This window comes from Pandoraea sp. LA3 (genome assembly GCF_022696215.1).
Lineage (GTDB): Bacteria > Pseudomonadota > Gammaproteobacteria > Burkholderiales > Burkholderiaceae > Pandoraea > Pandoraea capi.
This window is the reverse complement of sequence record NZ_PTPY01000039.1, coordinates 115,344-173,014: the sequence shown is the minus strand read 5'-3', so window position 1 is coordinate 173,014 and position 57,671 is coordinate 115,344. Positions and strand designations below refer to the sequence as shown.

Here is a 57,671-nt window from a genome sequence, read left to right as displayed (position 1 = left end):
AGACCCGCTCGGCCTGATCGCGCGAATAGATGCGGTCCAGCCGGGCAATGCCGCCCTGCGCTTCCCACGCGCGCAACGTCTCGTCGTGGAAAGCGTCATGACGGGCCTGACGTTCGCCGAAGATCAACCAGTTGCGGACATGTCCCTGCGCAATCCGTGCCGAGAGGTGGGCGCGTAACCCTGCCAGCCCCGTCCCGTTGCCGATCAGAATCATGGCGCTGGCGTCTGACGGCCCGTGGAAGCCGGGGTTCGGACGTACACGCATCGTCACGCCTTCGCCCAGCGCTGCCCCGTGAGTCAGCCAGCCGGAACCGAGGCCCAGCGTGCCGTCCGCATTACGCGTCTGACGTACGAGCAGCTTCAACTTACCCTCTGCCGGCGTCGACGCAATGGAGTACTCCCGCTCGGGCAACGGCGCCAGACGCGACAGCCAGTCCTGTAAATCGACGCCCGCCGGCGGGGCCGTCTCGGGCAGCACGCGCTCCCGAAGGGCCTCGCCCAGCAACGCCTCACGTCCGGCCACGCTCACGCGCACATCAGGTGCCCAGACGCTGCCGGCCAGGAAGGTGTCGATATGCTCGGCCGTATGTCGCGGCAACACTTCGACGAGATCACCGGCCACCCACTTGGCACCCTGCGGCGGCGTGAAGGCCAGATGGTAGGCCGGCAAGCCCGTGCTGCCGGGATTGAGTTCCTCACGTTCGGCCAACGTCCATGACTGGAAACGCGGACCGTCGTCGGTCTTCGACGCCACCAGCGGACGCCCAAGCCACTCGCCCAACCGTTCCTGCCAGTTGGCCCACGCGCCGGGATCGCCACGATCGACCTCGATCGGCTCGAACGCCGCCACACCGCCCTGCGCACGCAACCAGCCGTCGAGCTTGCGCCCGAACCCGCAGAATGTGTCGTAATGGCTGTCGCCCAGCGAGAGCATCGCGAAACGCAGCGTCGGCAGCGCCATCGCCTGATTCATCAATTGTTGCGAGAAGCGACGCGCGCTGTCGGGCGGTTCGCCGTCACCGAACGTGCTGACGATGAACAAGGCCCGCCTGGCCGCCCCAAGCTGCGCCTGACCGATGCGCGCCAACGGCTGAATCTGCGCCGGAACGCCCGCACCTTGCAGCATGCCGGCCGTCTGCCAGGCCAGCCCTTCGGCCACACCGCTCTGGCTGGCGTAACCGATCAACACGCCGTCTTCCGCGAATGCGCCGGAAGGTGCGCCGTTCGGTGCCTTCGGAGCGTCTGTGACCTGTGCCGGGCGCGCGGATGCCAACGCCCGCTTCTTCTTGCGACGATCGAGATACAACATCCAGCCCGTGACGAAGAACACCGGCATCATCAGGCTCGACAGCATCATGACGATGATGCCCGGCGTGCCGAAGAAACTGCCACGATGCAGCGCGTAGATGCTCGTCATCAACTGGCCGCCGGTCGTCTTCTGCGCGTAACGCTCTTCGTGACGAATCTCACCCGAGGCCGGTTCGATGTCCATCCGGCTAAAGGCGCGCTCATGCGGCACGGACGAATCGAGCCACGTCATTTGCAGCGGACCGCCGGGCTTCTGCGACGGACGCAGGTAGACCTTCGTGTAGTCCGGCACGCGTGTGGTGAAGCTGCTCCACACGGCGCCCATCTCGTCGGCAGACGTCGACGCCAGATCGGGCAGCGCCTTTTTCGCCTCGCCCTTCTTGGCCATCTTCGGCTTTTCGGGGGCGCGGTTACGCACCGGCTGGGCAACGCCCGCCATCGAGAACAGCATGCCGCGCCACCAGTCGTACGACCAGTAAAGCCCCGTCGTCGCGCTCAGCAGATAAGGCACGAGCACCACGGTGCCGATGACCGCGTGCAGATTCCAGAGGAACGGACGGCCGCGTTTCTTGAAATCGATGTGAAACCACGCGCGCCAGTTGCCGATGCGACGCGGCCAGCGCAGGTACAAACCGCTCAGCGCCAGCAGGAACAGCAGCAGCGTGGCCGCGCCGGTGATCTGTTTGCCGATGCCATCCACCGTCAGGAAGCGGTGAATGTCCATGATGAAACGGAACACGACGTCCGCCTGCGAACGGCCGAGCATCTGGCCGGTGTAGGGATCTACGAAGTAGGTCTCGCCGCGCGTGCCGTCACCGATCGACAGGCGCACGCCGACGGCATCTTCGGGTGCCCGCATCACCGTCATGAGCAGAATGCGCCGATCCTGCACGGCGTCGTGCACGCGTGCAACGAGTTCAGGAATGGGAAGACGACTCGGCGTGGCCGCGTCGGGCACGGCCACTGTCATGACACCCGGGCTGAACGCGCGGGTGAGTTCTTCGTAATACGACAGCAGCGCGCCGGTCAGGCCGACCACTGCCAGCACCAGCCCGGCGGTAATGCCGAAGAACCAGTGCAACTGAAACCACAGTCTTTTCATCATTGTTGTCGTCCGACGCACGTCCGTACGCCGGAGATAGCGCGTGCGTGGCAGGTGTGCCGTGCCACACGTCCCCGATGGACCGCTATGCGGCAATTAGCGAATGTTATTGCAAACGATTCTCATATTCAATAGTGACTTGCCTTTCTACGGCTTGTCAGACTCGTCTGACAGGAATTTCATACCTAAGACGACGCCCTGTCGCTTTTTGAACGGTTAGGATGGGTTCATCCGCGCGGATGTCCGCGCTCCCGCCCATCAAACCGCCGCACGCCACGCCTCGTCTGCCCACTCCCTAGCCCATTTGCTGGCCCTGGAACGACCTGTCGACCTGCGGCACGACAGCGACGGAGTGCCATGCAACCCCTAGCGTCTTCCCCTCCTGCCTTGCCAACGATGACGCCATCGGCATCATCGGTGAGCACGACGCCTGCCGACACCTGCGTCGTCGACATTACCAAGGTGGCATTCTTTTTCGATCTGGACGGTACGCTGGCGCCGCTCGCGCCGCGCCCCGACGCCGTCAAGCTGCCGCGCGACACCGCGCGCGTCCTCGCCAGTCTGTTCGAGCGCACGCATGGCGCCGTCGCCGTGGTCTCGGGGCGGGCCATCGACGATATTGACGGCCTGCTCGCCCCGCTGCGCCTGCCCGCCGCTGGACTGCACGGCGCCGAGCTCCGTCATGCAGACGGCCTGCTACTTCGCGCCGAGGGCCATGTCGCCGACACCGAGCGCATCGCCGCGATGGCCGCGCCGCTGCACGCCCTCGTCGCACAACACCCGGGGCTGCTGCTCGAGAACAAGGGCAGCGCGCTGGCACTGCACTATCGCGGCGCGCCGGAACTGGCGGGCGTCGCGCGCGACACCATGCGCGCACTGGCCGACCTGCACGCCGAGCACTTCTCGCTCCAACCAGGAAAACTGGTCTTCGAACTGCGCCCACGCCATGTCAGCAAGGGGCGTGCCATTACGACGCTTTTGCAGGAAGCCCCGTTCGCCGGACGCACGCCGCTCTTTGCCGGCGACGACCTCACGGACGAGGCCGGATTCGCCGACGTGAATGCCCTCGGCGGCATCACGATCAAGATCGGGGACGGGGAGACATGCGCCCATCATCGTCTGCCAACGCCGGAGGCACTCACCGCCTGGCTGCTGACGCTGCATCGGCCGTCCTCCCCCGCACCACCGTCCCCACCCCAATCCTCACAGGAGACAGACGTATGAGTCGCTTAGTCATCGTGTCGAACCGAGTTGCCCCCATGACGGAGGGCAAACCGACGGCCGGCGGTCTGGCCATCGGCGTGTTCGACGCGCTCAAGGACACCGGAGGCATGTGGTTCGGCTGGAACGGCGAGATCGATGCGGCACCGGCCAGCGCGCCGGAGATCACGCACCGCAACAACGTGACCTTCGCCACCGTCCCACTCACGCGCCGCGACTACAACACGTACTATCGCGGCTTCTCCAACGCGACCCTGTGGCCGACCTTTCACTATCGCGACGACCTCACGCGATACCAGCGCGACGACTACAACGGGTATCGTCACGTCAACGCCCGCTTTGCCGCCCTGCTCGCGCCGCTGCTCGAACGCGACGACCTCATCTGGGTACACGACTATCATCTGCTGCCGTTCGCACAGGCGTGCCGTCAGATCGGCGTGCAGCAGCGACTCGGCTTCTTTCTTCACATCCCGTTCCCGTCACCGCAGGTGCTCATGACGGTGCCACCGCACGAAGCCCTCGTACGGGCCATGTGCGAATACGATCTCGTCGGCTTCCAGACCGAAACCGACCGAACGGCCTTCACCGACTACCTGCTGCGCCACGCAGGCGCGAAGATGAACGCCGACGGCTCGATCACCGCCTACGAACGCACCCTGCGCACGGGCGTCTACCCGATCGGCGTCTATCCGGACGAAATTCAAAAGCAGGCCACCGCCCGCGCGACCGTCAAGCACATCCTCGATCTCAAGCAGGGTTTGCAGGAACGCAAACTGATCATGAGCGTGGATCGTCTCGACTATTCGAAGGGGATGCTTGAGCGTTTTCGTGCGTTCGAGCGACTACTGGAACTCTGGCCGAACCAGCAAGGCACGGTCAGTTTCGTGCAGGTCGCGCCACCGAGCCGGTCGGATGTCGCCGGCTATGGCGAGATCCGACGCCAGTTGGAGACCGAGGCCGGGCACATCAACGGACGCTTCTCCGACCTCGCGTGGACGCCGCTGCGCTACATCAACAAGCGCTACGATCACGAAGTCCTGATGTCGTTCTTCCGCGCCTCGCAAGTGGGGTACGTCACACCGCTGCGCGACGGCATGAACCTTGTCGCGAAAGAGTATGTCGCGTCGCAGGATCCGGCCGACCCCGGTGTGCTGGTGCTCTCCTGTTTCGCAGGGGCCGCACAGGAGCTGGACGGCGCGCTGATCGTCAATCCTTATGACATCGACGGAATGGCGGAAGCGTTACGCTCTGCACTGAACATGTCGCTGTCCGAGCGCCAGTCGCGCCACGAGAGCATGATGATGGCATTGCGCAAGCACGATCTATCGACGTGGCGCGACCGATTCATTACCGATCTGCGCGCGCCGGCAGTCGCGACGCCGGCGCTACTGCGTTGCGCCCAACCCGCCGCCGCCTGACGGCCCGGCCGACGACGTAATCGTCTGACGCCGGCCTGTCCCGTGATGGACCCTTGTTGGTTTTTTATCGCCCACGGGGCAGAAAGGCGGCGGCAGAAGCCCTCGGGAGACTGCCATGAGCCGACGTTCTTCTACGACTTCCGCAACCGCCCCGTGTGTCGAAGTCGAGACCCACGGGCCGGTCACCCTCATCACGCTGGCACGACCCGCGCGACGCAACGCGGTCGACCGGGAAATGGCGGCCGCGTTGCGCGATGCCCTGCTCGCCTTCGAACAGGACGAAAGCGCCTGCGTCGCCGTGCTGTGCGGTAACGGCGCCTCGTTCTGCTCGGGTGCGGACCTCTCCGCATTCGACGATCCGGAACGTCGCAACGAGGTCACCCCGGACGGCAGCGGCGACGGCCCGATGGGGCTGACCCGGCGTCACCTGGACAAGCCCGTCATCGCCGCCGTCAGCGGTCACGCGGTCGCCGGTGGACTGGAACTCGCCCTCTGGTGCGACCTGCGTGTCGCGGACGACTCCGCAACGTTCGGCGTCTTCTGCCGTCGTTTCGGCGTGCCGCTCATCGACGGCGGCACCGTCCGTCTGCCTCGTCTGATCGGGATGAGCCGCGCACTCGACATGATTCTGACGGGGCGGGCCGTCGGTGCTCAGGAAGCCTACGAAATCGGGTTGGTGAACCGGCTGGTGCCGGAGGGGATGGCGCGTCAGGGCGCCCTGGCGCTTGCCCAGCAACTCGCGGAACTGCCGCAAGGCGCGCTACGCGCCGACCGCCGGGCGGCCTATGCACAATGGGATCTGTCGCTGGAGGCCGCGTTGCAGCAAGAAGGCGCTGCCGGGCATGCGGTGGTGTTCTCGGAGGGTATTGCCGGCGCCCGGGCATTTCTCGCCGGAGACGGCCGTCACGGCGCGCCGCGCGACACCCCGTAACCGGAGGCGTCGCGGCGGCGAGACATCAGATTGCCGTTAGTTTGCGGGGGCGGGCAACGGCGGCAATTGCGCGAGGCGCTTGCTCAGCCCGTCGGCAATTTCCTTCTGGTTCGCCTGCTTGGCGAAATCGACCGCCGTCATCTTGAGCTGGTTCTTCAGACGGACGTCCGCGCCGCCATCGAGCAACACCTTGCACGTGGTGATGTGACCGCCGCGTGCGGCCATCATCAGCGGCGTGGTGCCATTGGGTGACTCGGCGTCGACATAGGCCGAGGCGTCGAGCAGCATTTGCACGATGTCGTCATGACCATTGGTCGCCGCGTAATGCAGCGGCGTCCAACCCTTCTTGTTGACCTCGGCATCCTTGTCGATCAACAGCTTCACCATCGGGGTAAGACCTTGCAAGGACGCGAGCATCATCGCGTTCTCGCCGGCACGATTGGTCGCTTCCAGGTCCGTGCGCTTGTCTTCGATAAGCAGTTTCGCCACGCCCACCGACTTTTCGCGCATCGCAATGACGAGCAACGGGTCGCCCTTTTCGTCCCGCGCATTCGGATCGACACCGGACTTGAGTGCCTGTGCGACGGCCTTCGTATCGTCGAATACAACGGCCTTCACCAGCGCCGTGTTGGACGTCGCCGCCGTGGCACATGCCGTCAACCACAGCACGCTCAACAACGTGAACACTCGGAACATCAAAAATTTACGCATCGGGGGCTCCTGTCGGTAGTCCGGAAACTCGGCGAAACATGTTGGGCGAAACACGGAACGAAACGGCGAGCGACGCAGTGGATCACAGGCGTCGATTCGAATGCTGTCGCCGAGACAAGTTCAATGCTTCGCGGTCGCGAACAGGCGGAAGAAATTCTCCGTCGTCGCGTCGGCAATCTTCTGCAACGGCTCGCCGCGCAGGTCGGCGATGAATTCCGCCACGTGACGCACATACCCCGGCTGATTGAGCTTGCCGCGATACGGCACTGGTGCAAGATACGGCGAATCCGTCTCGATCAACATACGCTCAAGCGGTACGCGCCGCGCCACGTCCTGCAAGTCGCGTGCGCTCTTGAACGTCACGATGCCCGAAAACGAGATGTAGAAGTTCTGGTCGAGCGCGCCTTTGGCCACGTCCCAGCTTTCCGTGAAGCAGTGCATCACACCGGCCGGTTCGCCAGCTTCTTCTTCACGCATGAGCCGCAGCGTGTCGTCTGCCGCCGAACGCGTGTGAATGATCAGTGGCTTTCCCGTGACGCGGGCGGCACGAATGTGCGTGCGAAAGCGCTCGCGCTGCCACTCCATGTCCTCGATGCTGCGACCTTCGAGCCGGTAGTAATCGAGTCCGGTCTCACCGATGGCAACGACCTTGGGCGTCGCAGCAAGACGAACGAGATCGTCGACGCTGGGCTCAGGGGTGTCCTCATAGTCGGGATGCACGCCCACGGACGCGTAAACATTCTCGTGCTGCGCGGCGATCTCGAGCACTTGCGGCAGCGTGGGCAGGTCGACGGAGACACACAGCGCATGGCTGACCTTGTTCTCGCGCATGCGCGCGAGCAGGTCCGGCATCTGCTCGGCCAGTTCCGGGAAATTGATATGACAGTGCGAATCGATGAACATGATGGGTGATCGGTTGCCGGTGTTTGCATCAAAGCGATGCCTGACCACCGAACAACTGTTTGTATTGCAGGAAAAGCGCTTCGAGCAAAACCCGCGTGTTGAGCGGATGGTTCTGCACCTGACGCTGTTGTGCGAGCTCGCGCAGGAAACCGAGCAGCCGCACGTCGTCGGTCGCGTCGCCGCAACGGCGCAGCGCCTGCGACTGTCCCGGGAAAAACCGGACCGTGCCGGCCATGCGCTCGGCCAGCACGTCGAAGCACCAGCGTTGCAGCGTTTCGAGAATGCCCGGCAGGCTGCCCTTGTGCAGTTGTTCTGCACAGGCGAACGCGTCGACCGCCCCGCCCTGCGCCAATTGCCCGAGCAACCAGTCGCGCCAACCCCGCTCCTCCGGCTCCGCGAGCGAACGCGCCGCAAGCGGTGCGCCCCCCGCTTCGGCGAGCACTGCGGCGGCGGTCGCGGCATCGAGACCGGCTTCGCCCATGAGCCACTGCGTCGCCTGCGCCTCGTCGGGACGCGTGAGCACCAGACGGCGGCAGCGCGACAGAATCGTCGGCAGCAACCGGTCCGGCTGTGTCGTCACCAGCAGGAAAACGACGCCTGCCGGCGGTTCTTCCAGCGTCTTGAGCAACGCGTTCGCCGCGTGCACGTTGAGCGATTCGGCCGGATACAGCAGCACGACGCGACGCCCCTGACGGTGTGACCCGAGGCTTGCGAAGTCGATCACCTCGCGCACCTGCTCGATCTTGATTTCCTTGCTCGGGGTCTTGGTCTTCTTTTCCCCATCGGCCTCTGCGCGCGCTTCGGCGCCGGGTAACGCCTCGGCCAGCGCTTCCGGGCAGATCACGCGGAAGTCCGGGTGGTTGCCACTGGCGAACCACTGACATGCACCGCAGGTGCCGCAGGGAAAATGATCGGCGCGCGGCGCTTCGCACAGCAGACCCTGTGCGAACGTCCGGGCGAGCGCGACTTCGCCGATGCCCGGCACGGCTTGCAGCAGCAGCGCGTGCGGCATCTGAGCGCGCAGGTCGTTGAGGCGTGTCCAGTCCTGTGACTGCCACGGATACAGCATGTGGGCTCCTTGGCCGGATATTGCAGTAATGACAGACAATTCGTTACGTCAGGTCAGGCGCGTGAAATCTCGATGCTCACCGGAGATACCGTCCGACCGACGCCGTAACCGGATTATGCGCGTGTTATCGCGCCTCGGGCGATTCGTCCCCCGGCTACCTTGCGGCTTTGAACGCTCGGCCTATTCACGCCGACGCCGACGCCGGCCCCTTAATGCCCCGGCACGCCCAACCGGGCGAATACGTCGGCGAGTTGCGCCGCAATCGTGTCGATGCTTTGCGCGGCATCGATCAGCACCATGCGGCCGCCTGACGCCTCGGCGCGGCGCAGATATTCCACGCGAACCCGCGTGAAAAACGCGGCCGATTCGCGCTCGAACTTGTCGGGCGCGCGAGCGCCGGCAAGTCGTGCGGCGGCAATCGCCGGGTCGAGATCGAACAGAATCGTCAGGTCGGGCTGACGCGAGCCCTGCACCCAGCGCTCGAGAATCGACAATTTCTCGCGGGACAGGCCACGCCCGCCGCCCTGATAGGCAAACGTCGCATCGGTGAAGCGGTCGGAGACGACCCAGTCACCGCGCGCCAGCGCCGGCTCGATGACCTTTGCCAGATGCTCCCGGCGACCGGCGAACATCAGCAGCGCTTCGGTTTCGAGATCCATCGGCTCGTCGAGCACAAGCTTGCGCAACGCTTCGCCCAGCGGCGTGCCGCCCGGCTCGCGCGTGGCGACGACGTCACGCCCGACGGCAGCCAGTCCCTGACGCAGTGCATCGACGAAGGCGTTGACGTGCGTGCTCTTGCCCGCACCGTCGATACCCTCGAACGTCACGAACTTGCCCGGCACCACTGCTGGCGCCTCGGGGGAATGCGTCATTGCTCACCTCGCTGATATTTGTCCACGGCGCGATTGTGCTCCTGAAGATTGGTCGAGAAATGGCTGGTGCCATCGCCACGCGCCACGAAATAGAGGGCATCGGTCGGCGCGGGATTGAGCGCCGCGGCGAGCGACGCCACACCGGGCAGCGCAATCGGCGTTGGCGGCAACCCCGCCCGCGTGTACGTGTTGTAGGGTGTATCCGTCTGCAAGTCACGCTTGCGCAGACGCCCTGTGTACAGATCGCCCATCCCGTAGATCACCGTCGGGTCCGTCTGCAACAGCATGCGCTTTCGCAGCCGATTGACGAACACCGCCGCAACCTGCCCTCGCTCCACGGCCTGCCCCGTCTCCTTCTCGACGAGAGACGCCATGATAAGCGCCTCATACGGCGTGGCGTACGGCAATCCCGGTGCGCGCGACGCCCAGGCTTCGTCCAGACGCTTCTGCATCAGGCGATAGGCGCGCTTATAGATATCGATATCGCTCGTCCCTTTCGGAAAAAGGTAGGTGTCGGGGAAGAACATGCCCTCGGCCTCGGCGCGATCTGCGCCCACGAGTTGCATCAGATCGGCGTCCGGCAGCCCGGCCGTGTCATGACGCAGCGCCGGATTCGTATCGATCTCGGCGCGCATCTTCTTGAAGGTCCAGCCCTCGATGATGGTCACGACGTACTGGTTGACGTCGCCACGCGCGAGCTTGTCCATCACTTCCATGGGGGTGATGCCAGTCGCGAACTCGTAGTTGCCCGACTTGAGTCGGGTCCCGACGTCCATCACGCGAGCGAGCAGGTTGAACAGCAGCGGATGCACGGGCACACCGCCCGTGCGCAACTGCGTGGCCACACTGCGCACCGAACTGTAGGGTTTGATCGTGACGTCGAGCGTCGGCTTGCCCAATTGCAGCGGTGCCTGTGCCCAATAGTAAAAAGCGCCGCCCGCCGCCAATGCGACGACAATCAACAGAACAAACAGGCGTTTGATGAAAGACATGAATTGCAGGATAAGTCGCCTGAGGGCGGCAGCGGGTTCGGGGGACTCGTCGGCCGGACGAATGTGACGACGACAGGTTCGAGAGGCGCATTTTGCACGTCGAACCGGGCTCGCACGTCCTGGCGGAAGACCCAATATAATACTTTGACTTGCCGAACCCTCACAGATTGACAGGCACTTTCGTTTATGACCTCCCAATGGCGTGACCTTCTGCCGCAAGCGGCAGCCGCTTCTCCTTCCGATATCTCGCCCGCCGAGCGCGCCGGACAGTTCGACGCCCTGCGCTCGGGCAGCTTCGTAGCGCTGGCGAGCGATACCGGCCTGATCGCCGTGAACGGCGCCGATGCGGCCTCGTTCCTGCATGGTCAGTTGACCAACGATGTCGAGCGACTCTCACCCGTTCAAGCCCGTCTGGCGGGCTATTGCTCCGCCAAGGGCCGCCTGCTTGCCACCTTCCTGATGTGGCGCGACACGTCGCCCGACGCGACGATCTATCTCGCGGGCGATGCCGCTGTGCAGGCTGCCGTGCAGAAGCGCCTGTCGATGTTCGTACTTCGCGCGAAGGCCAAACTGACCGACGGCACCGCCACGCACGTGTTGCTGCAAGTCGGAGGCCCGGCCGCCGAAGCCGTGCTCACCCGGACCTTCCCCGCGCTGCCCGCTGCCGCGCTGGTCGCCGTGCATGGCACGATGGGCGATGCACCCGCCAACGCCACCAGCCTGATCCGTCTGCCAGAAGCCGGTACCGCGCGTTCGCTCTCGCGCTTCCTCTGGAGCGTGCCGGTCGCACAGGCGCTGGACGCCTGGCATTCGCTGGTGCAAGCCGATGGCGTGGTTGCCGTCGATCCGACGCTCGCCGCGTGGCTCGACGTGCATAGCGGCGTGGCGCGCGTCACGACCGCGACGCAAGAACAGTTCGTGCCGCAGATGATCAACTGGGAAGTCGTGGGTGGCGTGAACTTCCGCAAGGGCTGCTATCCGGGGCAGGAAGTCGTCGCCCGCAGCCAGTATCGCGGCACGATCAAACGCCGGTTGCATCTGGCACATGTCGATGGCACGCAAGCCAGTCAACCCATCCAACCATCACCCGGCCAGGAACTGGTCGAGACGAGCGACCCGGACCAGCCGTGCGGCATGGTCGTGCAGGCAGCGCCCGCGCCGAACGGTGGCTACGACGTGCTCGTCGAGTTGAAGCTCACCGCGCGCGAAGCCGACGACGTGCGCCTCGGCGCCGCTGATGGCCCGGCGCTCGCGTTTGCCGAGTTGCCTTACGAGATCATCGATCCGACGGAGATGCCCGCATCGTCGGCGGCAGCGTCCTGATTCAGCCGCGCCCGCGACTGCCGATGAACTCGATGGACTGCTACGTCTACTACCGCGTATCGACCACGCACGCTGACGCCGCCCGGCAGGCCGTCGCGCGACTCTTCGCGCTGACGGCCACGCAGTTCGGCGTGAGCGGACGACTACAATCGCGTGCCGATGCCTCACCGAACGACGCCGCCCAACACGTGTCGACCTGGATGGAGCGCTACGACAACGTCGACGCCGCCTTTATCGCGGCGTTGCCGCAAATGGTGATGGCGTGCGGACTCGCGGCATATCTCGAAGGCGAGCGGCACGTCGAGTGTTTCGTCGACATGCCGACGCCCCCTCCCCCATGTGCCTGATCGTCTTCTCCTGGCAGCCTGACGCTGCCACGCCGCTGGTCCTTCTCGCCAATCGCGACGAATTCTTCGAGCGCCCCGCCGAACCCATGCACTGGTGGTCGGATCGCCCCGACGTGCTGGCGGGACGCGATTTACGAGGTGGCGGAACGTGGATGGGCGTCAATCGCGCCGGACGCTTCGCCGCGCTCACCAACTTTCGCGACGGCCGTGCGCCGATGACGCCGAAAGATACGCCCTCGCGCGGCCTGCTGGTGTCGGCGATGCTCGACGCCACCTCGTTCGACGACGATTTGCTGCGCATCGAGAAGCATGCGCACGAATACGCCGGCTTCAATCTCCTTGCCGGCGATTTGCCCGCGGGCAAGCTGTACTGGCTAGGGAATCGGGATGTGAGCGGTAACGATGGCGCGACATCGGCCCCGGTTGCGCATCCGATCACACCGGGCTTGCACGGGCTGTCGAATGCACTGCTGGATACGCCCTGGCCCAAGCTCGTTAGCCGTCGGGATGCGCTCCGTCAGGCCATTGAGAACGCGGCTGATGATCTGACGCTTCTTGAGGTCATGCGCGATGCGTCCGAAGCCGCTGACGAAGCGCTGCCGGAAACCGGCGTCGCACGCGAGTGGGAGAAGCGGCTCTCCGCAGCCTTCATTGCATCTCCTGCCTATGGGACGCGTTGCACCACGCTGCTGCGCTATCACCGCGACGGCACGATCGACGTGACGGAATCGACCGTATCGCCGGAGCAGCCTTCACACGAATTGCGCGATCTGCGCCACTTCCGCTTCGCTATCGGCCATCCGACGATCTGACGGCGCACGCTGACGCAGCCCTATCGCAACCCCACTGCTGCCGGATGGCACGTCCCGGCGATCCGGGACGTCCACCAGCGCGACTACGACAATCGCCGTACCTACACCAACCGCACGACCTGCTTGCCGAAGTTCTCGCCCTTGAGCAGGCCGAGGAATGCCGACGGCGCACTTTCGATGCCCTGAGTCATCGTCTCGCGATAGCGCAACTCGCCGGCTGCGATGGCATCGGTCAGTTCCTTCAGCGCTTGCGGCCAGACGTCCATATGCTCAGTCACGATGAACCCTTCGAGCTTCACCCGCTGGGTCAGGAAGAGCGACGGGTATTTCAACGGAATCGGTTCGCCGTTATAGCCCGCGATCATGCCGCATAGCGCCACACGGGAATGTGCGTTCAGGTTGCGCATCACCGCATCGAACACTTCGCCGCCAACATTCTCGAAGTAACCGTCGATGCCATCCGGCGCCGCACTGCGCAACGCCTCATACACGTTGCCCGCCTTGTAGTCGACACACGCATCGAAGCCCAGCGTCTCGACGACGTACGCGCATTTCTGTTCGCCGCCAGCGATACCCACGACACGGCAGCCGGCACGCTTTGCGAGTTGGCCGACCACACTGCCCACGGCCCCCGACGCAGCACTGACCGCAATCGTCTCTCCCGCCTTGGGGTCGATGATCCGGTTCAGGCCGTACCACGCCGTGACGCCCGGCATGCCCGCCGCGCCAAGATACGCGCTCATGGGCACGCGCGCATCGTGAAGACGGCGCAGGTTGCTGCCATCCGAAATTCCGTATTCCTGCCAGCCGAACATCGCCGTCACGGCGTCGCCCGGCTGCCAGTCGGGGTGACGCGACTCGATCACCTCACCGACGGTGGCGCCGATCATCACTGTGTCCAGCGGCTGGGGCGGTGCATACGACTTCGTATCGTTCATGCGCCCGCGCATGTAAGGGTCGAGCGACAGGTAGAAATTCCGAACCAGCACCTGCCCCTCGCCAAGCTCCGGCAGCTCGGGGGCAGCCAGATGGAAGTTGTCGAGCGTCGCCTCGCCTTTCGGGCGAGAGACCAGCAAAATCTGGCGATTGATCGTCATAAAGCTTCCTCCGTAGGAATCGCGTTTGCGGGACGCTGTGACCTCAGTCCCCGCTCGGCTCACCGGGACGTCGTTGCTCGCGCACTTCGCGTCCGACGGCAAGACGACGCAGATACTTGAACGTCCCCATCGCCTTGGCGACGAGCTTGCCGTTGGCGTCGCGCACCTCGCCCTCGCAATAAGCCATCGTCGTCGAGCGGTGCAGCAGGCGTCCGAATGCCTGCATCTCGCCCGACCCGGGTTGCATGAAACTCGTCTTCATCTCGATCGTGACCACGCCGGTGCCCTCAGGGGCAGCGCTACGGCTGGCCGTACTCATTGCCATGTCGAGCAGCGCCATCGTGACGCCACCGTGCATGACCTCCCAGCTATTGAGATGCCTGGCCGAGAGTGCCAGCCGCAATGTCGACTCGCCGTCTTCTGCACGCAGCAACTCGATACCCAGATGATCGGTAAATCCCGAGCGAATGGAGAGCGTACTCATCGGGAACTCCGGCCACCTGGGCCAAAACGGTAAAACGTGTCCATCGTCATGTCTTTAACTGTCGGCACACCGCCCAATGCGCTGCGCCCTTTTCCATCGGTAATTGAATCGGCTACTTGAATCCGGGATGCCATCGACTGACTCGCGTAAAGATTCGCGCAATAAATCACGCGACCTGTCACGCACGCATCACACACTAAACACGCGAGACACCTGCCGCCGCTAGCGACGCCCATGCCCTCGCCAGCGAGCCGTCAAGGTCGATGGCACGGCAAGCGTGTTCGATGACACTCGCCTCGAAACCCGCCGCCTTCGCATCGAGCGCACTCCACGCGACGCAGAAATCCGTCGCAAGGCCCACGCAGTGCACACGCCGCACGCCCTTGTCGCGAAAATAGCCGGCGAGTCCCGTCGGCGTCTTGCGGTCAGCCTCGAGAAACGCCGAATAACTATCGACGCCGACCTGATAGCCCTTGCGCACGATCGCCTGAGCGTGTGGGATGTGCAAATCCGCGTGCAGTGCCGCACCGTGGGTATCCTGGACACAATGCGCAGGCCACAACACCTGCTCGCCATAGGGCAGCGCAACAGTCTCAAATGGCTGACGTCCCGGATGATTGCCAGCGAACGACACGTGAGCCGCCGGATGCCAGTCTTGCGTCACTACCACATGAGCGAACTGGCTCGCCAACGCATTGATCGCCGGCACCACTTCGTCGCCGTGTGGTACGGCAAGCGCACCACCGGGCATAAAGTCGTTCTGCACGTCGATCACAAGCAATACGTCGTCCATCGGTTTCATGTCGTTCCCTCTTCCTTCATCATCCCGGCCGCGCGGCTTGCCACGTCAGCCGTTGAAACGCTTGCCGGCCTGCGCCAGTTCGACAAGTCGGGCCGCCGGCGTCCAATCTTCGCCATGGGCTTCTTTCTCGAACGCCTGCACGCGCGCCAGCACCTTGTCGAGACCGACCATATCCGCATAGAGCATCGGGCCGCCGCGCCACAGCGGGAAGCCATAGCCGTTCAGATACACCATGTCGATGTCCGACGCGCGAGCGGCAGTCCCATCGGCGAGCACTCTGGCGCCTTCGTTGACCAGTGCATAAACCAGTCGGTCGACGATTTCTTCGTCGGAAAACGCCTGTGGCACGATGCCGTTCGCTTTCCGGTACTCGTCGATCATCTGGGCAACCTTGGCCGACTCCCTCGGCGTGCGGTCACCCTCGGCATAGTCGTACCAGCCGGCATGCGTCTTCTGTCCGAAACGCCCCGCCTCGCACAGCACGTCAGCAATCTTGGGATACACAATGCCGGGGTGTTCCGCATGACGGCGCTTGCGAATCGCCCAACTGACATCGTTGCCCGCCAGGTCGCTGGTGCGGAACGGACCCATCGCGAAACCGAAACGCTCGATAGCGGCATCCACTTGCGCTGGCGTCGCCCCCTGCTCCACCATCCATTGCGACTGCTTGAAGTACGGTTCGAGCATGCGGTTGCCGATGAAACCGTCGCACACACGCGCCACCACGGCGAGCTTGCCGATGCGTTTCGCGAGCTTCATCACCGTTGCCAGCACGTCCTTGCCGGTATGCGCGCCGCGCACGACTTCCAGCAGACGCATTACGTTTGCCGGGCTGAAGAAGTGCATGCCGATGACATCCTGCGCGCGCGACGTCGTTTCGGCCAGCGCATCGAGATTCAGTGTCGACGTATTCGACGCCAGAATGGCGCCGTCCTTGGCCACCTTGTCCAGTTCACGGAACACGACCTGCTTGACGCTCATGTCTTCGAACACCGCTTCGACGATGAGATCGGCTTCCGCGGCCGCTTCGAAATCGGTGCTGCCATGAATGCGCGCGAGACGTTTTTCGGCATCCTCGGCCGACAACTTGCCCCGGGTAACAGCGCGACCGTAATTGCTGCGCATGGCCTCGACACCGCGTGTGAGGGCCGCTTCGGTCGTGTCGATCAGCGTGACGGGGATACCGGCATTGGCAAACGTCATGGCAATTCCGCTGCCCATCGTCCCGGCACCGATCACCGCCACGCGCTCAATATTGCGCACCGGCGTATCGTCCGGTACATCGGCGATCTTGGCGGCGGCACGCTCGCCCAGAAACGCGTGACGCAGGGCCTTCGATTCCGGCGAACTGACCAACGCCACGAAGCACTCGCGTTCGAATTTCACGCCCTCGTCGAACGGACGTTGCAGCGCGGCTTCGACGGCCGCCACGCACTTGTGTGGCGCGGGAAAATGCGGCTGTTCGCGCTGAACTTTCTCGCGTGCTGCGTCGATAGCCAATTGCGCGGAGCCGTCGGCGTCACCAATGGCAACGTCGCGCAATCGCGGCAATGCCTCGCCCTTCGCCGCGACTTCGCTGGCAAAGGCGATGGCGCCGTTCAACAGATCGTCGTGGCTGCCTTCGAATATCTTGGCAAACAGCGTGCCGACCAGCGTTTCGGACTTCACGACGCGCCCTGACACCACCATGTCGAGCGCCCGCGCGACACCGATCGCGCGCGGCAGGCGTTGTGTGCCGCCGGCGCCGGGCAACAGGCCCAGCTTCACTTCGGGCAACGCGATCTGGGCGCCGGGCAATCCCACCCGGTAGTGACAGGCCAGTGCCAGTTCCAGTCCACCGCCCATGGCGACGGCATGCACCGCTGCCACGACAGGCTTGGTGCAGGCGTCGAGCGCGTTGATCACGTCGACAAGCAACGGGCTTTGCGTTGCCTTCGGCGTATTGAATTCACGGATGTCGGCCCCGCCGGAGAATGCCTTGCCCCCACCGATCAGCACCACGGCACGGACTTGCGAATCCGCCTGCGCCTGCGTCAACCCTTGAGCAATACCTGCGCGCGTGGCGTGCCCCAAGCCATTGACCGGGGGATTCTCCAGTGTGATGACGGCCACGCCGTCACGAACTTCATAAGCCGTGCTCATCCTTGTCTCTTTCCTTATATTGTTGACGTCATCGGGGGTGCCGCGCGAAGTCAAGCCGCGGCAAGACGATCGTTCGATTCTAGCGCAGCGCTACACCTCAAGCCATTCACGCCGGATCTCGGGCGCGGCTGCCAGCGCGTCCGGCGTGCCTTCGAACACCAGCGCCCCACGCCCCATGACAGCGACCCGCTGCGCACAGCTAAGCGCCAGTGAGAGCTTTTGCTCGACGAGCAGAATGGCGACCCCGGTCGCACGCAGATCCGTAAGAATGCGGCCGATTCTCGCCACCACGCGTGGCGCCAGTCCCTCAGTCGGTTCGTCGACGATCAACAGGTCCGGACCCGCCATCATCGCCCGACACAGGGAAAGCAATTGCTGTTCGCCCCCCGACAGCGATGCGGCCGGTGCATCGCGACGCGGCGCCAGTTCTTCGAAGCGCTCGAAGGCCTGCGCAAGCGTCATGCCCCGATCTGGTTCAGCCGAGGGGCGCTTCGCCCTCGCCACCCCCAACCCCAGCTGAAGGTTTTGAAGCACGGTCAGTGGGCCGAAGACATCGCGCGTCTCGGGCACGTAGCCCACGCCCAGCCTGGCGATCTGATGAGATGCCAACGAGACCAGCGATCGCCCGCGCCACCGAATCTCACCCTCGCGAGGTAATTGCCCCATGATGGCGCGCGCAAGCGTGGATCGGCCCGCGCCGTTACGGCCGAGCACGGCGACGATCTCGCCCGGCGCAACCCGCATCGTCACGCCATGCAAGACACGGCTGCCATCGTAGCCCGCTCTGACGTCGATCAGTTCAAGCATCGCGCTCGCCTCCTGCACCTGCACCGTCCAACCGGTCCGCGAATTCGCCGAGATACGCCATGCGAACGTCGGGATGGGTGCGAATGCGCGCCGGCGTGTCGCACGCGATCACGGCACCGCGTGCCAACACTGCGATTCTGTCGGCAAGCGAAAAGACGACCTGCATATCGTGTTCGATCATGAGCAGCGAACGTCCCCGGCTGAGTTCGGCGATCAGTTCGACCATGCGCGCCGACTCCGACTGGCTCATGCCCGCAGTGGGTTCGTCGAGCAACATCACACTGCCCGCCGACGCCGCGCACAAGCCGATCTCCAGCACGCGTTGTTCTGCGTAGCTCAACGCCCCCGCAGGCACATCGCGGCGTGCTTCCAGCCCCAAACGCACCAGCCACGCCTCGCTGCGACGAGTCACGTCGCTCAGTCCGCGCATACGGCGCCAGAACGTATAGCGATGCCCGCTCGGCCACAGTCCCGCGCAACGCAGATGATCGATGACGCTCATCTGCCCGAACAGTTGCGACGTCTGAAAACTGCGAGACAACCCCAGCCGACTGATCACGTGCGGTGCACGCCCGGTGACATCGCGCTCACGCATCAGCACGCGCCCACCGTCTGGCCGCGTTCTTCCGGTGATCACATCGAACAAGGTACTTTTTCCCGCACCGTTCGGTCCGATGATCGCGAGCCGCTCACCTGGCGCAAGCGTAAGATCGACGCCGGTCAGCACCTGCGTGCGCCCGAACGACTTGCGCACACCGCGCACGCTCAGGGCTTGTGCAGACAGACCGTTATCCAACGATGCTACGCTCATTGGCGTTCCTCCGCGAGGAAACCGGCAATGGCCGCCTTGCCGCGCAAATCGCGGCCTGCAAACACCGTGACGGCGATGCCGACGATCAATGTCACCGTTGCCACGCCCCACGCACCGGAACCCAGACGCTGGCCCAGATTGCCCGGCACAGGTGCACCGTCGACGGCAAGACGAATGCCGTAGGTCATTTCAACGATGGCGACCAGCCCCGCAACGGTGAGCACCAGACCGGCGCACAAAAGCACGTAAGGCTTCCAGAGCGTGCGCACGAAGCCATCGCGCCATGCGCGCCAGTGCACCGCCAACAGTCCGGCGATGCCTCCCGGCGCAAACACCACCACGGCGAGAAAGCCCAGCCCGAGATAGAGCTGCCACGCGCGCGTGATGGTCGCGAGCACGACGGTCGCGAACACGCCGACGACCGCCCCCAGCATTGGCCCCGCAAAGTAAGCGGCCCCGCCGAGCACCGTGAAGACGAGGACGACGCCCGAGCGCTCCAGACTGAACGTATCCGCACTCACCAGTTCGAAATTCAGCGCGCCCAACGAACCCGCGACGCCGGCAAACGCCGCCGCAATGATCTGCATGCGGTATCGCACAGCCGCAGGCGACTGCCCCAGAAAGGCCACGCGTGCGGCGTTATCGCGCACCGCGCGGGCAAGGAATCCCAGCGGCGTTCGCGTCACGCCATACATCGCCGCGGCACAGACGAGCAGCCACACCGCGACGAGGCCATAGACCTCTCGCTGCGTCGCGAACGTCATGCCCAACCACGGCGCGCCAAGCGTGCGATCGGTCGGTATGCCGCGCTCGCCACCGAACCATTCGGGCAACATCGCCGCCATCACCCAGACGAGTTCCGCCACCCCAAGCGTAATCATGGCGAACGTCATGCCAGCGCGACGTGTCGTGACGTAACCCAATGTCGCACCCGCCGCACCGCCGGCCAGCCCCCCCGCGAACGGCACGAGCGCCATCGACACCGGCAGCCCCTGCGCGCCGATGCGATTCATGCACCACACGCCCGCATAGGCCCCGATCCCGGCGTAGGTCGCATGGCAAAAGCTCAGCAAGCCCGTGGAGCCTAGCAACAGATTGAACGACAGCGCGAGGATGGCCGCCGTCCCCATTTGGGTCAGCAGCGTGAGCGCGGCATCAGACGGAAAGCACCAGGGAGCCACAACGAGGATGACGGCAAAGGCGCCCCACACCACAGTACGGCGCCGCCATGACACCGCGAGGACGTGCGGCGTACCGACGATCATGTCGTCCATCACCCCTCCCTCACGCCAAAGAGACCGCGCGGTCGCCATAACAACACCGCAACCATCAACAGATAGGGAACGGCAGGCGCCAGTTGGGCAACGCTCAAATGGAGGACGGGCGCGAGCGCATCGCCGAGCGCGCCTTGCAACCACGAGGGATCGAGTGTGGCATCGCTCGTGACGGCCCACGTTTGCAGCAGTCCGATCAGCACGGAGGCCGCGAACGCGCCCCCCAACGACCCCAGACCGCCGACGACCACCACCACGAACACCACGCTGCCGACCGTAGCCGCCATGCCGGGTTCCGTCACCAGCACGTTGCCGCCCGCCGCCCCGGCGAGCGCCGCCAGCGCGGCCCCACAGGCGAATACGGCTGTGTATAGGGAGGGCACGTCGTACCCGAGCGCCTGCGTCATCGCCGGCTGCGAGAGTGCGGCTTGCAGCACCAGCCCGGCGCGTGTCGCCCGAAACGCCACCCAGACCAGCAACGCGATCGCGCACGCGAGCCCCATCAGGAATAGCCGATAGGCCGGCACGGCAATTCCCGCGACGTGAACCAACACCCCCTCGAAGACCGCAGGCACCGCGTAATCGACCGGCCCACGGCCCCAGGCGAGCTGCACGAGCTCCACCACGAGGTATGCCAGTCCGAACGTGGCCAGTAGTTCCGCCAGCGCGCCACGCGCTCGCAAGCGCCGCAACACGCCACGCTCGAACAGCGCGCCGGCAACGCCGACGATCAGGGGCGCCACGATCAACGCAGGCCAGAAGCCGATCGCCGTCGACAGTGCATAAGCGAAGTAGGCCCCAAGCATGTAGAAGCTGGCGTGCGCAAAATTCAACACGCCCAGCATGCTGAAGATGAGCGTGAGTCCGCTCGACAGCATGAACAGCAGCAAGCCGTAGCTCACACCGTTCACAAGCACGAGGCCGGCGGTGGCACTCAGAAGATGCACTGCGTCTCCTTCGGAAAGCCAATGAAAGACAGGGCGCAGAGCGCCGCATCGGGGGAAATTCAGGCTGACATTATAGAGGGGACGTACGGCCGAAATCGCTCGGGATCGCTCGAAAACCGGCGTCAACAGGGCATTTGCGGCGGGGTCCGACCTTCGGCTCGGAGATTTCCGAACCGATTCCGGAGCACGCCGCCCAACATCACAGAAACATCACGGTGTCGGCGCGTAGTCGCGGAACTTCTCCCGCAGCTTGAGTTTGAGCATCTTGCCGGTGGCGGTATGGGGAATCTCGTCGACGAACACGACATCGTCCGGAATCCACCACTTCACGACACGTCCCTGATAGAACGCCAGCACATCCTCCCGTGTCAGCGTCGCGCCCGGCTTGCGCACGACGACCAGCAGCGGCCGCTCCTCCCACTTCGGATGACGAATGGCGATGCAGGCTGCTTCGTGAATGTCCGGGTGCGCCATGGCGACGTTCTCGACGTCGATGGAACTGATCCACTCGCCCCCCGATTTGATGACGTCCTTGCTGCGGTCGGTGATCTGCACGTAGCCCTCGGGATCGATCGTCGCCACGTCACCGGTCGGAAACCAACCGTCCACCAACGGCGAAGTTTCCGTGCCGAAGTAGCGATCCAGCACCCAGGGGCCGCGCGCGTAGAGGTCGCCGAATGCCTTGCCGTCCCAAGGCAACGCTTCGCCGTCCGGGCCGACGATCTTCAGATCGACGCCATAGATCGCGGTCCCCTGTTTCTCGAGGATGTGCTGCTGCGCCGACTCGGGCAGGTCACGATGGTGCTTGCGCAGGTGGCACAACGTACCGAGCGGCGACATCTCGCTCATGCCCCACGCGTGGATGACACGCACCCCGTAATCCTTTTCGAACGATTGCAGCATGGCTGGCGGGCACGCCGATCCCCCGATCACCGTGCGCTCCAGCGTGGAGAAACGCCCGCCGATCGACTTCACATAGGTCAGCAATCCGAGCCAGACGGTCGGCACACCGGCCGAAAACGTCACCCCTTCCGCCTCGAAGAGTTCATAGAGCGACTTGCCGTCGAGGTCCTTTCCGGGGAAAACGAGCTTCGCGCCGGTCAGCGCGCTGGAATACGGCAGGCCCCAGGCGTTCACGTGGAACATCGGGACGACGGGCAGCACGGCGTCGCGCGCGGACATGCACATGGCGTCGGGCAGCGACGCGCCGAACGCATGCAACACTGTCGAGCGATGGCTGTAGAGCACGCCCTTCGGATTGCCCGTGGTGCCGGAGGTGTAGCAAAGGCCTGACGCGGTGTTCTCGTCCATCGACGGCCACTCGAAATTCCCGTCCTCTGCGGCCACGAGATCCTCGTAGCAGAGCAACGACAGGTTCGACGCCGGCAAACGTTCGCGATCGGTCATCGCGATCCAGCCCTGCACCCCGGGGCATTGCGCTGCGATGGTCTCCACCAGTGGCAGGAAGTTGATGTCGAAGGCGACGTAACGATCTTCCGCGTGGTTGACGATGTAGGCGATCTGTTCGGGAAACAACCGGGGATTGACGGTATGCACCACGCTGCCCATGCCCGATACGGCGTAATACAGTTCGAGGTGACGATATCCGTTCCATGCCAGCGTACCCACGCGCTCGCCGTCGCCCACGCCCAGACGCCGCAACGCCTGGGCAAGCTTGCGCGCGCGCTGCTCGGCGTCGCGCCAGGTATAGCGATGTATGTCGCCCTCGACTCGGCGAGACACGATCTCGGTGTCGCCGTGGTGACGTGCGGCATGGGTGAGCAGCGAGGAAATCAGGAGCGGCGCGGCCATCATCTGGCCGAGGAGCGGTGTTGCCATACGTCGAATCTCCAGAAAAGTCGGAATAACCGGAATTACGGGGATACGTCTGGAACGGCGGTCGGTAACACTGGGAACGTCGGAAGCCTCGGGAACGCGTGAGCATCGCCCGATGGACAGGCGGTGCATTGTCTTGCGGACCGACAAGCGGGAGCGCACGATGCGTGCACTTGCGCCCGTCGACGTGAATCATTCTTGACGGGCCGGCCCGGCGGGTCAACGCCCATCGCTTGTGCGGCGCAGCACACGTCACGCGCTGCCAGTGTACGCAACCCGGCAGCACGCGACGGACACCTCAAGTAGAATGTTTGTTCACCATCAGGAACGTCCCCAATGCCGGCCACCGACCGCCCCGCCCCTGTTCCCACCGCCGTATCCGCATCGCTCAAGCCGTTCGGACCGCTATCTTTGACGAACCGTTTCGCGACGCTCGGGCCCAACTTCTTCACGCGTCTGCCACCGCAACCCTTGCCCGAACCGTATCTCGTGGGGTTTTCCGCGGATGCGGCCCGTCTGCTCGGCTGGTCGCCCGAGGCGGCGCGGGATCCGGAGTTTCTCACCACGTTCGCGGGCAATGCGCCGTTGGCCGGCGGTGACCCGCTTGCCAGCGTGTATTCCGGTCATCAGTTCGGCGTTTGGGCAGGTCAGTTGGGCGACGGTCGTGCGCTGCTGCTCGGCGAGTCGGATGGCCCCGGCGGACGCTGGGAAATCCAGCTCAAGGGCGGTGGTCTTACCCCATATTCGCGGATGGGCGACGGACGCGCTGTGCTGCGTTCGTCGATTCGTGAATTCCTCGGCTCCGAAGCGATGTTCCACCTTGGCGTGCCGACCACGCGTGCGCTGTGCGTCATCGGCTCCGACGCCCCGGTGCGACGAGAAACCATCGAGACAGCCGCCGTCGTGACGCGCCTGTCGCCAAGTTTCATCCGCTTTGGCCACTTCGAGCATTTCTGGGCCGGCGATCAATACGAAGCGCTGCGTCAGCTCGCCGACTTCACCATCGATCATCACTACCCGCACTGCCGCGAGGAGGCCAACCCTTATCTCGCGCTGCTGAGCGCCGTGTGCGATGCGACGGCCGAGCTCGTCGCACATTGGCAAGCCGTCGGTTTCTGTCACGGGGTGATGAATACCGACAACATGTCGATGCTCGGTCTGACGATCGATTACGGCCCGTTCGGTTTTCTCGACGGCTTCAACGCCCATCACATCTGCAATCACTCCGATACGCAGGGTCGTTATGCGTATCAGGCGCAGCCCAATGTGGCCTACTGGAATCTGTTCTGCCTCGCGCAATCGCTGCTGCCGTTGTTCGGCGAGGGGGAAGCCGCCATCGAGCAGGCGCAGTCCGTACTGCCCGTCTTCAAGACGCGCTTCGCCGAGGAAATCGATCTGCGCATGCGGGCCAAGCTGGGCTTGCGCGAATCGCATGCCGACGACGAAACGCTCATCAATCGTCTGTTCAAGCTGATGCACGAGGGCCGGGTCGACTTCACGCATCTGTTCCGCACACTTGCAACGCTCCAGATCGACAACCCCGACGCCGACGCGCCGCTGCGCGACATGTTCATCGACCGTCCGGGTTTCGATGCATGGGCCGTGGATTACCGCGCCCGCCTGCGTCATGAAGCCAGCACGGACGCAAAGCGCGCCGTGGCGATGCGACTCGTCAATCCGAAATACATCCTGCGCAACCATCTGGCGGAAGTCGCCATCCGGCGGGCCAACGAGAAAGACTTCTCCGAAGTCGAGACGTTGCTCAAGGTGCTCTCGCATCCGTATGACGAGCAACCCGAATTCGAGCACTACGCCGAGTTGCCGCCCGACTGGGCCGGCCAGCTCGAAGTCAGTTGCTCGTCCTGACCTACGCATAGGGCAAGCGCGGTGGCAGCGGCCGCAGTCCATTGCAAATCGCCGCCTCGCCCCCATCTTTGCCCTGTTCGACGCACGCTGAACCGATATGTCGCGCGGCAGCCCCACCGGGTTCGCCGCCCCTCAGGAGACTCTCATGAGCAATGTGGAAAAGACCGACGCCGAATGGCGTGCCCAACTCGATGACGTCGAGTATCAGATCACCCGTCACGCCGCGACCGAGCGCGCCTTCACCGGCCGTTACTGGGATCACTGGAAAGATGGCACGTACCGCTGCATTTGCTGTGGCGAACCGCTGTTCGAGTCGACCGAAAAGTTCGATGCCGGCTGCGGCTGGCCGAGCTATTCGAAGCCGGTCGAAGGCGCCAGGATCGACGAAGTCACCGATTACAGCCATGGCATGGTGCGTGTGGAAGTTCGCTGCCACAATTGCGACGCGCACCTCGGGCACGTCTTCGAAGACGGCCCTCAACCGACCGGCCTGCGTTACTGCATCAACTCGGCGTCGCTGAATTTCGAGGACAAGGAAGGCAAGTCCGACAAATCGACGCAGGACTGAGGGTAAGCTATCAACCAGCGGACGCTTCGGCGTCCGCTTCCAAAATGCGGCCATGCGCCGCTGACTAGCGGTGAAATGTCGTGAAATTAGCGGCATTCGCCCGAAATTTGCGTTTTTTGGCTTTAGGCTTGCGTCCACCTGACTTTTTATTGGGAGCCCTTGTCATGTCCAAGAAATCGGATCGCCGTCTCACTCTTGCCCTCGCCGCCTCGCTGATCGCGGGGGGCGCCGCCCTCAGCGTGCCCGCTCAGGCGCAAATCAATGTGCCGCAGGCAGGCGGCACGGCCGGTGGCACTATCGCCGTGCCTGCGGTCATGCCTCGCGCCGTGACCGTCGAACAGGCGCTCAAGGCCCCGAAAGACATGGAAGCCGTGATCGAAGGCCACATCGTCAATCAGCTCAAGCACGAGCACTACACGTTCAAGGACGCCTCCGGCACGATCGAAGTCGAGATCGACGACAAGTATCTGCCGACCGGACGTCAGATTACCGACAAGACGCTGATACGCATCATCGGCGAGGTCGACACCCATCGTATGAAGCCGAATGACATCGATGTGAAGCGCATCGAATTCGTCGAGTAAGTCTCTCGCGGCGTCCTGTGCTTGCGCGACGCCGCCGTCCCGGCTTTCGGACACCGGCCCGTTCTTGTCCCATTCCTGGGCCGGGCCTTTGAAATATAATGCGGGTTTGCTCCCTGGCGCATCGTGCCAGGAAGCGAGAACACGGAAACCCCGAAGCCCCCAAGCCGAGACTTCATGAAATTTCTCTTCGACCTGTTACCGGTCATCCTGTTTTTCGTCGCCTTCAAATTCGCCGGCATCTATGTCGCTACCGGCATCGCGATCGTCACGACGATTGCCCAGGTCATCTGGATGTGGCTGCGTCACCGCAAGGTCGAGCCCATGCAGTGGGTGAGTCTGGCAATCATCGTCGTGTTCGGCGGTGCGACCATGCTCCTGCACGACGAAACGTTCATCAAATGGAAGCCGACGGCGCTGTACTGGCTCTTCGGTATCACGCTGTTCGTCGCCGAACTGATGTTCAACAAGAACCTGATTCGCGCGATGATGGAAAAGCAGATGGCGTTGCCCGAACACCTCTGGCGCGCCGTGAACTTCAGTTGGGCGCTGTTCTTCCTCGTGATGGGCGTGCTGAATCTGGTCATCGCGTACCACTTCTCCACCGACACCTGGGTCGACTTCAAGCTCTTCGGCGGCATGGGCCTCATGGTCGTGTTCATCGTCGTGCAGAGCCTGTGGCTCGCCAAGTACATCAAGCAGGACGAGTAACGTCGTGCGTCAGGAAGCTATCGCCATGACCATGGAACAGCAAATCGAAGCGCGGCTCACCGCTGCGCTTTCCCCGCTCGAATTCGCGCTCGAGAACGACAGTGCGCGGCACGCCGGTCACGCCGGCGCCGCCTCTGGCGGCCATTACAACGTGCGCATCGTATCTGCGGCGTTTACCGGACGTAACCGCGTTGCGCGTCACCGCCTGGTGTATGATGCGTTGGCCGATTTGATGCAGAACGGCATTCACGCCCTCGCCATCGTTGCGCTCGCCCCGGGCGAAGCGTAACTCGCATGCGACGCGTCCCCCGTCGATTAACCTTGCCTTCGTCATTCGTTAGGAAAAACAGCATGGCATTGAAACTCGCCCGCACGGCACTGGCGCTCGGCGCCGCCGTGTCGCTGACCGCCGTCTCCCTCCCCGCCCTCGCCCAGAACGTTGCCGTCGTGAACGGCACGCCGGTGCCTGTGGCCCGCGCCGACGCCATGGTGCGTGAAATGGTGCGTCAGGGTCAGCCGAACTCGCCGCAACTGCAACAGCAGGTGCGCGAAGAGCTGGTCAAACGCGAAGTGCTCGCGCAGGCCGCCATCAGCAAGGGTCTCGCCACTGACCCGGCCGTCAAGCAGCAGATCAAGCTCGCCGAGCAAGGCGTGCTCATCCGCGCACTGATCGCCGACTTCCAGAAGACGTCGCCGGTCACCGATACCGAGCTGCAAGCGCGTTACGACCAGTTGAAGAAGCAGTTCGGCGACAAGGAATATCACGCCCGTCACATTCTGGTGCCGAGTGAAGATACCGCCAAGGACATCATCGCGAAGCTCAAGGGCGGCGCGAAGTTCGCCGATCTGGCCAAGCAATATTCGAAGGATCCGGGTTCGGCGCAAAACGGCGGAGACCTCGACTGGTCGCCGGCCAACGCCTATGTGCCCGAGTTCGCCGACGCGCTGCAAAAGCTGCAAAAGGGCCAGTACTCGCAAACGCCGGTCAAGACCCAATTCGGCTATCACGTGCTCGAACTCGACGACGTTCGCGACGCGCAGATCCCGCCGCTCTCCGACGTCAAGCCGCAGTTGATGCAGCAGATGCAGGAAGAGAAGCTGCAAGGCTTTATCGACGGTCTGGAAAAGAAGGCCAAGATTCAATAAGCGTTTCGCTTGCCGATGCCATAAGAAAATCCCGCCTCACGGCGGGATTTTTGTTTGGACTCAAGACATCCCCAAATGAAAAAACCGCTTACCCCCTGACGGGGCAAGCGGTTTTCTGGCAGTGCTTGCGAGACGACTTCGCGATCCGCTGCGAAGTCATCGTCGACTCACGCGATCAGGCCACCCAACGACGGGCGTTACGGAACATGCGCATCCACGGGCTATCTTCGCCCCACTGCTCCGGCGCCCAGCTCATCTGTACGGTGCGGAACACGCGCTCCGGGTGCGGCATCATCACGGTGAAACGGCCGTCGCCGGTCGTGACCGCCGTCAGGCCGCGCGGCGAACCGTTCGGGTTGAACGGATATTGCTCGGTCGGCTGACCACGATGGTCGACGAAACGCATGGCAGCGATCGCCTGATCGATGTTGCCCTGCTGACCGAAGTTAGCGAAGCCTTCACCGTGCGCAATGACGATCGGCAACTGCGAGCCGGCCATGTCCTTGAAGAACAGCGACGGCGAATCGAGCACTTCGACTTGCGTGAGACGCGCTTCGTACTTCGACTGGTTGTACGTGAACTTCGGCCATGCCGCTGCGCCCGGGATCAGGTTCGACAGGTTGCTCATCATCTGGCAACCGTTACAGACACCCAGCGCAAACGTGTCGGCGCGATTGAAGAAGCCCGCGAACTGCTCGGCCAGCGACGGGTTGAACAGAATCGTCTTCGCCCAGCCCTCACCGGCGCCCAGCGTGTCGCCATACGAGAAGCCACCGCACGCGATGAAGCCCTTGAACGCCTCCAGCGAGTGACGGCCCGCAAGCAGATCGCTCATGTGGACGTCATAAGCTTCGAAACCGGCCTTGTCCAGCACGTAAGCCATTTCCAGATGCGAGTTCACGCCCTGCTCGCGCAGGATCGCGACCTTCGGACGCGCGCCCGTCGAAACGAACGGCGCCGCCACATCTTCGCTCGGGTCGAACGTCAGCTTCGGCGAGAGGCCCGGATCGCTGGTGTCGTTCAGCGCTTCGTACTCGGCATCGGCCGCTGCCGGGTTGTCGCGCAGACGCGCGATACGCCAGCTCACTTCCGTCCAAACGCGTTGCAGTTCGGCACGCGACGCACCGAAGATCTTCTTGGCGTCGCGATAAATCTCGATGACGTCGTTCGTATTCGGCTTGCCGATCACGTTCGTAACGGACGACAGGCCCGCTTCGCGCAACGTCTGCAGCACGGTGTCGCGCTCTGCGGCGCGCACCTGAATCACGCCACCCAGCTCTTCCGAGAAGAGCGCACGCAACGTCTTGTCTTCACGACGACCCACCGTCTGCTTCGCCCAATCCTTGGCGTCGCCATAGTCGGACTCGAAGCCTTCGTCGAGCGTCAGCATGTCGACGTTGAGCGAGACACCGACGTGACCGGCAAACGCCATTTCCGCCACCGTCGCGAACAGACCACCGTCTGAACGATCGTGATAGGCGAGCAGCTTGCCGTCGCGGTTGAGCTTCTGAATCACGTCGAAGAAGCGCTGGAGGTCGGCCGGATCATCCAGATCCGGCGTGACGTCGCCGATCTGCTGCGTGACCTGCGCGAGGATACTGCCGCCCAGACGATTCTTGCTGTGACCCAGATCGATGGCGATCAGCACCGTTTCGCCAGCATCTGCGACCGAACGCAGTTGCGGCGTGAGATGACGGCGAACGTCTTCCACCGGGGCGAACGCCGAGACGATCAGCGAGACCGGGGCGACCACATCTTTCGCACGCCCCGCGTCATCCCACTTGGTGCGCATCGACAGCGAATCCTTGCCCACCGGAATCGACAGACCCAGCGCCGGGCAAAGCTCCATGCCGACGGCCTTCACGGTGTCAAACAGCGCGGCGTCTTCGCCCTCCGTGCCGCAGGCCGCCATCCAGTTGGCCGACAACTTGATCTGATCGAGCGACGCAATCGGCGCCGCCGCAATGTTGGTGATGGCTTCGCCAACCGCCATGCGTCCCGATGCCGGGGCATCGATGACGGCCAGCGGCGTGCGCTCGCCCATCGTCATCGCTTCGCCGCGATACCCGGCGTAGTCCATCAGCGAGATGGCGCAATCGGCCACCGGCACCTGCCACGGGCCGACCATCTGATCGCGAGCGGTCAGTCCGCCCACGGTACGGTCACCGATGGTAATCAGGAACGACTTGCTGGCCACCGTCGGGTGACGCAACACGGCACGCGCCACATCGTCGAGCGACAGACCGGTCACGTCGACCGGCGGCAGTTCCTGCTTCGCGCGCTTGACGTCGCGGTGCATGCGCGGCGGCTTGCCGAGCAGCACGTCCATCGGCATGTCGACCGGGTCCGGCGACTCCGGATGCATCGGATCGACGAGCTTCAGCTGACGCTCGTCCGTGGCGATACCCACGACCGCCACCGGGCAACGCTCGCGCTGGCAAATTTCCTGGAACGCCGGGAAGCTGTCCGGCGCAATGGCGAGCACGTAGCGCTCCTGCGCTTCGTTACTCCAGATTTCGGCTGGCGACATGCCCGACTCTTCGAGCTGCACCTGACGCAGGTCGAAACGCGCGCCCTTGCTGGCACCATCGACCAGTTCCGGGAACGCGTTCGAAATCCCCCCCGCGCCCACGTCGTGAATCGACAGGATCGGGTTGGCTTCGCCCTGACGCCAGCACCAGTTGATGACTTCCTGCGCGCGACGCTCGATTTCCGGGTTGCCACGCTGCACCGAATCAAAGTCGAGTTCAGCCGTGTTGGTACCCGTCGCCATCGAGCTGGCGGCGCCGCCGCCCATCCCGATGCGCATGCCCGGGCCGCCGATCTGGATGAGCAGCGTACCGGCCGGCAGGTCGTGCTTGTGCGTATGCTGCGCGGCGATGTTGCCCATGCCGCCCGCGATCATGATCGGCTTGTGATAGCCGCGCACACGACCGCCCACGTTCTGTTCGTAGGCGCGGAAGTAACCGCCGAGGTTCGGACGGCCGAATTCGTTGTTGAACGCAGCGCCGCCGAGCGGGCCGTCGATCATGATCTGAAGCGGCGACGCGATACGATCCGGGCGACCGTAGTCGCTACCGATGTCGTCCGGCTTGCGCAGCGACGGCGGCACCGCCACGTCGCGATCGGTTTCCCACGATTCGCGCGCGTCCGGCAGCGCCAGATTCGAGACGGTGAACCCCGTCAGGCCCGACTTCGGCGTGGATCCACGGCCCGTCGCGCCTTCGTCGCGAATCTCGCCGCCCGCGCCCGTCGAGGCGCCGGGGAACGGCGAAATGGCGGTCGGGTGGTTGTGCGTCTCCACCTTCATCAGCGTGTGCGTGAGTTCGACGCTGCGGCCGTACTTGCCGTCGGCGCCACGCGGATACCAGCGCTCGACTTCGGCGCCTTCCATCACCGAAGCGTTGTCCGAATACGCCACCACCGTGCCCTGCGGGTGCAGTTGGTGCGTGTTCTTGATCATCTGGAACAGCGACTTGTCCTGCACCTGGCCGTCGATGGTCCAGTTCGCATTGAAAATCTTGTGACGGCAATGTTCGCTGTTGGCCTGCGCGAACATCATCAGTTCGACGTCGGTCGGGTTGCGCTTGAGCGACGTGAAGGCATCGACCAGATAATCGATCTCGTCTTCGGCCAGCGCCAGCCCCAGATCCCGGTTCGCGGCTTCGAGCGCGCTGCGGCCTGCGCCGATCACGTCGATCGTCTGCAGCGGCTTGGCCGGCAGTTCGACGAAGAGCGCTTCGGCGTCCTTGCGCGTGGCGACAACCGCTTCGGTCATACGGTCGTGCAGCACGGCGGCGACCTGCACCAGCACCTCGGGCGCGAGCGACTTCTTGCCGCCCAGCAGGCCCGACTTCACGCCGATCGTGTATTCGACGGCGCGCTCGATGCGACGTACGTGGTCGATACCGCAGTTGCGGGCGATATCGGTGGCCTTGCTCGCCCACGGCGAAATCGTGCCCAGACGCGGGATCACCAACAGTTGATCGCCGACCGGCTCCTCGCGTACCGGCTCACCGTAAGTGAGCAGACCGGCCACGCGCGCCACGTCGTCATTCGAGAGCGGTTCGGCACTGGCTACGAGGTGCACGTAGCGGGCGTCGATGCGCACGATCGAACTGTCGATGGCTTGCAGGGTCTGCAGAAGACGTTGCTGGCGGAATTCGGAGAGCGCCAAGGCGCCGGCGAAGCAGGCAATGTGAGTCATGGAAGGACGGAAGGCGAGGCGTTCAGAACGCGGGGGAACGACAAACCGGGATTATACCCTGCTTACCCCGGGTTATACCCGAGTGTGAGACGGTCATTCTTGGTGGCGTCCCGCCCTGTGAGGGCGTCTCTCTGGTAACCTATGCGCCCCGTATCCAAACGGGCCGCGATGCACCCGATTTTGGCCACCATGGGTCGATTACGGTCGATTTCCGCCGGTTTCCGGGCTCGCAGCACGTCATAGAACGACACTAACAAGCGAACGAACGGGCGTTCGCCACACACCAGACGGTTGGGAATGAAGGTCATCGTTATCGGCGGCGGGGTCATTGGCACGTGTACCGCCTACTATCTGGCCGCCGCGGGGCACACGGTCACGCTCATCGAGCGCAATAGCACGGTTGCGCAAGAGAGCAGTTTCGGCAATGCAGGCGTCATCGCGCCGGGCTACGTCACGCCCTGGGCAGCGCCCGGCATGCCGCGCAAACTGCTGGGCTACATGTTCAGCTCGGCCAGCCCGCTCATCTTCCGGCCCGGCCTGTCCGCCGGCACGTGGCGCTGGGCGGCACGCTGGCTGCGCGAGTGCAAGCTCGATCGCTATCGCGCCAATCGCGAACGAATGCAGCGTCTGGCGTTCTACAGTCAGCGTTGCCTGCACGAACTGCGCGAAAGTCACGTTTTCGAATACGAACACACGCAGGGTTACCTGCAACTGTTCCGTACCGAACGCGAAATCAAGATGAACGAGCCGGCGCGCGCCATGCTCACCGAGAACGAGGTGCCGCATCGCCTGTTGAGCGCAGACGAGTGCCGCAAGCTCGAACCCGCGCTCTCGACCGATGCCCCGCTAGCAGGCGGTCTGCATCTGCCGCGCGACGAGACCGGCAACTGCCCGCTTTTCACCAAGCGCCTCGCGCAGATCGCCCGTGACATGGGCGTGACGCTCGCCACGGAAACGACCGTGCTGTCCGTTCGTCCGAACGTCGGCCGCGCCGGCGTGACCGTCGAGACGGCGAGCACGGCGCAGAACGGTCAGAAGGCGTCGCTCGAAGCCGACGCCGTGGTGATCGCTGCGGGCGTCGCCAGCACGTCGCTGCTGCGACCGCTGGGCATCGATCTGCCGCTGTGGCCGATCAAGGGTTACTCAATCACGGTGCCGGTGAAGACCGAACTATTCAGCCCGCGCATCGCCGTCATGGACGAGTCGTACAAGACCGCGATCACCCCGCAAGGCAATCGCCTGCGCATTGCCGGCACGGCCGAATTGGGTGACACGCAGCTCGTTCTGCGCGAGCGCGCGATCGCCACGCTCTACAAGGTGGCGACGGACTGGTTCCCCGGCGCCGGCAAGTACCGTGAAGCACGGGCATGGGTCGGGGCGCGTCCGATGTTGCCCGATGGTCCGCCGCTGCTCGGTGCCACGCACCTGCCCGGCATCTTCCTCAATGTCGGCCACGGCTCGACCGGCTGGGCGATGGCCTGCGGCTCGGGACGCGTACTCGCCGACGTCATCTCCGGACAGACGCCCGAGATCGATCTCAACGGACTGACCCTCGCGCGCTACGACCGCTAAAGGATCGCCAGGCCGGCCCGGGCGGTGCTGGCATGGCTTCCCGAGGGCCGCCCGGCCCTCGCCCATTGCGTCCTTCTCATCCCCTTTCATCCCGCTCACCCCTTCGCTGCCCAATCCTGCGCCCAGTGCAAGAGACGGAGCGACATGCGGCAACGCCGTGTCGGACATCACCGACACCATGTCGGGATTCGCACCGGCAGGCAGAACGGGGGATTGGCGGCATAATCTCCAGATCGGTTCGCATCGTGTGTGGCGCCCGCCACGTGTTCTCCCCCGGGGCGTGACACCATACCTTGCGCTCGCCGCCCTCGTCTCCGGGAGCCCTGACTGTCATGTCCGATTCTTTGCGTGTCAATGACGCAACCGCCGTCACGACCGATGCCTCCCCTGCCAACGCCAGTCCGCTTGCTCGCCCGCATGCATCCTCCTCGCGCCCCGATAGCGTATCCGAGGCCGTGCACCCGATAGCCTCGCTGAGTTTGTACCTGCCCGGCGCGCTGCGCGATGTCGAACGCGTCGCCGCCGCAACGCTCCCACCGCACACCCTGATGGCCCGCGCCGGTGCCGCAGTCGCGCGTTGGCTTTACAGCCGCCTGCCTGCCCTCGCAAGTGCCGGCCGACAACCCGTGCTGTTGCTCGCCGGCCCCGGCAACAACGGCGGCGATGCCTACGTTGCCGCGCATGAACTCCATCGATGGGGGGTACTGGTCGACGTCTGGCAACTGGCGCCGCCCGCCGCCGACGATGCGCGTTGGGCGCTCGCCGAAGCGCTTGCCGCCGGCGTACCGGTGCGCCCCGCGCCATCGACGTGGCCCGAACCCAGCGCCTACGCATGGATCGTCGACGGTCTTTTCGGCATTGGACTCTCTCGCGCGCTGGAAGGCCCCGCCGCAGCGCTCGTCCGCAATATCGCGTACGCCCATGAACAAGGCACGCCCGTGCTCGCAATCGACATCCCCAGCGGGCTGATGGCGGCCACCGGCGTCGCCGACGGTCCTGTCATTCACGCGGATGTGACGATCGCCATGCTGGGCGCCTGCCCGGGACTGTTGACGGGCCTCGGCCGCGACGCGGCTGGCGACGTCCTCGTGGCGAAGCTGGGCGCCGAAGCGGCGCTGGCACGTCATGACGACGGCGCCCTCTCGACCAGCGCCCCCAGCGTGTTCGTCGCCGATCTGCCGCTGCGCCATCACGCGTCTCACAAAGGCAGCTACGGATCGCTCGCCGTACTCGGCGGACAGCACGGCATGGTCGGCGCACCGATGCTCTCGGCGCGCACCGGTTTGATGGCGGGCGCGGGGCGCGTCTACGTCGGCTTCGTCGCGCACGACGCGCCGACGTGGGACCCCGTACATCCCGAACTGATGCTGCGGCTCGCCGAAGACCTCGATCTCACGACGATGCAGGCGGTCTGCATCGGGCCGGGGCTCGGCACATCGGCGGCGTCCGCAGCGTGCCTGTCACGTGCACTCGCGCTCGACCATACGCCACTGGTCATCGATGCGGATGCACTCAATCTGCTCGCCGCAGAGCCGTCACTTGCCGAACGCGTGCGCCGACGTGCCGGGCCGACGGTCCTCACGCCGCACCCGCTGGAAGCCGCACGGCTGGCAGGTTGCGATGTCGCTCGTATTCAGTCGGATCGTCTGGCGTCGGCACGCGCGCTGGCGCAGCATTTCGGCGCGACGGTGGTGCTCAAGGGCTCCGGCAGTATCGTCGACGATGGTGCGCATGCCTGGATCAACACGACGGGCAATGCCGGGCTCGCCACCGCAGGCACCGGCGACGTGCTGACCGGCGCGATCGGCGCGTTGCTCGTACAAGGGATGCCCGCACCCCAGGCGGCACTGGCGGCGGTATGGCTGCATGGCAAAGCCGCGCAGCGCTGTGTGGCGAACGGCATCGGACCCGCAGGATTGACCGCGTCCGAACTCCTGCCCGCCATTCGCGCCGAATTGCGAGAATTGCGAGCACTGACACCATAGGCCACAGCGGCCCGCCGTCGCATTTCAGCGTAATTTCGCAGCGACACCCGTTATACTTCGCCTTATCGAAATGGCCCTACCGCACATGCCGTACAAGACATCCGTTCGTCTGGACCAACTTCCTGCCTGGCTCACCCTCCTCGAACACCGCGACGAGATCGCTGCACAACAGATGCGCGACTGGTTTGCCGGCTCGGGGGCCGAGACACGCGTCGAAACTTTCTCGCTGCACGCTGCGGGTCTCTATCTCGACTATTCGAAGAATCGCATTACCGAGAAAACGCGCACGTTGCTCACCCATCTCGCACGCGAATGCCATCTGCCGGCCAAGCGCGATGCCATGTGGGACGGTCAACACGTCAACGTGACCGAAGATCGCGCAGCGTTGCACATTGCGCTACGCGCGCCGAAAGACGTCTCGTTTCATGACACGTCAGGCGACGTCAGCCAGGGCGTGCGCGAAACGCTCTCGCGCATGCGCGACTTCAGCGAACGGGTTCGCGACGGGCGCTGGGTCGGCGCAACGGGCAAACGCATCAAGCATCTGATCAACGTGGGAATCGGTGGCTCGGATCTGGGGCCGCGCATGGTGTGCGACGCCCTCGCCGTCTATGGCCGCGCAGATCTCTCGGCACACTTCATCGCCAACATCGACCCGACGGAACTCGCTCGCACGTTGCCGACGCTCGACCCGGAATCGACACTGGTAGTCGTCTGCTCGAAGACGTTCACGACGCTCGAGACCATGACCAATGCGCGCACCATTCGCGCATGGCTCATCGAGAACGGCATTCCCGAGGGCGAACTCAACAGGCATTTCGTCGCTGTGTCGACCAACGTCGACGAAGCCATGAAGTTCGGCATTCTTCGCGAGAACGTGTTCCAGTTCGGCGAATGGGTCGGGGGGCGCTATTCCCTGTGGTCCTCTGTCGGCCTGATCGTGATGCTTTATCTGGGTGCGGCGCATTTCGATGCCCTGCTCAGTGGCGCGCATGCGATGGACGAACACTTCCGTCACGCCCCGCTCGAAGCCAACATGCCGGTGCTGCTCGGCCTGCTCGGCATCTGGTATCGCAACTTCTTCGACGCGCAGACGCTGTCCATCGCCCCCTACACCGACGCGCTGCAAAAGCTCCCGCCGTACCTGCAACAGCTCGATATGGAGAGCAACGGCAAGTCGGTGCAGGTCGATGGCTCCCCCGTCTCGTGGCAAACCGCGCCGATCATCTGGGGCGAGCCGGGTACCAACGGCCAGCACGCGTACTTCCAGATGCTGCATCAGGGCACGACGCTCGTACCGGTCGATTTCATTGCCGTGCTCGAACCGCAATACGACCAGCCCGCTTACCTCGATCACCATCGCAAGCTGCTGGCCAATTGCTTCGCGCAAAGCGAGGCATTCCTGCAAGGCGGTTCGATGGCGACGCCCGAGCAAGCTGGCGGGCCACTTGCTGCACAGCGTCGCTTCGACGGCAACCGTCCTAGCAACACGCTGGTCATCGACAAGTTGACGCCGGAGCGGCTCGGTGCGCTGATCGCGCTCTACGAACACAAGGTATTCGTTCAGGCTGCCATCTGGAACATCAATCCGTTCGACCAATGGGGCGTAGAGCTGGGCAAGACGCTGTGCCGCGCGATCGAACCCGAACTGAACGACCCCGACTCACTGAAGCCCGGTGCGCACGACGCATCGACGGTCTCGCTGATCCGCATTGCCGGCGAGGCGCTCAAGAAGAAGATCTGACGGCAGGCGCCGACATCAAAGGCCCGGACGTAAAAAAGGAGAAGCCAGTGCGGCTTCTCCTTTTTTTGGGGTGTCCTGTACTCAGACGGCAGCGCCGTTGACCACCCGACCACCCGCGAGTTGCACAGTGGCATCGCAGCGCTGCGCAATGGCCAGATCGTGCGTGACCAGCACCAGCGTCGCCCCGCTCGCCTCGTTGAGCGAGAACATCAGATCGATGACCCGCTCGCCTGTGGCCGTGTCGAGGCTGCCCGTCGGCTCGTCGGCGAACAGCACCGTAGGTTCGGTAACGAATGCCCGCGCAAGCGCCACGCGCTGCTGCTCACCGCCGGAGAGTTGCTTCGGATAGTGCGTCAGACGCGACCCCAACCCCACCTGTTCGAGCAATTTGACGGCACGATTACGCACTTCACGTGTCTCACCCAGCAATTCGAGGGGAAGCATCACGTTTTCGAGCGCTGTCAGGTGCGGCATCAACTGGAAAGACTGGAAGACGAAACCAACGGCACCGCGCCGCAATGCGGCACGTCCTTCCTCGTCGAGTTCACCCAGCGACTGGCCCAGCAGCGTGATGCTGCCATCCGTGGCGGTGTCGAGCCCGGCCATCAGACCGAGCAATGTGGACTTCCCGGATCCCGACGCCCCCACGATCGCCACACTCTGGCCTTTCGCGACGGCAAAGTCGATATCCTGCAAAATGACAAGCTCACCGGTGGCGTCGCGCAACCGTTTGCCCAGACCCCGTACTTCAATAACGTTTTCGGAAAACGACATGGCAAGAAGAGAGTTCTTGAAATTGGCCGCCTCAGCCGTCATTGGCTGGTGCATGCTGACAGGGACCGCAGCGAACGCGGCAAGTTCTGGCGCGCCGACGATTCTCGTCGTAGGCGACAGCCTTTCGGCGGAATATGGCATTGCGCGAGGCGCCGGCTGGGTCAATCTGATGCAGCAGACGATCACACAAGGCGGCTTCGATTATAACGTCGTCAACGCAAGTATCAGCGGTGACACCACGAGCGGCGGACGCGCGCGGCTCGCCCCCTTGCTCGATCGCTACCATCCGGCCGTCACGATCATCGAACTCGGCGGCAACGACGCGCTGCGCGGCATTCCGCTCGACCTCACACGCAGCAATCTGCGTGAAATGATCGCCGCATCGCGCAAGGCCGGCAGCCGGGTGATCGTCGTCGGCATGCGTATCCCGCCGAACTACGGCCCCGACTATAGCGAGCAGTTCTTCACGATGTTCTCCACCGTCGCCAGGCAGGAAAAGACCGGCTATGTCCCGTTCCTGCTCGCCGGTGTTGCCGAGCATCCGGACTGGTTCCAGCAGGATCAGATTCATCCGCTGGCCAAAGCGCATCCCATGATTCTGCAAAACGTCTGGCCGACGGTGAAACCGTTGCTCAAACCCGCTGGCAAGCCGCCGGCCAAGGCCGCAGACTCCAGATCGCCAAAGTCCGGCGCATAAAAAAACGGCCAACTCAGTTGGCCGTTTTTCATTCCGACAGACGGGCGTGTGCTGCGATCAGTTGCCCGACGCCTTCGTCACGTCGTTCACGATCTTGACCTTCGAACGCGCGCGCAAGTCACCCAGCCATGCGTTCCACTCCGCTTGCGCTGCCAACTGGCTGAGCTGCTGCGCTTCGGCGGCCAGACGCTGCGCGTCCTGCCCTGCCGGCTGCGATACCTTGCTGATGCGATACACCGCGTAGCCCTGACCTTCGCCCAACGCGACGCCCACATAGGCCGGCAGCTTGCTCGTGTCGGCACTGAAGATGGCCGTCAATGCGCTGGGCGCAAGCTTGCCCGGATTGTCACGCGAGACAGTCTGCACAGCGCCGAACGCCGCGTCACCGCCCTTCTTGAGCGCTTCGAGCTTGGCTTCACCAGCCTTCTTCGCTTCCTGCTCTGCCAGATCGGCAGTCGCCATCTGCTTCACCTGTGCCTCGATCTGTGCGAGCGGCGGCGTCGCGGCCGGGTGATAGTTCACCACGTGAGCGGACACCAGCACACCCTGACCGACATCCACGGCTTCGGTGTTGCGCTTGTTCTTGAGCGACTCGTCGCCGAATACGGCCTTGAGCAGTTTCTCGTTACCGAGCGGGCTCTGGGCCAGCGCAGCGTCCGGCGTGCGTGTCACCTTCGCGGTCTGCACCTTGAGGTTCAGCTTGTCGGCCACCGGTTGCAGGCTGTCAGGCTGCTCGTACACCGAGTTCGTGAACTGGTCGGCAAGCTTGGCGTAGCTCTTGGCAGCTTCCTGCTGACGATACTGATCGGCCAGTTGCGACTTCACTTCATCGAACGACTTGGTCTGCGACGGCTTGATGCCCGTCAGCTTGATGATGTGATAGCCGAAATCGCTTTTCACGACATCGCTGATGTCGCCTTCGCCCTTGAGCGAGAAAGCGGCATCGGCAAACGGCTTGACCATCGCGTCGCGCGCGAAAAAGCCCAGATCGCCGCCATTGGCCTTCGAGCCCGGGTCTTCCGAGTTCTCGCTGGCGAGCTTGGCGAAGTCGTTCGGGTTCTTCTTGATCTGCGCGAGGATGGCTTCGGCCTTGGCCTTCGCCTTCGCATGGTCGGCGGGCGAGGCATCCGCCGGCGATGCGATCAGGATGTGCGAGGCGCGGCGCTCTTCCTGCGTCGTGTACTGCTTCAGATTGTCGTTGTACATCTTACGCAGTGCATCGTCGCTCGGTGCTGCCTGCGCCGACGTCGGCATGGCCTTCGGGTCGAGCACGACGTACTGAATCTCGGCGGATTCCGGCGTGCGGAAAGCCGCCTGATGTGCGTCGTAGTACGCCTGAATCTGTTGCTGCGTCGGCACGATCTTGCTTGCGTAGTCCGACAGCGGGAAGTCGAGCGCCGCAACGTCACGCTGTTGCGAACGCAGTTGCGCGAAACGATCCACCACCGTCTTCGGCAACATGGCGCTCGCCTGCACGCTCGACGGCAACTGGTTCGATGCCAGCTCGAAACGGATCTGCGCTTCGAGACGCTGCGGCGTCAGATTCTGTGCAGACAGAAGTTGCTCGTAAGCGGCTTGATCGATCGAACCATCCGGGCGACGCATCTGCGCGATCGCGGGAATGGCCAGCAGCGCATCGCGCACCTGAGCGTCGGGCACCGACAGATTCTTCTTCAGCGTTTCCTGCGTGAGCAGCTTCTGCTGAATCAGGTTATCGAGCACTGCGCTGCGCATTTCCGGCGTGTTGATCTGGCTCGCATCGACGGCGCCACCGAACATCTGCTGCATGCGTTCGGTCTGTGCGCGCAGCACGCTGTCGTACTCCTGACGCGTCACGGTCTGATCGCCGACCTTGGCAATCGTACCGGCATCCGAGGCGTATTCCTGCCAGCCATGCACGCCAAACACCACGAACGACGGGACAATCAGCACCGTCAGGAAGATGAGGACCAAGCGTTGATGTCGGCGAATGAAGTCGAACATACGAAATCGGAAGAGTCGTCTGGATGCGTTTTATGACGCTATATGGCAAAAAAGGCGAACCGAAGTTCGCCTTTTCACAATTTGGCGGAGCGGACGGGGCTCGAACCCGCGACCCCCGGCGTGACAGGCCGGTATTCTAACCAACTGAACTACCGCTCCCCAAGATCTGGAACTGGTGGGTGCTGAGGGGCTCGAACCCCCGACCTACGCCTTGTAAGGGCGCCGCTCTACCAACTGAGCTAAGCACCCGTTCCTGATTTTGTCTTGTTGTTACTGCCTCCTGCCGAAGCAGGAAAGCTGGTCAGTTTACATTATCTTTGAGATCTTTGCCAGGGCGAAATTTCGGAACCTTTGCCGCCTTGATCTTGATGGCTTCCCCAGTGCGAGGATTGCGACCCGTTCGGGCAGCGCGCTTCGTAACGTAAAAGGTGCCAAAGCCAACCAGCGTCACATCGTCACCTTTTTTCAGCGACTTCTTTACTGCACCCACCAATGCGTCAAGTGCTCGACCGGCAGCGGCTTTCGAAACGTCTGCCTCTTTTGCGATGTGATCGATCAGTTCCGTCTTATTCACTGTAACCCCCTTGCAAGGATAGTAGGCGATTGAGCCGCGGAGGCGCTCTTGATGCGCCTTGACATTGATCTGAGAGGTCCGCTGGCTTTGCCATTAGACAAGCCGCAAACCCTGATGTCAAGCCGTTTTGCGGCCTCTGGACGGCATCGGAAGCACTCCTGAATCAATGCTTTCCGGTCGCTATTTTCGAGCACATTGCGTCAATAAAAAAAGCCCGGGGAAAACCCCGAGCTTTTTGCGCATTTTTTCACCGGGCAGTGACCCGACCTGCGATCACTCACCCGATGAAAACAGCGATCAGTGCTTGATGACGTCCTGCTTACCGCTGGCATCCGCATTCGGCGTGACCGGTGCGCCCTTGGCTTCCTCTTCCGGCAGCGGCGTCGGCGCATGCTCCAGTGCGAGCTCCAGCACCTTGTCGATCCAGCGCACCGGCACGATCTCCAGCGCGTTCTTGACCGTGTCGGGAATCTCGGCGAGATCCTTCACGTTCTCTTCCGGAATCAACACCAGCTTGATACCGCCGCGGTGAGCCGCAAGCAACTTCTCCTTGAGGCCGCCGATCGGCAGCACTTCGCCACGCAGCGTGATTTCGCCGGTCATCGCCACATCGGCACGCACCGGAATTCCGGTCAGCACCGACACGAGCGCCGTCGTCATCGCGATACCGGCAGACGGACCGTCCTTCGGCGTCGCGCCTTCGGGCACGTGGATGTGGATGTCCTTCTTCTCGAACTGCTCGTCGGTCACACCGAGGCGACGTGCACGCGAACGCACCACCGAGCGGGCCGCTTCGACCGACTCCTTCATCACGTCGCCGAGCGAACCCGTGCGAATGATGTTGCCCTTGCCCGGCATCAGCGCAGCTTCGATGGTCAGCAGATCGCCGCCCACTTCCGTCCACGCCAGACCCGTGACCTGGCCGATCTGGTTTTCCTTCATGGCCAGACCGAAGTCGAACTTGCGCACGCCCAGGAAGTTATCGAGGTTGCCCGCATCGACCTTGATCGACGAGCCGTCGACCTTCTTGAGCAGCAACATCTTCACGACCTTGCGGCAAATCTTCGAGATCTCACGCTCGAGCGAACGCACGCCCGCTTCACGCGTGTAGTAACGAATGATGTCGCGAATCGCGGCTTCCGTCAGATCGATTTCGCCTTCCTTCAACCCGTTGTTCTTCTTCTGCTTCGGCAGGAGATAACGCTGGGCGATGTTGACCTTTTCGTCTTCCGTGTAGCCCGACAGGCGGATCACTTCCATACGGTCGAGCAGCGGCGCCGGAATGTTCAGCGAGTTCGACGTCGCCACGAACATCACGTCCGACAGATCGAAGTCGACTTCGACATAGTGATCCGAGAACGTGTGGTTCTGTTCCGGATCGAGCACTTCGAGCAACGCCGAGCTGGGATCGCCGCGGAAGTCCATGCCCATCTTGTCCACTTCGTCGAGCAGGAACAGCGGGTTACGCACGGCGACCTTCGACAGGCTCTGAAGGATCTTGCCGGGCATCGAACCGATGTACGTGCGACGGTGACCGCGAATCTCGGCCTCGTCACGCACACCGCCCAACGCCATGCGCACGAACTTGCGGTTCGTCGCACGCGCGATCGACTGACCGAGCGAGGTCTTGCCCACGCCGGGGGGCCCCACGAGGCACAGGATCGGCGCCTTCACCTTGTCCACGCGCTGTTGCACAGCAAGATACTCAAGGATACGTTCCTTGACCTTCTCGAGACCGAAGTGGTCTTCGTCGAGCACCTTCTCGGCGTTCGACAGGTCGTTGTTGACCTTGCTCTTCTTGCGCCACGGCAGACCGACCAGCGTGTCGATGTAGTTACGCACGACCGTGGCTTCCGCCGACATCGGCGACATCAGCTTGAGCTTCTTGAGTTCGGCGTCGGCCTTCTTCTTGGCTTCCTTGGGCAAGTGCGCGGCCTTGATGCGCTTCTCGAGTTCTTCGAGATCCGCACCTTCCTCGCCTTCGCCAAGTTCCTTCTGGATCGCCTTGACCTGCTCGTTCAGGTAGTACTCGCGCTGGCTCTTTTCCATCTGACGCTTCACGCGGCCGCGGATGCGCTTTTCGACCTGAAGAATGTCGATCTCGCTTTCGAGCTGAGCCAGCAGATGCTCCAGACGTTCGATGACCGGGAACATCTCCAGAATCTTCTGCTTCTGCTCGAGCTTGAGCGGCAGATGCGCAGCGATGGTGTCAGCCAGACGACCCGCTTCGTCGATCCCCGACAGCGACGTCAGGATCTCCGGCGGAATCTTCTTGTTGAGCTTCACGTACTGATCGAACTGCGCGACGATCGCGCGACGCAGCGCCTCGGATTCCGGCGAGTTGCCGTCATCCGGTTCGAGCGGCATGACTTCCGACGTGAACTGGGTTTCCTCTTCGTCCACACTCAGGGTGCGGGCGCGCTGGATACCCTCGACCAGCACCTTGACGGTGCCGTCGGGCAATTTGAGCATTTGCAGGATGTTCGCCACGCAGCCGATCTCATAGAGATCCTTGGCCGTGGGCTCATCCTTGGCCGCGGCTTTCTGCGCGACCAGCATGATGTGCTTGCCGCCTTCCATCGCGGTTTCAAGCGCTTTAATCGATTTCGGACGCCCCACGAAAAGGGGAATCACCATGTGCGGAAACACGACCACGTCGCGCAGAGGCAACAGGGGCAGTTGAATCGCTTCGGGCGGGAGGATTTGGGTGCCTGACATCTCGTTCCCCATATTTAACGATACCGTTGTGTTCCAGCTAATTGAGGCCGCCGGCGAGAATTACAAGGGGCTGAACACGCCCTTTCGCCAACAAGTTGCACCACTCGGGGTTTCATTGCCCGTGGCACTAGTATGAAGGAAAAAAAGCCGTCCATGTTTCCATGAACGGCTTAGGGTAGCGCTGAGTTGACCGTTCAATTGGAACCGGCAACCTTGGGCGACTCCTGATAGATCAAGAGCGGCTTTCCGTCGCCGCTGATCGCATTCTCATCCAGGATCACTTTGGTTACCCCCTTGAGCGACGGCAACTCGTACATCACTTCCAGCAGCGCCTGTTCGATGATCGAACGCAGGCCGCGAGCGCCGGTCTTGCGCTTGATGGCCTTGCGAGCCACCGCATGCAGCGCCGCCGGACGAATTTCCAGTTCCACGCCTTCCATCAGGAACAGACGCTGATACTGCTTGACCAGTGCGTTCTTCGGTTCGATCAGGATCGTCACCAACGCTTCTTCATCAAGCTTACCCAACGTGGCAACCACCGGCAGACGACCGATCAGTTCCGGAATCAGGCCGAACTTGATCAGATCTTCCGGTTCGACGTCGCGCAGCAGTTCGCCTGCGTCGCGCTCTTCACCGGTCTTCACCGTCGCACCGAAGCCGATACCGGTCTTCTCGGTACGGTTCATGATGATCTTTTCGAGACCATCGAACGCACCGCCGCAAATGAACAGGATGTTCGTCGTGTCGACCTGGATGAAATCCTGGTTCGGGTGCTTGCGGCCGCCCTGCGGGGGCACCGAAGCCATCGTGCCTTCAACCAGCTTGAGCAGCGCCTGCTGCACGCCTTCGCCCGACACGTCACGCGTAATCGACGGATTGTCCGACTTGCGGCTGATCTTGTCGATTTCGTCGATGTAGACGATACCCTTCTGCGCCTGCTCGATCTCGTAGTTGCAGTTCTGCAGGAGCTTCTGAATGATGTTTTCGACGTCCTCACCCACGTAACCGGCTTCGGTCAGTGTGGTGGCGTCGGCAATCACGAAGGGCACGTTGAGCAGACGCGCGAGCGTTTGCGCGAGCAGCGTCTTGCCCGAACCGGTCGGCCCGATCAGCAAGATGTTGCTCTTGGAAAGCTCGACCTCGTCGCGCTTGTCGCCGAGGTGTTTCAATCGCTTGTAATGGTTGTAGACCGCAACGGCCAGAATCTTCTTGGCTCGGTCCTGACCGATCACGTATTGATCGAGACTCTCGCGAATTTCCTGCGGAGACGGCAAATCGGACTTGGCGCCGCTGCCATTCTCGTCTTCGGCCGCTGCGGCCTCGTCGCGAATAATCTCGTTGCACAGATCAATGCACTCGTCGCAAATGAACACGGACGGACCTGCGATGAGCTTCTTGACCTCGTGCTGGCTCTTTCCGCAGAAGGAGCAGTAGAGCAGCTTTTCGCCGTTGGAAGTGCTTTTTTTATCCACCATATCTGTGTCAGCCTGCTAGCAATTTGCGCCCCGGTCGTCCCCCGTCGGGGGCGGCAAACGCGGCATACGTGAATCCCATTGTAACGCCATGCCGTACGAGCGTGTGGCCCACTCGCGACAGCCATAAATTCCCTTTTACGACAAAGACTTGGCGCGATCACCCTGCTTCCCGAAACGAAAATGCCTGGTGTCGCGCCAACGATTTTGCCGTCAGGCGCCCCGAATTCGGGTCCGAATCAGGGACGCTTTTCGAGCACGCGATCGATCAACCCATACTCGACGGCATCGGCCGCCGACTTGAAGTTGTCGCGATCGGTGTCGCGCGCAATCACTTCGAGCGACTGTCCGGTATTCTCGGCCAGCAGACGATTCAATCGATCCTTGAGCAAAAGGATTTCCTTGGCGTGAATCTCGATGTCCGATGCCTGACCGCGAGCGCCGCCCAGCGGCTGGTGGATCATGATGCGTGCGTTCGGCAGCGCGAAGCGCTTGCCCTTCTCACCGGCGGCGAGCAGGAAGGCGCCCATGCTGGCAGCCATACCGAGGCACAGCGTCGAGACCGGCGGCTTGATGAACTTCATCGTGTCGTAGATCGCCAGACCTGCCGAGACGGAACCGCCCGGCGAGTTGATGTACATCGAGATTTCCTTGTCAGGATTTTCGCTCTCGAGGAACAGCAATTGGGCGACGACGAGGTTGGCGCTTTGGTCGTTGACCTCGCCAACCATGAAAATGATGCGCTCCTTGAGGAGTCGCGAATAGATGTCGTAAGCGCGCTCACCACGACCACTTTGCTCGACGACCATCGGCACGAGGCCAAGGCCTTGCGTGTCGAGAGCGGAGTTGTGCGTCTGGGAGGCGAGTTGGGCGAGCAATTCGGAACGGGTAATCATATCGGTTCGACCCTTCTATCGAGATGGTTTTGCGCGCCGCAAGGAGGAAGCCCGGAGGCCATTTGGAAAAGAACCGCCACGGCCTTGCGGCCGCGGCGGTTCAGTCGGTCGTGTCGCGTTCGATCAGGATTGCGTGTTGCCGGCCAGCTCTTCGAAGCTAACTTGCTTGTCGGTCACCTTGGCCTTGCCAAGGACGAACTCGACCACGTTGTTCTCGACGACGAAACCTTCCATTTCCGCCATGCGCTGCTGATCGCCATAGTACCAGCGGACGACTTCTTGCGGGTCTTCGTAGCTCTTCGCGAACTCTTCGACTTCGGCCTTGATCTGGTCCGGCTTCGCTTGCAGGTCGTTTTGCTTGACCAACTCGGCCAGGATCAGACCCAGCTTCACGCGACGCTCGGCCTGTTCCTTAAACATCTCAGCCGGAATCGGCACATTGCCGGCGTTCGGCACGCCGCGTTGTGCGAGGTCCTGACGAGCCATGGCCACCAGACGCTCCTGATCCTGAGCCACCAGCGCGTTCGGCACGTCGAGTTCCGACACCGAGATCAGGGCGTTCATGACCTGATCCTTGAGGAGCGCCTGCGTGCGACGCTTCACTTCGCGCGACAGGTTTTCCTTGATGTCGGCGCGCATCTTTTCGATGCTGCCGTCGGCGATGCCGAGCGACTTGGCGAATTCGCCGTCGACTTCCGGCAGGTGCGCCCACTCGACCTTCTTGAGCGTGACGGTGAACGTGGCGGTCTTACCGGCCACTTCCTTGCCGTGGTATTCGTCCGGGAACTTCAGTTCGAATTCCTTCGACTCGCCGACCTTCAGGCCCAGCGTTGCCGTTTCGAATTCGGGGAGCATGCGGCCTTCGCCCAGCACGAAGACGAAGTCTTCGGCGCTGCCGCCTGCGAACACTTCACCGTCGATCTTGCCGACGAAGTCGACCGTCACGCGATCGCCGCCCTTGGCTTCGACCGAGCCGCCGTCGCCATGGGCGCCGGCTTCGCCGCGCACGTGGTAGTGCACGCGCTGCTTACGCAGGATGTCGATGGTGCGATCGATCTCGGCTTCCGAGACATCGGTCGTGGTACGGCTCACTTCGGCCGTGGCCAGATCGCCGATCTTCACTTCCGGATAGACTTCGAACGTGGCGTCGAATGCGTAATCGGTCGCAGCAGCGTCAGCCTTCGGGGCGAAGCTCGGCTGACCGGCCACGCGCAGATCCTGTTCCTTGCTGACTTCGAAGAATTGCTGGCCGACCTTGTCGCTGACGACTTCGGCTTCGACCTGACCACCATACTGCTGGGTGACCATCTTCAGCGGCACCTTGCCCGGACGGAAGCCCGGCATACGGACCGTCTTCGACAGCTTCTGAATGCGCGCTGCAACTTCTTTTTCAACGTCCTGCTTCGGCAGGGTGATGGTAAAGCGACGCTCGAGCTTGCCGAGGTTTTCAACAGCGATAGTCATGAGGATATTCGTCCATCCAGAGGGTCGTTCTGTGTTGCGGCGAGGGAATGCCGCAAGCGGACCCTGTCAGTTAATCAACCTTGGGCCGGAACCGACGATACGACGCCGGCTTCCCTCCGCACCCGATAAATCGGGTTAGCGCCAAAACGGTCTTGCACATAAAGCGGGACATTCTAGCAAACTATTGTCCCGCCCCCAGACTTTCCGGCAGGAAAGCACGGAAATCAGACCTTTCCATCCCTGCACAGGTTCAACGCGCGTTATCGCGCAAAGCCCCGCCCCGCTTGCCTCAGCCAAAGCTTTAGAGGATGCAATCCATAAATATCGCTTGGGAGACGTCCGCCAACCGCCTAGGATTCAATCGAACGTTTGAATGAAACATCGGTTCCTTGAGACGACGCGGCGTGGTGCCGCGTCTCACTGGAGGTACGTCGTGAGTCCTCGCGCCCCAGCCGGCCGCCAAGCCGGCGACACAAAGCTGCGCATCCTCGATGCCGCGGAAGACCTGTTCATCGAATTCGGCTACGAAGCCATGTCGCTGCGCCAGATCACCTCGCGCGCCGAGGTCAATCTGGCCGCCGTCAACTATCACTTCGGCAGCAAGGAAACATTGCTGCAAGCCATGCTTTCGCGCCGGCTCGACCGGCTCAACGACGAGCGTCTGGCGCTGCTCACCCGCGCCGAGGCGGAGTGGCCTGCCCCGAAGCTGACCTGCGAGCACGTGCTCGGCGCCATGTTCATCCCGGCACTGGCCATCTCCCATCATCGCGACATCGGCGGTCCGGCGTTCCTGCGACTGCTCGGGCGCGTGTACGCCGATCCTTCGCCCTTCATTCGCGACTATCTGCAACAGCATTACGCCCCGGTCTTCGAGCGCTTCTTCGAGGCCTTCGCGCGCGCGCTGCCGGAACTGCCGAGACAGGAGCTTGGCTGGCGTCTTCATTTCGCCTTGCAGGCACTCTCCGGCGTGCTCGCCAGCAGCGACACGTCGCGGCTCATCGACACCTTCGCACAGGGCCAGCCGATGGGCGACCTGCAAGTCGTGGCAAGGCTGACCGCGCTCATGGTCGCCGCGCTCAAGGCGCCGATGCCGGGCGAAGAACAACTCGCAAGCTTCGCCGCCGTCTTTGCGCTGGCGAAGGACGCCGACGTCACACCGCCGCGCGAGGCAGGACAAGTGTCCGGCGCGTCGACGCCGCAAGCCAACGACGAGGGCCCGTCGTCCGGCGGCCTGTCGCTCGCGAGCGCCTGATCCCGCCGGCCAGTGCCGCTGCACGAGACGCGCAGCGGTTCTGCCTCGCCCGCCAGCACTGCGGGACAGTTGCATTGCAACGCCCCCGAAGTTTCGAAATTCGACGCTTTACTCGAATTCCCGGCGCACCAATACATCGCCGAACGATCCAATAAAAACGCCGTCACCGGTTCCAGCTGCGCGCAACGCCAGCGAAATCCGGTAGACGGCATGAGGACGACAGCACGCACGCGCAACGCATTCGCCCATCGGGGTTCATGCGCTGCGCGACGGCAGGCGCGATGGCGCTTTCCGGCGAGCTGAACCCAAAGGGAGGAGCAAATGATGGTCGTATGGATTCTCGCGTTTGTCGTGGGCGTGAGCGCCCTGCTGTTCTATCGTGCGCATGCCTGGCAATGGTTGATTGCGACTGTGCTGTGGGTCGGCGCGGGCCTTGCCTGCGGGTTGACGGGCATCGTCGCGACCGCCGTGCTAGGCATCGTCTTCGTGCTGCCTGCCCTGATCCTGTCCATCGGCCCGCTTCGCCGTGCATGGGTCACCGCGCCGATGCTCGCCAAGTTCCGAACCATCATGCCGGAAATGTCGGATACCGAAAAAGATGCCATCGAGGCCGGCACCGTCTGGTGGGATGCCGACCTGTTCTCCGGCCGCCCGGACTGGAACAAGTTTGCGGCGCTGCCCGCCCCGGCGCTCAGCGCCGACGAACAAGCCTTCATGGACAATCAGGTCGAGCATCTGTGCGACCTGTCCAACGACTGGGAAAGCACGCAAGTCTGGCAGGACCTTCCGCCCAAGGCGTGGCAATACGCGAAGGACGCCGGCTTTCTCGGCATGATCATCCCCAAGCGCTACGGTGGCCTCGAATTCTCCGCCTATGCACACTCTCAGGTCGTGATGAAGCTGGCGTCGCGCTGCTCGGCCGCCGCTGTCTCGGTCATGGTGCCGAACTCGCTGGGCCCCGCGGAACTGCTGCTGCACTACGGCACCGAGGACCAGAAGAACTACTACCTGCCGCGTCTGGCCAAGGGTGAGGAGATTCCCTGCTTCGCCCTCACGAGCCCCTACGCCGGCTCGGACGCCGCTGCAATTCCTGACGTGGGCATCGTCTGCCGCGGCACGCATGAGGGACGCGAAACGCTGGGCTTTCGCGTCACCTGGAGCAAGCGCTACATCACGCTCGGCCCCATTGCGACCGTGCTCGGCCTCGCCTTTCGCGCGCTCGACCCGGACCATCTGCTGAGCGACGACGACGAACCCGGCATCACGTGTGCGCTGATCCCGACGACGCATCCGGGCGTCGTCATCGGACGCCGTCACTGGCCGCTGAACGCCGTCTTCCAGAACGGCCCGAACTCCGGCAAGGACGTCTTCATTCCGCTGGAATGGGTGATCGGCGGACAGGCACAAGTCGGCAAGGGCTGGCGCATGCTGATGGAATGTCTGGCCGCCGGCCGCGCCATCTCGCTGCCCTCCTCCAACGTCGGCTACTCGAAGATTGCCGTGCGCGCGACTGGCGCCTACGCCGCCGTGCGCCGCCAGTTCCGCACCCCCATCGGCAAGTTCGAAGGCGTGCAGGAAGCGCTCGCGCGCATGGCCGGCAACCTGTATGCGATGGACGCAGCGCGTCGTATGGCCGCGCTCGCCGTCGATCTCGGCGAGAAGCCGTCGGTGATTTCCGCCATTGCGAAGTATCACGTGACCGAGCGTGCACGCAAGGTCGTGAACGACGGCATGGACGTCGTTGCGGGCAAGGGCATCTGCATGGGCCCGAACAACTTCCTCGCGCGCGCCTATCAGCAGATTCCGGTGTCGATCACCGTCGAAGGCGCGAACATCATGACGCGCTGCCTGATGATCTTCGGCCAGGGCGCGATCCGCTGCCATCCGTACGTGCTCAAGGAGCTGGCCGCCGCGCAGACGACCGACGACACCGCCGCCGTACGCGCCTTCGACGATGCACTTTTCGGCCATCTGACCTTCGTCACGAGCAACATCGTGCGGGGCGCGCTGCAAGGCATCACGCATGCCCGCTTCTCGGCCGTCCCGCCGAACGTCGCCCCCGAATTGCACGCGTACTATCGCGCCGCGAACCGCATGTCGACGCTGCTCGCCATTGCCGCCGACGTGTCGATGGCTGTCCTCGGCGGTTCGCTCAAGCGTCGCGAGAGCATTACCGGACGCCTCGGCGACATCCTCTCCCAGCTCTTCCTGCTCACCGCCACGCTCAAGCGTTTCGAAGACGAGGGCCGCCCCGAGGCCGACCTGCCGCTCGTGCACTGGGCCGCGCAGGACGCTCTCTGGCAAGCCCGTGAAGCGTTCGAAGGTGTGCTCGCGAACTACCCCTCGCGCGGCGTGGCGTGGTGGATGCACTGGAAGCTCATGCCGCTCGGCCTGCCGTATGCCAAACCGTCCGATGCGCTGGCCGCGCGCGTCGCCGAGATCATGCAGACGCCGGGCGACGCCCGCGAGCGCCTCATCGCCGGCAGCTACTCGCCGAGCCCCGAGGTCGACGATCTGGCCTACGGCGAAATCGTCTTCCAGATGACGCCGCAGGTCACCGTCATCGAGCAACGTCTGCGCACGGCGATCAAGGACGGCCGTCTGCCGGTCATGCCGCAGAGCCTGCCCGAATTCACCGCCTGGGTCGAGCATGCCGCGAAGCTGCAACTGGTGAGCGACGAGGAGCGCCGTTTGCTGGCGCAGTACGCCGATTACGCCGCGAAAGCTGTCGCCGTCGACGACTTCCCGGCCGACTTCGGGCGCGCGGCCGACATGCGACAAGCCCAGCAACCGACACCGGCAGACGAAGCACTCACATCGTGAGTCCACACCGCTGACGATACCGCCGACACCGAATACCTGGAGGATTTGCGCGCCGTGACGACGTCCGACCGATACCTTGCCTTCGCCAACTCCGCGGTAGGTAGCCGCCTTGCCAACGCGCTCGGCCTGCCGCGCCCCGTGCCGCTGGAGCGCATGCCGGAATACGGCGACGACGTTGCCGAGGCGCGTCCCGTTGCCGCGCCGCTGGCCGTCGTCGGCGGCGCGGGCGACGCGCCACTGCTCCCCGGGCTCGCGCGTGAACTGCATTGGCTGGGTGTGCCGAGCCTCGCGCACGCCGAGCGACTCGACTGGATCTCATACGCCAACAAGGCAGGCACGATGAGCGGACGGTTCAACCCGAGCGAAGGCGTGCGTCCAAAGGCCTTGCTGTTCGACGCCAGTGCCATCGACAACACCGACGACCTGCGCGCGTTGTACGCCTTCTTCCACGACACCCTCGCCTCACTCGACCGATGCGCACGTGTGCTCGTGCTGGGCTTGCCGCCGACGATGGCCGCAACGCCGCAGGCCAGCACGGCGCAGCGGGCGCTGGAAGGCTTTGTGCGCTCGCTCGCCAAAGAACTCAAGCGGGGGGCGACAGCGCAACTGCTCTACGTTGCCCCGCAGGCCCGTGAAGCCTTGCACTCGACCCTGCGCTTCTTCCTCTCCCCTCGCGCGGCTTACGTGAGCGGTCAGGCCGTCACGCTGCAAGCCCCGGTGTTCGAGACGCCACCGATGCGCGACCAACGCCCGCTCGCCGGGCAGGTGGCTGTCGTGACCGGCGCGGCGCGTGGCATCGGTGAAGCCATCGCTACCGTGTTGGCGCGTGACGGCGCCCATGTGGTCTGCGTCGACATCCCCGCCGCACAGGACGCGCTCACGACCGTCGCCACCCGCCTCGACGGCAGCGCCTTAACGTGCGACATCGCCGCGCCCGAGGCGGCCGCCATGCTGCTGGCGCATCTGTCGGCGCATGCGCCGCACGGGCTGGACATTCTCGTGCATAACGCCGGCATCACGCGCGACAAGACGCTCGCTCGCATGAGCGACGCGCAGTGGCAAAGCGTGCTGGACATCAACGTCGGCGCCCCTCAGCGTCTCAACGCCGCGTTGCTCGACGCCGGCGTGCTGCGCACCAACAGCCGGATCGTGGGCGTGGCGTCGATCAGCGGCATTGCCGGCAATCGCGGGCAGACGAATTACGCCGCCTCGAAAGCGGCCGTGATCGGCATGGTCGAGGCGTGGGCGCCGGTGCTCGCCGGGCGTCAGATCAGCATCAACGCCGTCGCGCCCGGATTCATCGAGACGCACATGACCGCCGCGGTGCCCTTCGCCATCCGCGAAGCCGGACGCCGCATGAATTCGCTCGGTCAGGGCGGTCAGCCGGTCGACGTCGCCGAGACCATCGCGTGGCTGGCGCATCCGGCCTCGGGCGCGCTGACCGGACAAGTCGTGCGCGTGTGCGGTCAGAGCCTGCTCGGAGCCTGACGATGCCCAATGACCGAGCCGACCGCCCCGACCGCCCAGATAGCGACGTCGTCCCCGTCCAGCGAGTGACACAAGTCACTTATCTGCCCTCGCCGCTGCATCTGTATCTGCGCGCGCTGCTGTCGTCGCGCAAATCGTCGCGGGCGCAGCCGATGCCCTTGCTCGCTTTCGAGCGCCGCAACGTGCCGCTCGATGCCGACGACATCGCCCGCTACGCACGTCTGTGCGGCTTTCGTGAGGCAGACGATGTACCACCCACATGGCCGCACCTGCTCGCGTTTCCGCTGCACATGTTGCTCATGACGGACCGCGCCTTTCCGTTCGCCATGCTCGGCATGGTCCACCTGGCCAATCGCATCCGGCAGCATGCCGCGCTCGCGGTCGGCGACCGTCTGACGCTCGACGTGCGCTGCGGCCCGCTGTACGCGCATGACAAGGGGCAGGTGTTCACCGTCGTCACCACGGCGCGACGGGACAACCGTATCGTGTGGACGGGCGAGAGTCTGTACCTGAGAACCGGCGTTCACAACGCCCTCGGCGTACCTTATCGATCCGAACTCAGTGCGGACGACACGCTGACTCGAGACGCCGCGTGGGCGGTCCCGGCGGACCTCGGCCGCCAGTACGCGCGCATCTCGGGCGACTACAACCCGATCCATCTGTGGCCTCTCACGGCGAAGCTGTTCGGCTTTCCCAGGCCGATCATCCACGGCATGTGGAGCTTCGCGAGAACACTCGCCGCCGTGTTGCCGCCCGGCGCGGACGACCTCGATCTCCTTGTGGAATTCAAGACGCCAGTGCTGCTCCCCGGCGACGTCACTTTCTGGCGCGCCGCAGACGCTGAACGCTTCGAACTGCGCGACGCTGCGGGCACTGTCCCGCATCTGCGCGGACGCTGGCAACTTCACGCCCCCTCGGCAACCGCCGCCACCCCCGATCTGACGAACCTGACGGACCTGACATGAGCGCCTTCAAACCTACCGCGCCCGCCCCCGCGCTACGTCGCGTCGCCATTCTCGGCGGCAATCGCATTCCGTTTGCACGCTCGAACACCGCCTACGCCACCGCATCGAATCAGGACATGCTCACGGCCGCGATTCAAGGCCTCGTCGACCGCTTCGACCTGCACGGTCAGACGCTGGGTGAAGTCGCCGCAGGCGCAGTCCTCAAGCACGCCCGCGACTTCAATCTGACGCGAGAGTCCGTGCTGTCGACCACGCTCGCCGCGCAAACGCCCGCCTATGACGTGCAGCAAGCCTGCGGCACCGGGCTGGAGACGGCCATCCTCACCGGCAACAAGATCGCCCTCGGGCAGATCGACGTGGCCATCGCGGGCGGTGTCGACACGGCATCGGATGCCCCCATCGGCGTCAACGAAAAACTGCGCAAGATCCTGCTCGAAGCGAACCGTCAGCGCAGCACGGGCGGCAAACTCGGCGCGCTGGCGAAGGTGCGGCCGGGAATGCTGTTCAGCCCGACCCTGCCCCGCAACGGCGAGCCGCGCACGGGCCTGTCGATGGGCGAGCATTGCGAGTTGATGGCCAAGCACTGGGCAATCGAGCGCGCCGCACAGGACGAACTCACGCTCGCCAGCCACGAGCATCTGGCGCAGGCCTATGACCGTGGCTTTTTCCTCGATCTGATGACGCCGTTCCGGGGCCTGCAACGCGACAACAATCTGCGTCCCGAACTGACGCTCGAAAAGCTCGCGAGCCTCAAGCCGGTCTTCGACCGCAGCGCGACAGGCACGCTCACGGCAGGCAACTCGACCCCGCTGACCGACGGCGCGTCGTGTGTGCTCCTCGCGAGCGAGGACTGGGCAAAGGCACACAACATCCCTGTGCTCGCCTATCTGACGTATTCGCAAACGGCCGCCGTCGACTTCTTCAACGCCGATGAGTCACAACGCGAAGGGCTGCTGATGGCCCCCGCCTACGCCGTGCCGCGCATGCTGGCGCAGGCCGGACTCACGTTGCAGGACTTCGATTTCTACGAGATTCACGAGGCGTTCGCAGCGCAGGTGCTGTGCACGTTGAAAGCCTGGGAAGACCCCACGTACTGCCGAGACAAGCTCGGACTGGCCGCGCCACTGGGCAGTATCGACCGCCAGCGTCTCAATGTGAACGGCAGTTCGCTCGCCTGCGGTCACCCGTTCGCGGCGACCGGCGGGCGCATTCTCGCCACGCTCGCCAAGCTGCTCGCGCAACGCGGTGGCGGACGCGGCCTCATCTCCATCTGCGCCGCCGGCGGTCAGGGCGTGGTGGCCATGCTGGAACGATAACAACGATAAAAATCGTGTAGACATATCAACGGAGACAACGATGGATCAAGCCGTCCAGCAGGAACGTGTGTGGCTCAACGCCTATCCTCCCGGCGTTCCCGCCGACATCGACGTGAATCGCTACACGTCGCTCGTGCAGGCCTTCGACGAATGGATCGGGAAGTATCGCGAGCGCATTGCGTTCGTGAGCCTCGGCAGTGAAATCAGTTACGCCGAAGTGTCGCGTCAGGCGTACTCGTTCGCCGCGTGGCTACAAGCGCAAGGCGTGAAAAAGGGCGAGCGCGTCGCGCTCATGATGCCCAACTGCTTCCAGTATCCGATCTGCCTGTTCGGCACCCTCATCGCCGGCGCAGTAGTCGTCAACGTCAACCCGCTGTACACGGCCCGCGAGCTGAAGCATCAGTTGAACGACAGCGGCGCGCAGACCATCGTCGTCTTCGAAAACTTCGCGAAGACCTTGCAGGATGCGATCGATGGCACGCCGGTACGCAACGTACTCGTCACACAAATCGGCGATCTGCTGGGCCCGGGCATCAACGCCAAGGGGCGTGCGGTCAACTTCCTCATGCGCCACGTCGCCAAACAGGTGCCAGCCTACGATCTTCCCCAAGCGATCCCGCTGCGCCGCGCGCTGACCGAAGGTGCAGCCTTGGAAGTCACGCCGGTGCCGCTGGTCCGAGAAGACCTCGCCTTCCTCCAGTACACGGGCGGCACCACCGGCGTTGCCAAAGGCGCCATGCTTTCGCACGGCAACGTGCTGGCGAACCTGTTGCAGACAGAAGCGTGGGCCGCCGATCAGCTCGACGGCGACATCGAAGTGAATCTGTCGCTGCTGCCGATGTATCACATCCTCTCGCTCACGCTGAACTGCCTCGTCTTCATGAGCCTTGGCGGACGCAACATCCTGATTGCGAATCCGCGCGACGTGAAAAAGGTCGTGTACATCATTCGCAACGAAACCTTTACGGGTGTGACGGGGGTGAACACCCTGTTCAACGGTTTGCTCGACAACCCGGATTTCTGTGCCCGCGACTTCTCGAAACTGAAACTCTCGCTCGCGGGCGGCATGGCGACCCAGCGCGCGATTGCCGAGCGCTGGAAACAGGTCACGGGCAAGCCGATCATCGAAGGCTATGGCCTGACCGAATGTTCCCCGATCGTCACGATGAATCCGGTCGATATCGCACACATGGACGCCTTCGACTTCACCGGCTCCATCGGCCTGCCTGCGCCGTCGACCGACGTGCGCTTCAAGCGCGACGACGGCACCTGGGCCGACATCGGCGAGCCGGGTGAGCTGTGCGTGCGCGGCCCGCAGGTCATGAGCGGCTACTGGAATCGCCCCGAGGAAACGGCAAAGACGTTCGACGCCGATGGCTGGCTGCTCACGGGCGACGTCGGCGTCATGGACGAGCGCGGCTATGTGCGGCTGATCGATCGCAAGAAGGACATGATTCTCGTCTCGGGTTTCAACGTCTATCCGAACGAGATCGAGGACGTGGTGATGCTTCACCCGGGGGTGCGCGAGGCTGCGGTCGTGGGCGTGCCCGATCCGGTGGCGGGCGAACGCGTGAAACTCGTGGTCGTCGCGAAGGATCCGTTGCTGAGCGCTGAGGACCTGGCGACGCACTGTCGCAAGCATCTGACCGGCTACAAGGTG

45 protein-coding genes and 2 tRNA genes (2 of these 47 cut by a window edge) are annotated in these 57,671 nt (G+C 63.6%); 22 read left to right on the top strand and 25 right to left on the bottom strand.

Annotated elements, in window-relative coordinates; all coding sequences use genetic code 11:
• Positions 1-2,413, bottom strand: partial view of a sulfite reductase flavoprotein subunit alpha gene (locus C5N93_RS25885; RefSeq protein ID WP_242561522.1) — the 5' portion only. Its footprint begins 191 nt before the window's first position; the window shows 2,413 of its 2,604 coding nt (coding positions 1-2,413); its start codon is at positions 2,411-2,413; its stop codon lies beyond the left edge, outside the window.
• 354 nt (positions 2,414-2,767) lie between these two features.
• On the opposite strand from C5N93_RS25885, the gene otsB reads away from it, so the two are divergent.
• The 3 genes from otsB to C5N93_RS25870 all read left to right on the top strand — a co-directional run bounded on the left by otsB (position 2,768) and on the right by C5N93_RS25870 (position 5,980).
• Positions 2,768-3,634 (top strand): trehalose-phosphatase, encoded by an 867-nt coding sequence (gene otsB / locus C5N93_RS25880; RefSeq protein WP_242561521.1) that lies wholly within the window; start codon positions 2,768-2,770, stop codon positions 3,632-3,634.
• Positions 3,631-5,049, top strand: a complete 1,419-nt coding sequence (gene otsA / locus C5N93_RS25875; protein WP_150720403.1) for an alpha,alpha-trehalose-phosphate synthase (UDP-forming) — start codon at positions 3,631-3,633, stop codon at positions 5,047-5,049. The genes otsB and otsA overlap by 4 nt, the downstream gene beginning before the upstream one ends.
• 115 nt (positions 5,050-5,164) lie before the next feature.
• The gene (locus C5N93_RS25870) at positions 5,165-5,980 is read left to right on the top strand and encodes a crotonase/enoyl-CoA hydratase family protein (protein ID WP_242561520.1); all 816 of its coding nucleotides are present in this window, start codon (positions 5,165-5,167) and stop codon (positions 5,978-5,980) included.
• A gap of 36 nt (positions 5,981-6,016) precedes the next feature.
• Here the strand turns inward: C5N93_RS25870 and C5N93_RS25865 are convergent, their stop codons facing one another.
• From C5N93_RS25865 to mltG, 5 genes are all read right to left on the bottom strand, one after another.
• Complete coding sequence (locus tag C5N93_RS25865) at positions 6,017-6,691, bottom strand: ankyrin repeat domain-containing protein (protein WP_150720405.1); 675 nt, start codon at positions 6,689-6,691, stop codon at positions 6,017-6,019.
• Positions 6,692-6,811: 120 nt separating this feature from the next.
• Positions 6,812-7,594 carry a TatD family hydrolase gene (locus C5N93_RS25860; RefSeq protein ID WP_069343317.1) on the bottom strand — a complete coding sequence of 261 codons (783 nt, stop codon included), beginning with the start codon at positions 7,592-7,594 and terminating at the stop codon, positions 6,812-6,814.
• A gap of 28 nt (positions 7,595-7,622) precedes the next feature.
• Positions 7,623-8,663, bottom strand: a complete 1,041-nt coding sequence (gene holB, locus C5N93_RS25855; RefSeq protein ID WP_242561519.1) for a DNA polymerase III subunit delta' — start codon at positions 8,661-8,663, stop codon at positions 7,623-7,625.
• Positions 8,664-8,872: 209 nt separating this feature from the next.
• Complete coding sequence (gene tmk / locus C5N93_RS25850; RefSeq protein WP_242561532.1) at positions 8,873-9,508, bottom strand: dTMP kinase; 636 nt, start codon at positions 9,506-9,508, stop codon at positions 8,873-8,875.
• A gap of 23 nt (positions 9,509-9,531) precedes the next feature.
• A complete protein-coding gene (gene mltG, locus C5N93_RS25845; protein ID WP_242561518.1) occupies positions 9,532-10,527 on the bottom strand; it encodes an endolytic transglycosylase MltG in 996 nt (331 codons plus the stop codon).
• A 186-nt stretch (positions 10,528-10,713) separates the two neighbouring features.
• Here mltG and C5N93_RS25840 point away from each other — a divergent pair, with 186 nt between their 5' ends.
• Genes C5N93_RS25840 through C5N93_RS25830 form a run of 3 tightly spaced genes read left to right on the top strand, consistent with a single transcriptional unit; the run spans position 10,714 to position 13,009 of the window.
• Entirely contained in the window at positions 10,714-11,850 is a 1,137-nt protein-coding gene (locus C5N93_RS25840; RefSeq protein ID WP_242561517.1) for a folate-binding protein, read from the top strand.
• Between the two features lie 23 nt (positions 11,851-11,873).
• Entirely contained in the window at positions 11,874-12,197 is a 324-nt protein-coding gene (locus C5N93_RS25835) for a DUF4936 family protein (protein WP_242561516.1), read from the top strand.
• Positions 12,188-13,009 (top strand): NRDE family protein, encoded by an 822-nt coding sequence (locus tag C5N93_RS25830; protein WP_242561515.1) that lies wholly within the window; start codon positions 12,188-12,190, stop codon positions 13,007-13,009. Before C5N93_RS25835 ends, C5N93_RS25830 begins: the two co-directional genes overlap by 10 nt.
• A gap of 101 nt (positions 13,010-13,110) precedes the next feature.
• Here the strand turns inward: C5N93_RS25830 and C5N93_RS25825 are convergent, their stop codons facing one another.
• The 9 genes from C5N93_RS25825 to C5N93_RS25785 form a co-directional block, all read right to left on the bottom strand.
• On the bottom strand, positions 13,111-14,106 hold the full coding sequence (locus C5N93_RS25825; protein ID WP_242561514.1) for an NADP-dependent oxidoreductase: 996 nt from the start codon (positions 14,104-14,106) through the stop codon (positions 13,111-13,113).
• 43 nt (positions 14,107-14,149) lie between these two features.
• On the bottom strand, positions 14,150-14,590 hold the full coding sequence (locus tag C5N93_RS25820) for a PaaI family thioesterase (protein ID WP_242561513.1): 441 nt from the start codon (positions 14,588-14,590) through the stop codon (positions 14,150-14,152).
• A 196-nt stretch (positions 14,591-14,786) separates the two neighbouring features.
• Positions 14,787-15,392 (bottom strand): bifunctional nicotinamidase/pyrazinamidase, encoded by a 606-nt coding sequence (gene pncA, locus C5N93_RS25815; protein WP_242561512.1) that lies wholly within the window; start codon positions 15,390-15,392, stop codon positions 14,787-14,789.
• Between the two features lie 45 nt (positions 15,393-15,437).
• Positions 15,438-17,534: a 3-hydroxyacyl-CoA dehydrogenase NAD-binding domain-containing protein gene (locus tag C5N93_RS25810; RefSeq protein WP_242561511.1), complete on the bottom strand. Its 2,097-nt coding sequence runs from the start codon at positions 17,532-17,534 to the stop codon at positions 15,438-15,440.
• Between the two features lie 90 nt (positions 17,535-17,624).
• Positions 17,625-18,341: an ABC transporter ATP-binding protein gene (locus C5N93_RS25805; protein WP_242561510.1), complete on the bottom strand. Its 717-nt coding sequence runs from the start codon at positions 18,339-18,341 to the stop codon at positions 17,625-17,627.
• A complete protein-coding gene (locus C5N93_RS25800) occupies positions 18,334-19,152 on the bottom strand; it encodes an ABC transporter ATP-binding protein (protein ID WP_242561509.1) in 819 nt (272 codons plus the stop codon). The genes C5N93_RS25805 and C5N93_RS25800 overlap by 8 nt, the downstream gene beginning before the upstream one ends.
• On the bottom strand, positions 19,149-20,426 hold the full coding sequence (locus C5N93_RS25795; RefSeq protein ID WP_242561508.1) for a branched-chain amino acid ABC transporter permease: 1,278 nt from the start codon (positions 20,424-20,426) through the stop codon (positions 19,149-19,151). The genes C5N93_RS25800 and C5N93_RS25795 overlap by 4 nt, the downstream gene beginning before the upstream one ends.
• Entirely contained in the window at positions 20,426-21,373 is a 948-nt protein-coding gene (locus C5N93_RS25790) for a branched-chain amino acid ABC transporter permease (RefSeq protein WP_301232538.1), read from the bottom strand. Before C5N93_RS25790 ends, C5N93_RS25795 begins: the two co-directional genes overlap by 1 nt.
• Before the next feature lie 210 nt (positions 21,374-21,583).
• Complete coding sequence (locus tag C5N93_RS25785; protein WP_242561507.1) at positions 21,584-23,212, bottom strand: 3-(methylthio)propionyl-CoA ligase; 1,629 nt, start codon at positions 23,210-23,212, stop codon at positions 21,584-21,586.
• A 333-nt stretch (positions 23,213-23,545) separates the two neighbouring features.
• Here C5N93_RS25785 and C5N93_RS25780 point away from each other — a divergent pair, with 333 nt between their 5' ends.
• The 6 genes from C5N93_RS25780 (at position 23,546) to C5N93_RS25755 (ending at position 28,081) form a co-directional block, all read left to right on the top strand.
• Positions 23,546-25,075: a protein adenylyltransferase SelO gene (locus C5N93_RS25780; protein ID WP_242561506.1), complete on the top strand. Its 1,530-nt coding sequence runs from the start codon at positions 23,546-23,548 to the stop codon at positions 25,073-25,075.
• Positions 25,076-25,220: 145 nt separating this feature from the next.
• Complete coding sequence (gene msrB / locus C5N93_RS25775; protein WP_150720422.1) at positions 25,221-25,643, top strand: peptide-methionine (R)-S-oxide reductase MsrB; 423 nt, start codon at positions 25,221-25,223, stop codon at positions 25,641-25,643.
• Positions 25,644-25,807: 164 nt separating this feature from the next.
• A complete protein-coding gene (locus C5N93_RS25770; protein ID WP_242561505.1) occupies positions 25,808-26,227 on the top strand; it encodes a NirD/YgiW/YdeI family stress tolerance protein in 420 nt (139 codons plus the stop codon).
• Between the two features lie 174 nt (positions 26,228-26,401).
• Positions 26,402-26,935: a septation protein A gene (locus C5N93_RS25765; RefSeq protein ID WP_069343266.1), complete on the top strand. Its 534-nt coding sequence runs from the start codon at positions 26,402-26,404 to the stop codon at positions 26,933-26,935.
• Positions 26,936-26,960: 25 nt separating this feature from the next.
• Entirely contained in the window at positions 26,961-27,224 is a 264-nt protein-coding gene (locus tag C5N93_RS25760; RefSeq protein ID WP_039397988.1) for a BolA family protein, read from the top strand.
• A 62-nt stretch (positions 27,225-27,286) separates the two neighbouring features.
• Complete coding sequence (locus C5N93_RS25755) at positions 27,287-28,081, top strand: peptidylprolyl isomerase (protein ID WP_069343264.1); 795 nt, start codon at positions 27,287-27,289, stop codon at positions 28,079-28,081.
• Between the two features lie 175 nt (positions 28,082-28,256).
• Here C5N93_RS25755 and purL read toward each other — a convergent pair whose 3' ends face one another.
• Positions 28,257-32,288, bottom strand: coding sequence for a phosphoribosylformylglycinamidine synthase (purL, locus tag C5N93_RS25750; RefSeq protein ID WP_242561504.1), 4,032 nt, complete (start codon positions 32,286-32,288; stop codon positions 28,257-28,259).
• 297 nt (positions 32,289-32,585) lie between these two features.
• On the opposite strand from purL, the gene C5N93_RS25745 reads away from it, so the two are divergent.
• The 3 genes from C5N93_RS25745 to pgi all read left to right on the top strand — a co-directional run bounded on the left by C5N93_RS25745 (position 32,586) and on the right by pgi (position 37,589).
• Positions 32,586-33,860 carry a D-amino acid dehydrogenase gene (locus C5N93_RS25745; RefSeq protein WP_242561503.1) on the top strand — a complete coding sequence of 425 codons (1,275 nt, stop codon included), beginning with the start codon at positions 32,586-32,588 and terminating at the stop codon, positions 33,858-33,860.
• A 332-nt stretch (positions 33,861-34,192) separates the two neighbouring features.
• The gene (locus C5N93_RS25740; protein ID WP_242561502.1) at positions 34,193-35,845 is read left to right on the top strand and encodes an NAD(P)H-hydrate dehydratase; all 1,653 of its coding nucleotides are present in this window, start codon (positions 34,193-34,195) and stop codon (positions 35,843-35,845) included.
• An 85-nt stretch (positions 35,846-35,930) separates the two neighbouring features.
• A complete protein-coding gene (pgi, locus tag C5N93_RS25735; protein WP_242561501.1) occupies positions 35,931-37,589 on the top strand; it encodes a glucose-6-phosphate isomerase in 1,659 nt (552 codons plus the stop codon).
• Between the two features lie 81 nt (positions 37,590-37,670).
• Here the strand turns inward: pgi and C5N93_RS25730 are convergent, their stop codons facing one another.
• Positions 37,671-38,363: an ABC transporter ATP-binding protein gene (locus C5N93_RS25730; RefSeq protein ID WP_069343309.1), complete on the bottom strand. Its 693-nt coding sequence runs from the start codon at positions 38,361-38,363 to the stop codon at positions 37,671-37,673.
• 52 nt (positions 38,364-38,415) lie between these two features.
• On the opposite strand from C5N93_RS25730, the gene C5N93_RS25725 reads away from it, so the two are divergent.
• A complete protein-coding gene (locus C5N93_RS25725; protein WP_242561530.1) occupies positions 38,416-39,060 on the top strand; it encodes an arylesterase in 645 nt (214 codons plus the stop codon).
• A gap of 57 nt (positions 39,061-39,117) precedes the next feature.
• Here C5N93_RS25725 and C5N93_RS25720 read toward each other — a convergent pair whose 3' ends face one another.
• The 8 genes from C5N93_RS25720 to tig form a co-directional block, all read right to left on the bottom strand.
• Entirely contained in the window at positions 39,118-41,043 is a 1,926-nt protein-coding gene (locus tag C5N93_RS25720) for a SurA N-terminal domain-containing protein (protein WP_242561500.1), read from the bottom strand.
• 82 nt (positions 41,044-41,125) lie between these two features.
• Positions 41,126-41,202, bottom strand: a tRNA-Asp gene (locus C5N93_RS25715).
• A gap of 14 nt (positions 41,203-41,216) precedes the next feature.
• Positions 41,217-41,292: transfer RNA gene (locus C5N93_RS25710), tRNA-Val, on the bottom strand.
• A gap of 52 nt (positions 41,293-41,344) precedes the next feature.
• Positions 41,345-41,617: an HU family DNA-binding protein gene (locus C5N93_RS25705; protein WP_069343783.1), complete on the bottom strand. Its 273-nt coding sequence runs from the start codon at positions 41,615-41,617 to the stop codon at positions 41,345-41,347.
• A 297-nt stretch (positions 41,618-41,914) separates the two neighbouring features.
• Complete coding sequence (gene lon / locus C5N93_RS25700) at positions 41,915-44,335, bottom strand: endopeptidase La (RefSeq protein ID WP_242561499.1); 2,421 nt, start codon at positions 44,333-44,335, stop codon at positions 41,915-41,917.
• A gap of 194 nt (positions 44,336-44,529) precedes the next feature.
• Positions 44,530-45,810 carry an ATP-dependent Clp protease ATP-binding subunit ClpX gene (gene clpX, locus C5N93_RS25695; RefSeq protein WP_069343777.1) on the bottom strand — a complete coding sequence of 427 codons (1,281 nt, stop codon included), beginning with the start codon at positions 45,808-45,810 and terminating at the stop codon, positions 44,530-44,532.
• Between the two features lie 236 nt (positions 45,811-46,046).
• Positions 46,047-46,700 carry an ATP-dependent Clp endopeptidase proteolytic subunit ClpP gene (gene clpP, locus C5N93_RS25690; RefSeq protein WP_044458178.1) on the bottom strand — a complete coding sequence of 218 codons (654 nt, stop codon included), beginning with the start codon at positions 46,698-46,700 and terminating at the stop codon, positions 46,047-46,049.
• 126 nt (positions 46,701-46,826) lie between these two features.
• The gene (gene tig / locus C5N93_RS25685; RefSeq protein ID WP_242561498.1) at positions 46,827-48,167 is read right to left on the bottom strand and encodes a trigger factor; all 1,341 of its coding nucleotides are present in this window, start codon (positions 48,165-48,167) and stop codon (positions 46,827-46,829) included.
• Positions 48,168-48,600: 433 nt separating this feature from the next.
• Between tig and C5N93_RS25680 the strand changes: the two genes are divergently transcribed.
• The 6 genes from C5N93_RS25680 to C5N93_RS25655 form a co-directional block, all read left to right on the top strand.
• Entirely contained in the window at positions 48,601-49,419 is an 819-nt protein-coding gene (locus C5N93_RS25680; RefSeq protein ID WP_242561497.1) for a TetR/AcrR family transcriptional regulator, read from the top strand.
• Positions 49,420-49,740: 321 nt separating this feature from the next.
• Positions 49,741-52,242, top strand: coding sequence for an acyl-CoA dehydrogenase (locus tag C5N93_RS25675; protein WP_242561496.1), 2,502 nt, complete (start codon positions 49,741-49,743; stop codon positions 52,240-52,242).
• Between the two features lie 54 nt (positions 52,243-52,296).
• A complete protein-coding gene (locus C5N93_RS25670) occupies positions 52,297-53,730 on the top strand; it encodes a 3-oxoacyl-ACP reductase (protein WP_242561495.1) in 1,434 nt (477 codons plus the stop codon).
• 2 nt (positions 53,731-53,732) lie between these two features.
• The gene (locus tag C5N93_RS25665) at positions 53,733-54,695 is read left to right on the top strand and encodes a MaoC/PaaZ C-terminal domain-containing protein (RefSeq protein ID WP_242561494.1); all 963 of its coding nucleotides are present in this window, start codon (positions 53,733-53,735) and stop codon (positions 54,693-54,695) included.
• Positions 54,692-56,011 (top strand): acetyl-CoA C-acetyltransferase, encoded by a 1,320-nt coding sequence (locus tag C5N93_RS25660; protein WP_242561493.1) that lies wholly within the window; start codon positions 54,692-54,694, stop codon positions 56,009-56,011. The genes C5N93_RS25665 and C5N93_RS25660 overlap by 4 nt, the downstream gene beginning before the upstream one ends.
• A gap of 40 nt (positions 56,012-56,051) precedes the next feature.
• Positions 56,052-57,671, top strand: partial view of an AMP-binding protein gene (locus C5N93_RS25655; RefSeq protein ID WP_242561492.1) — the 5' portion only. 123 nt of this gene lie beyond the right edge of the window; the window shows 1,620 of its 1,743 coding nt (coding positions 1-1,620); its start codon is at positions 56,052-56,054; its stop codon lies off the right edge, out of view.

Bases quoted from the DNA above. Each gene is read 5' to 3' on its own strand.
- otsB (WP_242561521.1), top strand. From the start codon at position 2,768: ATGCAACCCCTAGCGTCTTCCCCTCCTGCCTTGCCAACGATGACGCCA.
- otsA (WP_150720403.1), top strand. From the start codon at position 3,631: ATGAGTCGCTTAGTCATCGTGTCGAACCGAGTTGCCCCCATGACGGAG.
- C5N93_RS25870 (WP_242561520.1), top strand. From the start codon at position 5,165: ATGAGCCGACGTTCTTCTACGACTTCCGCAACCGCCCCGTGTGTCGAA.
- C5N93_RS25865 (WP_150720405.1), bottom strand. From the start codon at position 6,691: ATGCGTAAATTTTTGATGTTCCGAGTGTTCACGTTGTTGAGCGTGCTG.
- C5N93_RS25860 (WP_069343317.1), bottom strand. From the start codon at position 7,594: ATGTTCATCGATTCGCACTGTCATATCAATTTCCCGGAACTGGCCGAG.
- holB (WP_242561519.1), bottom strand. From the start codon at position 8,663: ATGCTGTATCCGTGGCAGTCACAGGACTGGACACGCCTCAACGACCTG.
- mltG (WP_242561518.1), bottom strand. From the start codon at position 10,527: ATGTCTTTCATCAAACGCCTGTTTGTTCTGTTGATTGTCGTCGCATTG.
- C5N93_RS25840 (WP_242561517.1), top strand. From the start codon at position 10,714: ATGACCTCCCAATGGCGTGACCTTCTGCCGCAAGCGGCAGCCGCTTCT.
- C5N93_RS25835 (WP_242561516.1), top strand. From the start codon at position 11,874: ATGAACTCGATGGACTGCTACGTCTACTACCGCGTATCGACCACGCAC.
- C5N93_RS25830 (WP_242561515.1), top strand. From the start codon at position 12,188: ATGTGCCTGATCGTCTTCTCCTGGCAGCCTGACGCTGCCACGCCGCTG.
- C5N93_RS25825 (WP_242561514.1), bottom strand. From the start codon at position 14,106: ATGACGATCAATCGCCAGATTTTGCTGGTCTCTCGCCCGAAAGGCGAG.
- C5N93_RS25820 (WP_242561513.1), bottom strand. From the start codon at position 14,590: ATGAGTACGCTCTCCATTCGCTCGGGATTTACCGATCATCTGGGTATC.
- pncA (WP_242561512.1), bottom strand. From the start codon at position 15,392: ATGAAACCGATGGACGACGTATTGCTTGTGATCGACGTGCAGAACGAC.
- C5N93_RS25810 (WP_242561511.1), bottom strand. From the start codon at position 17,534: ATGAGCACGGCTTATGAAGTTCGTGACGGCGTGGCCGTCATCACACTG.
- C5N93_RS25805 (WP_242561510.1), bottom strand. From the start codon at position 18,341: ATGCTTGAACTGATCGACGTCAGAGCGGGCTACGATGGCAGCCGTGTC.
- C5N93_RS25800 (WP_242561509.1), bottom strand. From the start codon at position 19,152: ATGAGCGTAGCATCGTTGGATAACGGTCTGTCTGCACAAGCCCTGAGC.
- C5N93_RS25795 (WP_242561508.1), bottom strand. From the start codon at position 20,426: ATGGACGACATGATCGTCGGTACGCCGCACGTCCTCGCGGTGTCATGG.
- C5N93_RS25785 (WP_242561507.1), bottom strand. From the start codon at position 23,212: ATGGCAACACCGCTCCTCGGCCAGATGATGGCCGCGCCGCTCCTGATT.
- C5N93_RS25780 (WP_242561506.1), top strand. From the start codon at position 23,546: ATGCCGGCCACCGACCGCCCCGCCCCTGTTCCCACCGCCGTATCCGCA.
- msrB (WP_150720422.1), top strand. From the start codon at position 25,221: ATGAGCAATGTGGAAAAGACCGACGCCGAATGGCGTGCCCAACTCGAT.
- C5N93_RS25770 (WP_242561505.1), top strand. From the start codon at position 25,808: ATGTCCAAGAAATCGGATCGCCGTCTCACTCTTGCCCTCGCCGCCTCG.
- C5N93_RS25765 (WP_069343266.1), top strand. From the start codon at position 26,402: ATGAAATTTCTCTTCGACCTGTTACCGGTCATCCTGTTTTTCGTCGCC.
- C5N93_RS25760 (WP_039397988.1), top strand. From the start codon at position 26,961: ATGACCATGGAACAGCAAATCGAAGCGCGGCTCACCGCTGCGCTTTCC.
- C5N93_RS25755 (WP_069343264.1), top strand. From the start codon at position 27,287: ATGGCATTGAAACTCGCCCGCACGGCACTGGCGCTCGGCGCCGCCGTG.
- purL (WP_242561504.1), bottom strand. From the start codon at position 32,288: ATGACTCACATTGCCTGCTTCGCCGGCGCCTTGGCGCTCTCCGAATTC.
- C5N93_RS25745 (WP_242561503.1), top strand. From the start codon at position 32,586: ATGAAGGTCATCGTTATCGGCGGCGGGGTCATTGGCACGTGTACCGCC.
- C5N93_RS25740 (WP_242561502.1), top strand. From the start codon at position 34,193: ATGTCCGATTCTTTGCGTGTCAATGACGCAACCGCCGTCACGACCGAT.
- pgi (WP_242561501.1), top strand. From the start codon at position 35,931: ATGCCGTACAAGACATCCGTTCGTCTGGACCAACTTCCTGCCTGGCTC.
- C5N93_RS25730 (WP_069343309.1), bottom strand. From the start codon at position 38,363: ATGTCGTTTTCCGAAAACGTTATTGAAGTACGGGGTCTGGGCAAACGG.
- C5N93_RS25725 (WP_242561530.1), top strand. From the start codon at position 38,416: ATGCTGACAGGGACCGCAGCGAACGCGGCAAGTTCTGGCGCGCCGACG.
- C5N93_RS25720 (WP_242561500.1), bottom strand. From the start codon at position 41,043: ATGTTCGACTTCATTCGCCGACATCAACGCTTGGTCCTCATCTTCCTG.
- lon (WP_242561499.1), bottom strand. From the start codon at position 44,335: ATGTCAGGCACCCAAATCCTCCCGCCCGAAGCGATTCAACTGCCCCTG.
- clpX (WP_069343777.1), bottom strand. From the start codon at position 45,810: ATGGTGGATAAAAAAAGCACTTCCAACGGCGAAAAGCTGCTCTACTGC.
- tig (WP_242561498.1), bottom strand. From the start codon at position 48,167: ATGACTATCGCTGTTGAAAACCTCGGCAAGCTCGAGCGTCGCTTTACC.
- C5N93_RS25675 (WP_242561496.1), top strand. From the start codon at position 49,741: ATGATGGTCGTATGGATTCTCGCGTTTGTCGTGGGCGTGAGCGCCCTG.
- C5N93_RS25665 (WP_242561494.1), top strand. From the start codon at position 53,733: ATGCCCAATGACCGAGCCGACCGCCCCGACCGCCCAGATAGCGACGTC.
- C5N93_RS25660 (WP_242561493.1), top strand. From the start codon at position 54,692: ATGAGCGCCTTCAAACCTACCGCGCCCGCCCCCGCGCTACGTCGCGTC.